40 protein-coding genes are annotated in these 40,383 nt (G+C 69.4%); 22 read left to right on the top strand and 18 right to left on the bottom strand.

Translation table 11 applies throughout. From position 1 onward, the window contains the following. The 3 genes from ON39_RS25880 to ON39_RS25870 all read left to right on the top strand — a co-directional run. Positions 1 to 265 (top strand): Rv3235 family protein (locus tag ON39_RS25880; RefSeq protein WP_040738268.1); only part of this gene is annotated, 265 nt, incomplete at its 5' end. Between the two features lie 194 nt (positions 266 to 459). Next, positions 460 to 3,312, top strand: coding sequence for a preprotein translocase subunit SecA (secA, locus tag ON39_RS25875; RefSeq protein WP_040738266.1), 2,853 nt, complete (start codon positions 460 to 462; stop codon positions 3,310 to 3,312). A gap of 278 nt (positions 3,313 to 3,590) precedes the next feature. Beyond that, positions 3,591 to 3,992: a nuclear transport factor 2 family protein gene (locus ON39_RS25870; protein WP_040738264.1), complete on the top strand. Its 402-nt coding sequence runs from the start codon at positions 3,591 to 3,593 to the stop codon at positions 3,990 to 3,992. 39 nt (positions 3,993 to 4,031) lie between these two features. On the opposite strand, the gene rsgA is transcribed toward ON39_RS25870, so the two are convergent. From rsgA to ON39_RS25855, 3 genes are all read right to left on the bottom strand, one after another. Next, a complete protein-coding gene (gene rsgA / locus ON39_RS25865; protein WP_040738292.1) occupies positions 4,032 to 5,048 on the bottom strand; it encodes a ribosome small subunit-dependent GTPase A in 1,017 nt (338 codons plus the stop codon). Continuing rightward, positions 5,045 to 6,346, bottom strand: coding sequence for a 3-phosphoshikimate 1-carboxyvinyltransferase (aroA, locus tag ON39_RS25860; RefSeq protein WP_040738262.1), 1,302 nt, complete (start codon positions 6,344 to 6,346; stop codon positions 5,045 to 5,047). Before aroA ends, rsgA begins: the two co-directional genes overlap by 4 nt. A 154-nt stretch (positions 6,347 to 6,500) precedes the next feature. Next, on the bottom strand, positions 6,501 to 8,009 hold the full coding sequence (locus ON39_RS25855) for an aldehyde dehydrogenase family protein (RefSeq protein WP_040738261.1): 1,509 nt from the start codon (positions 8,007 to 8,009) through the stop codon (positions 6,501 to 6,503). Between the two features lie 195 nt (positions 8,010 to 8,204). Here ON39_RS25855 and ON39_RS25850 point away from each other — a divergent pair, with 195 nt between their 5' ends. Further along, positions 8,205 to 8,984, top strand: a complete 780-nt coding sequence (locus tag ON39_RS25850; RefSeq protein WP_040738259.1) for an SOS response-associated peptidase — start codon at positions 8,205 to 8,207, stop codon at positions 8,982 to 8,984. 29 nt (positions 8,985 to 9,013) lie between these two features. On the opposite strand, the gene ON39_RS25845 is transcribed toward ON39_RS25850, so the two are convergent. Beyond that, a complete protein-coding gene (locus tag ON39_RS25845) occupies positions 9,014 to 9,286 on the bottom strand; it encodes a hypothetical protein (protein WP_157195516.1) in 273 nt (90 codons plus the stop codon). Between the two features lie 111 nt (positions 9,287 to 9,397). Beyond that, positions 9,398 to 9,892, bottom strand: coding sequence for a Cys-tRNA(Pro) deacylase (gene ybaK, locus ON39_RS25840; RefSeq protein ID WP_040738255.1), 495 nt, complete (start codon positions 9,890 to 9,892; stop codon positions 9,398 to 9,400). Positions 9,893 to 10,066: 174 nt separating this feature from the next. Here ybaK and ON39_RS25835 point away from each other — a divergent pair, with 174 nt between their 5' ends. Then, complete coding sequence (locus tag ON39_RS25835) at positions 10,067 to 10,873, top strand: sigma-70 family RNA polymerase sigma factor (protein WP_246002789.1); 807 nt, start codon at positions 10,067 to 10,069, stop codon at positions 10,871 to 10,873. A gap of 20 nt (positions 10,874 to 10,893) precedes the next feature. Then, positions 10,894 to 11,169, top strand: a complete 276-nt coding sequence (gene rsrA, locus ON39_RS25830; protein WP_040738288.1) for a mycothiol system anti-sigma-R factor — start codon at positions 10,894 to 10,896, stop codon at positions 11,167 to 11,169. A gap of 73 nt (positions 11,170 to 11,242) precedes the next feature. Here the strand turns inward: rsrA and ON39_RS51540 are convergent, their stop codons facing one another. Next, positions 11,243 to 11,317 (bottom strand): 50S ribosomal protein bL37, encoded by a 75-nt coding sequence (locus tag ON39_RS51540; protein ID WP_110293457.1) that lies wholly within the window; start codon positions 11,315 to 11,317, stop codon positions 11,243 to 11,245. Positions 11,318 to 11,454: 137 nt separating this feature from the next. Between ON39_RS51540 and ON39_RS25825 the strand changes: the two genes are divergently transcribed. Both ON39_RS25825 and ON39_RS25820 read left to right on the top strand, forming a co-directional pair. Beyond that, positions 11,455 to 11,670, top strand: a complete 216-nt coding sequence (locus tag ON39_RS25825) for a biotin/lipoyl-binding carrier protein (RefSeq protein WP_040738286.1) — start codon at positions 11,455 to 11,457, stop codon at positions 11,668 to 11,670. Between the two features lie 21 nt (positions 11,671 to 11,691). Beyond that, positions 11,692 to 13,206 (top strand): sensor histidine kinase, encoded by a 1,515-nt coding sequence (locus ON39_RS25820; RefSeq protein ID WP_040738253.1) that lies wholly within the window; start codon positions 11,692 to 11,694, stop codon positions 13,204 to 13,206. 117 nt (positions 13,207 to 13,323) lie between these two features. On the opposite strand, the gene ON39_RS25815 is transcribed toward ON39_RS25820, so the two are convergent. Both ON39_RS25815 and ON39_RS25810 read right to left on the bottom strand, forming a co-directional pair. Then, positions 13,324 to 13,578, bottom strand: coding sequence for a WhiB family transcriptional regulator (locus ON39_RS25815; RefSeq protein ID WP_011211115.1), 255 nt, complete (start codon positions 13,576 to 13,578; stop codon positions 13,324 to 13,326). Between the two features lie 253 nt (positions 13,579 to 13,831). Continuing rightward, positions 13,832 to 14,776: a diacylglycerol/lipid kinase family protein gene (locus ON39_RS25810; RefSeq protein WP_040738251.1), complete on the bottom strand. Its 945-nt coding sequence runs from the start codon at positions 14,774 to 14,776 to the stop codon at positions 13,832 to 13,834. Between the two features lie 96 nt (positions 14,777 to 14,872). Here ON39_RS25810 and ON39_RS25805 point away from each other — a divergent pair, with 96 nt between their 5' ends. Next, the gene (locus ON39_RS25805; RefSeq protein WP_040738250.1) at positions 14,873 to 15,295 is read left to right on the top strand and encodes a hypothetical protein; all 423 of its coding nucleotides are present in this window, start codon (positions 14,873 to 14,875) and stop codon (positions 15,293 to 15,295) included. 258 nt (positions 15,296 to 15,553) lie between these two features. Here the strand turns inward: ON39_RS25805 and ON39_RS25800 are convergent, their stop codons facing one another. The 6 genes from ON39_RS25800 to ON39_RS25775 all read right to left on the bottom strand — a co-directional run bounded on the left by ON39_RS25800 (position 15,554) and on the right by ON39_RS25775 (position 21,442). Continuing rightward, complete coding sequence (locus ON39_RS25800) at positions 15,554 to 16,240, bottom strand: endonuclease V (protein ID WP_040738249.1); 687 nt, start codon at positions 16,238 to 16,240, stop codon at positions 15,554 to 15,556. Positions 16,241 to 16,249: 9 nt separating this feature from the next. Beyond that, entirely contained in the window at positions 16,250 to 16,735 is a 486-nt protein-coding gene (locus ON39_RS25795) for a GNAT family N-acetyltransferase (RefSeq protein ID WP_040738247.1), read from the bottom strand. After that, complete coding sequence (locus ON39_RS25790) at positions 16,732 to 17,343, bottom strand: acid phosphatase (RefSeq protein WP_040738245.1); 612 nt, start codon at positions 17,341 to 17,343, stop codon at positions 16,732 to 16,734. The genes ON39_RS25795 and ON39_RS25790 overlap by 4 nt, the downstream gene beginning before the upstream one ends. Before the next feature lie 57 nt (positions 17,344 to 17,400). Then, positions 17,401 to 17,907 carry a nitroreductase/quinone reductase family protein gene (locus ON39_RS25785; protein WP_040738284.1) on the bottom strand — a complete coding sequence of 169 codons (507 nt, stop codon included), beginning with the start codon at positions 17,905 to 17,907 and terminating at the stop codon, positions 17,401 to 17,403. Between the two features lie 505 nt (positions 17,908 to 18,412). Then, the gene (locus tag ON39_RS25780) at positions 18,413 to 19,648 is read right to left on the bottom strand and encodes an Rv3212 family protein (protein ID WP_040738242.1); all 1,236 of its coding nucleotides are present in this window, start codon (positions 19,646 to 19,648) and stop codon (positions 18,413 to 18,415) included. 27 nt (positions 19,649 to 19,675) lie between these two features. Continuing rightward, positions 19,676 to 21,442, bottom strand: coding sequence for a DEAD/DEAH box helicase (locus ON39_RS25775; protein WP_040738282.1), 1,767 nt, complete (start codon positions 21,440 to 21,442; stop codon positions 19,676 to 19,678). Between the two features lie 383 nt (positions 21,443 to 21,825). Here ON39_RS25775 and ON39_RS25770 point away from each other — a divergent pair, with 383 nt between their 5' ends. From ON39_RS25770 to ON39_RS25760, 3 genes are all read left to right on the top strand, one after another. Continuing rightward, complete coding sequence (locus ON39_RS25770) at positions 21,826 to 22,683, top strand: SCO6745 family protein (protein WP_040738240.1); 858 nt, start codon at positions 21,826 to 21,828, stop codon at positions 22,681 to 22,683. 104 nt (positions 22,684 to 22,787) lie between these two features. Beyond that, entirely contained in the window at positions 22,788 to 23,855 is a 1,068-nt protein-coding gene (locus tag ON39_RS25765; protein ID WP_040738239.1) for a polyhydroxyalkanoate synthase family protein, read from the top strand. Positions 23,856 to 23,913: 58 nt separating this feature from the next. After that, positions 23,914 to 24,603 carry a ferritin-like fold-containing protein gene (locus tag ON39_RS25760; protein WP_040738237.1) on the top strand — a complete coding sequence of 230 codons (690 nt, stop codon included), beginning with the start codon at positions 23,914 to 23,916 and terminating at the stop codon, positions 24,601 to 24,603. 113 nt (positions 24,604 to 24,716) lie between these two features. Here the strand turns inward: ON39_RS25760 and ON39_RS25755 are convergent, their stop codons facing one another. Further along, positions 24,717 to 25,553 (bottom strand): helix-turn-helix transcriptional regulator, encoded by an 837-nt coding sequence (locus tag ON39_RS25755; RefSeq protein WP_040738279.1) that lies wholly within the window; start codon positions 25,551 to 25,553, stop codon positions 24,717 to 24,719. 102 nt (positions 25,554 to 25,655) lie between these two features. Here ON39_RS25755 and ON39_RS25750 point away from each other — a divergent pair, with 102 nt between their 5' ends. Then, positions 25,656 to 26,207 (top strand): YceI family protein, encoded by a 552-nt coding sequence (locus tag ON39_RS25750; protein WP_040738236.1) that lies wholly within the window; start codon positions 25,656 to 25,658, stop codon positions 26,205 to 26,207. Positions 26,208 to 26,394: 187 nt separating this feature from the next. Continuing rightward, positions 26,395 to 26,622, top strand: coding sequence for a DUF3107 domain-containing protein (locus ON39_RS25745; protein ID WP_040738278.1), 228 nt, complete (start codon positions 26,395 to 26,397; stop codon positions 26,620 to 26,622). A gap of 76 nt (positions 26,623 to 26,698) precedes the next feature. Here the strand turns inward: ON39_RS25745 and fasR are convergent, their stop codons facing one another. Continuing rightward, entirely contained in the window at positions 26,699 to 27,355 is a 657-nt protein-coding gene (gene fasR / locus ON39_RS25740) for an HTH-type transcriptional activator FasR (RefSeq protein ID WP_040738234.1), read from the bottom strand. A 308-nt stretch (positions 27,356 to 27,663) separates the two neighbouring features. Between fasR and ON39_RS25735 the strand changes: the two genes are divergently transcribed. The 3 genes from ON39_RS25735 to ON39_RS25725 all read left to right on the top strand — a co-directional run bounded on the left by ON39_RS25735 (position 27,664) and on the right by ON39_RS25725 (position 31,236). Then, a complete protein-coding gene (locus ON39_RS25735) occupies positions 27,664 to 28,968 on the top strand; it encodes a DUF3152 domain-containing protein (RefSeq protein WP_373283737.1) in 1,305 nt (434 codons plus the stop codon). A gap of 96 nt (positions 28,969 to 29,064) precedes the next feature. Next, on the top strand, positions 29,065 to 30,249 hold the full coding sequence (moeZ, locus tag ON39_RS25730; RefSeq protein WP_040738232.1) for an adenylyltransferase/sulfurtransferase MoeZ: 1,185 nt from the start codon (positions 29,065 to 29,067) through the stop codon (positions 30,247 to 30,249). Between the two features lie 132 nt (positions 30,250 to 30,381). Beyond that, positions 30,382 to 31,236, top strand: a complete 855-nt coding sequence (locus tag ON39_RS25725; RefSeq protein ID WP_040738230.1) for a TIGR02569 family protein — start codon at positions 30,382 to 30,384, stop codon at positions 31,234 to 31,236. Between the two features lie 63 nt (positions 31,237 to 31,299). Here the strand turns inward: ON39_RS25725 and ON39_RS25720 are convergent, their stop codons facing one another. Then, on the bottom strand, positions 31,300 to 32,796 hold the full coding sequence (locus ON39_RS25720; protein ID WP_040738228.1) for an MFS transporter: 1,497 nt from the start codon (positions 32,794 to 32,796) through the stop codon (positions 31,300 to 31,302). A gap of 211 nt (positions 32,797 to 33,007) precedes the next feature. Further along, positions 33,008 to 33,679 (bottom strand): FadR/GntR family transcriptional regulator, encoded by a 672-nt coding sequence (locus ON39_RS25715; protein ID WP_040738226.1) that lies wholly within the window; start codon positions 33,677 to 33,679, stop codon positions 33,008 to 33,010. 65 nt (positions 33,680 to 33,744) lie between these two features. On the opposite strand from ON39_RS25715, the gene ON39_RS25710 reads away from it, so the two are divergent. The 5 genes from ON39_RS25710 to ON39_RS25690 all read left to right on the top strand — a co-directional run. After that, complete coding sequence (locus tag ON39_RS25710; protein ID WP_246002790.1) at positions 33,745 to 35,004, top strand: CynX/NimT family MFS transporter; 1,260 nt, start codon at positions 33,745 to 33,747, stop codon at positions 35,002 to 35,004. A gap of 318 nt (positions 35,005 to 35,322) precedes the next feature. After that, positions 35,323 to 37,887, top strand: a complete 2,565-nt coding sequence (gene nirB, locus ON39_RS25705) for a nitrite reductase large subunit NirB (protein ID WP_255219298.1) — start codon at positions 35,323 to 35,325, stop codon at positions 37,885 to 37,887. 63 nt (positions 37,888 to 37,950) lie between these two features. Further along, positions 37,951 to 38,352 carry a nitrite reductase small subunit NirD gene (nirD, locus tag ON39_RS25700; RefSeq protein ID WP_040738272.1) on the top strand — a complete coding sequence of 134 codons (402 nt, stop codon included), beginning with the start codon at positions 37,951 to 37,953 and terminating at the stop codon, positions 38,350 to 38,352. Between the two features lie 4 nt (positions 38,353 to 38,356). Next, positions 38,357 to 39,580 (top strand): uroporphyrinogen-III synthase, encoded by a 1,224-nt coding sequence (locus tag ON39_RS25695; RefSeq protein WP_085998264.1) that lies wholly within the window; start codon positions 38,357 to 38,359, stop codon positions 39,578 to 39,580. Further along, a partial coding sequence (locus tag ON39_RS25690; RefSeq protein ID WP_040738223.1) for a sirohydrochlorin chelatase occupies positions 39,577 to 40,383 on the top strand: 807 nt, incomplete at its 3' end. The genes ON39_RS25695 and ON39_RS25690, both read left to right, overlap by 4 nt.

Genomic DNA, 40,383 nt, shown 5'->3' with positions numbered 1-40,383 from the left:
GCTCGACGGTAGGCGTCCCGCGGCCCAACTGCGCAAACTCGCCGCGCCGCAGGTGCTCGCCGCCATCGAGACGCTCGCGCGCTCGGCGCCGCCCGGTCGCGGCCTCGGTCCCGCCCACTTGAAGAAACTGGGGATCGAGCTGAGCGGGCCGAACACCGCCGAGATATACGGCAGCTATCAGCGCGGGAACCGGGTGTTCGCGCTCGCCGCGTGCGTCGTGCTGCATCGGGCGGGCTGGCAGCTCACCGCGTTCCGCGTACTGTGAGGACCGGGCCGCACGAGCCGGCCGGGACCGAACGGCGCTGCTCTGCGGCGCTTACGATCGGCACCGCATTACCATGGGGCGTGCAGCGGATTCCGCACTCGGAGCGCGAACCCGCACGCCGGCCGCGAGTCCTGCCCGCGCACCCGGCGCCGACGACATGACATGACACACCGACCAGAGGACTGACGAGACCCGTGCCTGCGCTGACACTGACGAGGTTGCTTCGGATTGGTGAGGGTCGCATGGTGAAGCGGCTCGCCAACTTCGCCGATCAGGTGCTCGACCTCGAGTCGGAGTACGAGCAGCTCACCGACGACGAGTTGCGTGCGAAGACCGACGAGTTCCGCGAGCGCTACTCCGACATGGTGGAGGAGGGGCACGCCGATCCGCTCGGCGCGCTGATGGCCGAGGCGTTCGCGGTGGCCCGCGAGGCGTCCTGGCGGGTGCTCAACCAGAAGCACTACAAGGTGCAGATCATGGGCGGCGCCGCACTGCACACCGGCAACATCGCCGAGATGAAGACCGGTGAGGGCAAGACGCTCACCTCGGTGCTGCCCGCCTACCTCAACGCGATCAGCGGCGACGGCGTGCACATCGTCACCACCAACGACTATCTCGCCAAGCGCGACTCCGAGTGGATGGGCCGCGTGCACCGCTTCCTCGGGCTCGAGGTCGGCGTGATCCTCGGCGGCATGACGCCCGCGCAGCGGCGCGTGGCCTACGGCGCCGACATCACCTACGGCACCAACAACGAGTTCGGCTTCGATTACCTGCGCGACAACATGACCCACTCCCTCGACGATCTGGTGCAGCGCGGGCACAACTTCGCCGTGGTCGACGAGGTCGACTCCATCCTGATCGACGAGGCGCGCACCCCGCTGATCATCTCCGGCCCCGCCGACGCCTCCAGCAAGTGGTACGCCGAGTTCGCGCGCATCGCACCGCTGTTGAAGAAGGACCTGCACTACGAGGTCGACATCAAGAAGCGCACCATCGGCGTGCACGAGGCGGGCGTCGAGTTCATCGAGGACCAGCTCGGCATCGACAACCTCTATGAGGCCGCCAACTCGCCGCTGGTCAGCTACGTGAACAACGCCATCAAGGCCAAGGAGCTGTACACGCGCGACAAGGACTACATCGTGCGCGACGGCGAGGTCATCATCGTCGACGAGTTCACCGGCCGCATCCTGGTCGGGCGGCGCTACAACGAGGGCATGCACCAGGCCATCGAGGCCAAGGAGGGGGTGGAGATCCAGCCGGAGAACCAGACCCTCGCCACGATCACCCTGCAGAACTACTTCCGCCTCTACGACAAGCTGTCCGGCATGACCGGCACCGCCGAGACCGAGGCCGCCGAGCTGCACCAGATCTACAGCCTCGGCGTCGTCCCGATCCCGACGAACAAGCCGATGATCCGCGAGGACCAGTCCGACCTGATCTACAAGACCGAAGAGGCCAAGTTCGCGGCCGTGGTCGACGACGTCACCGAGCGGCACCAGCGCGACCAGCCGGTGCTCATCGGTACCACCAGTGTCGAGCGCTCGGAGTACCTGTCCAAGCAGTTCACCAAGCGCGGCATCGCGCACACCGTGCTGAACGCGAAGTTCCACGAGAAGGAAGCCGAGATCATCGCCGAGGCCGGCCGGCCGGGCGCGGTGACCGTGGCGACGAACATGGCCGGCCGCGGCACCGACGTCGTGCTCGGCGGCAACCCCGACATCATCGCCGACCTCATCCTGCGCCGAGAGGGCCTCGACCCGGTCGAGACGCCCGACGCCTACCAGCAGGCCTGGCTGCCGACGCTGGAGCAGGTCAAGGCGCAGACCGCGGCCGACGCCGAGCTGGTGCGCAAGGCAGGCGGGCTCTACGTGCTCGGCACCGAGCGGCACGAGTCACGCCGCATCGACAATCAGCTGCGCGGCCGCTCCGGCCGTCAGGGCGACCCCGGCGAGTCCCGGTTCTACCTCTCCCTCGGCGACGAGTTGATGCGCCGCTTCAACGGCGCGGCGCTCGAGGCGATCATGACCAGGCTCAACCTGCCCGACGACGTGCCGATCGAGGCCAAGATGGTCTCCAAGGCGATCAAGAGCGCGCAGACCCAGGTCGAGCAGCAGAACTTCGAGATCCGCAAGAACGTGCTCAAGTACGACGAGGTGATGAACCAGCAGCGCACCATCATCTACGGCGAGCGCAACCGGATCTTGCGCGGCGAGGACATGGAGGGCCAGGTCCAGAGCATGATCACGGACGTGATCACCGCCTACGTCAACGGCGCCACCGCCGAGGGCTACGTGGAGGACTGGGATCTGGACAAGTTGTGGACCGCGCTCAAGACGCTGTACCCGGTCAAGCTCAACTACAAGGACCTGACCGGCGAGACCGCGGTCGGCGAGGCGGGCGACCTCAGCCGCGAGGAACTGCTCGAGGCGCTGCTCGAGGACGCGCACGAGGCCTACGAGCGGCGCGAGGCGGAGATCGACGGGCTGGCCGGCGAGGGCAGCATGCGCAATCTCGAACGGCAGGTGCTGCTCTCGGTGCTCGACCGCAAGTGGCGCGAGCACCTCTACGAGATGGACTACCTCAAGGAGGGCATCGGCCTGCGGGCCATGGCGCAGCGCGACCCGCTGGTCGAGTACCAGCGCGAGGGCTTCGACATGTTCTCCGCGATGCTCGAGGGCCTCAAGGAGGAGTCGGTCGGCTTCCTGTTCAACCTCCAGGTGGAGGTGCAGCAGCCGCAGCCGGAGGGTGTCTCGGTCGACCAGGGCCTGCGCTCGCCGGTCGGCGCGCGGACCGCGCCACGCCCGCTGCCCACCGAGGAGGCGCCGGTCCCCAACGGCAACGCGGCCCCGGCGGCGTTGCGCGCCAAGGGGATCGATCCCGCCGGCCAGCAGCGAGGCCTGAGCTACTCGGGCCCCGACGAGGGCGGGCACCGCGAGGTGCACAGCGACGCGGAGGAGTACGGCGACGGCACCACCCGCCGCGAGCGCCGCGAAGCCGCCCGCGCCCAGGACAAATCCAAGCGCGCCCCCAAGCCCCGTCGCCGCTAGTAAGCTGTCCCGCCCCCTCCGCGTATCCAAGCCAGATTGAGATGCGGCGGAGGGGCGTTGGCGGCCGGTGGTGAGGCGGTTGTCGGGTTAGCCCGTGGCCGGTGAGTTACCCATGTTCTTCTGAGATCGGTTGTTGCTCGGGAGAAGTGGGGCGTCACGGGTGTGACAGGCCCCGTCGGTAGATATGGCGTAGTGAGACAGGCCCGGTGAGTGCGCGCCAGGCGTGTTTGTGCGGGAATCGGCCCGGGGTGGCGTGATTGGGCGTAGCTTGGGGCTTCGTGGACCGAAGCACAGTTGAGGCATGGGTCGGCGCATACGAACAGGCCTGGCGGTCGCCGGGCACCGACAAGCTCGGCGACCTCTTCGCCCCGGACATCGGATACCTGGTCTCGCCGTGGGCCGAGCCGCTCACGGGGCTACCGGCGCTGGCGAAGTTCTGGGAGGCCGGGCGGGACGGGTCCGACGAGTCGTTCTCGATGGAGCCCGAGGTGGTCGCGGTGGACGGACTCACCGCCGTGGTCCGGGCCGAGGTCGACTACCCCGACCAGCCCGCGCGCTGGCGCGACCTGTGGGTGCTGCGCTTCGACGACGAGGGCCGCTGCACCTGGTTCGAGGAGTGGCCCTTCGCCCCCGACCAGCCGGACGGGCAGGATCGATCCGCCGCCGCCCTGCGTGGCTGAGCAACCCCTCCGGCTTGCGCTGGGCGAGGGCTCGCGCGGCTAGTCGACGGGCCGCGGGCCGCCGCTGTTCTGCCAGGGGTCGTTGGCGTTCAACGCGGTGAGCAGCAGGCGGATCGCGGCCACCCGGCGCTCCTTGCCGGGCAGTTTGTCCAGCGCGCACTCAGGGTCGGCGGGCGGGCCCAGATGGGTGCAGCCGCGCGGACAGTCCTCGATGGCGGCGGCCAGGTCGCTGAAGGCGGCGACCACGTCGTCGGGGGTGATGTGGGCGAGCCCGAAGGAACGGATGCCCGGCGTATCGATCACCCAGCCGCCGCCGGGCAGCGGCAGCGCGACGGACTGGGTCGAGGTGTGCTTGCCCTTGCCGACGCCGGACACCTCGCCGACGGCCCGATACGCGTCCGGCACAAGGCGATTCACCAGCGTCGACTTGCCGACCCCTGAGTGCCCGATGAACGCGGTGAGCCGGCCGTCGAGCAGTTCGAGCACCGGCGCCAGCGGGTCGTCGACGCCGCCGTAGACGATGGTGAGGTCGAGATCGGTGAAGGCGGAGGCGAATTCGGACTCGGCCGCCAGATCGTGCTTGGTCAGGCACAGCACCGGGTGCAGCCCACCGGCGTACGCGGCGACCATGCAGCGCTCGACGAATCCGGTGCGCGGCGGCGGGTCGGCCAGCGCGACCACCATGAACAGCTGCTCGGCGTTGCCGACGACGATGCGCTCGAACGGATCGGTGTCATCGGCGGTGCGCCGCAACACCGTTCGGCGCTCGCCGACCCGCACGATGCGGGCCAGCGAGTCGGGCCTGCCGGAGAGGTCGCCGACCACGTCCACCTGATCGCCGACCACGATGGGCGTGCGGCCGAGTTCCCGCGCGCGCATGGCGACGATGTGCCGCTCGGGATCGCCGTCGAGCACGCAACCCCAGCGGCCGCGATCCACCGAGACCACCATGGCGGACTCCGCATCACTGTGTCGCGGACGGGTTTTGGTGCGGGGACGCGAACTCTTGCCCGGGCGGACCCGGACGTCGGATTCGTCGTACTCGCGCTTCCTCAGTGCGCCGCTCCCTGATCGGCGGGCGCCGGATCGAGCATGCGCTCCCACAGTGCGACGAAGTTCGGCAGCGTCTTGGCCGTCGTGCCGATGTCCTCGATCTCGATGTCGGCCACCCGCAGCCCGAGAATCGCACCGGCCGTTGCCATTCGGTGGTCGGCGTAGGAGTGCCATCGGCCGCCGTGCAGCTCGGCGGGCACGATCTCCAGCCCGTCCTCGGTCTCGGTGACCTTGCCGCCGAGCCGGTTGATCTCGGTGGACAGCGCGGCGAGCCGGTCGGTCTCGTGCCCGCGCAGGTGCGCGATGCCGCGCAGGTGCGACGGGGAGTCGGCCAGTGCGGCCAGTGCGGCCACCGTGGGCGTCAGCTCGCCGACGTCGTGCAGGTCGATATCGATGCCGGCCAGGCGGTCGGGGCCCTGCACGGTCAGCACGCCGTCGAAGACGCGCGCCTCGGCGCCCATCCGCACCAGGATCTCGCGGATCACGTCGCCGGGCTGGGTGGTGAGCCGGGGCCAGTGCGGGATCTTGACCTCGCCGCCGGTGACGGCCGCGGCCGCGAGGAACGGCGTCGCGTTGGACAGGTCCGGCTCGACCTCCCAGTCCACCGCGCGGATGGGGCCGGGCTCGACCTGCCAGGTCTGGGCGCGGCGGCTGTGCTCGGGGGCCTGCACCCGCACGTCGGCCCGGCGCAGCATCTCCACGGTCATCTCGATGTGCGGCATGGAGGGCAGCGCCTTGCCGTCGTGGTGTACGGTCAGGCCCTCGTCGAACCGGGCGGCCGACAGCAGCAGGCCCGAGACGAACTGCGAGGAGCCGGAGGCGTCGATGGTCACCGTGCCGCCGCGCAGCGCGCCCTTGCCGTGCACGGTGAACGGCAGCGCGTCGCCGTCGATGTCGGCGCCGAGGCTGCGCAGCGCGTTCAGGATGGTGCTGAGCGGGCGGACCCTCGCCTGCGCGTCGCCGTCGAACGCGACGTCGCCAGCGGCCAGCGCGGCCACCGACGGCAGGAAGCGCATCACCGTGCCCGCGAGCCCGCAGTCGACCGTGCCGCCGCGCAGCGGAGCGGGGGTCACGGTCAGCGTGTCGCCCTCGCCCTCGATGGTCGTGCCGAGCGCGCACAGCGCGGCGATCATCAGATTGGTGTCGCGGCTGCGCAACGCGCCGGTCAGCGTCGACGGACCGTCGGCAAGGGCGGCCAGGATCAATGCCCGGTTCGTGATCGACTTCGATCCAGGCAGGGTCACGGTCGCGTGCACAGGGACATCGACATGGGGCGCTGGCCAGAAACTCACGTGTTCCATCTTCGCCCATCACCCAACCGGACACACGGGCGGTCGCCCTATTGCAATCCAATTCGCCCGGCCGGACGCGCCCCACGGATCGGTCCGCCGGTACCCCGTGCCGGTGGGCACGGTGTGTCAGCTGGAAAACCCGTGGGGCGCAGGTACTCTCGCTCTACTTGTTCCGCCCGTGCAGGAACGGAACCAGCTTGCGCAGCAGCTTCATCGTCGACTGCGTGCGCGAGTAGCTGAGCAGCGCCATGCCGGGAATCGCGAAGCGCTGCACCGCGATCGAGTGCGGGCGGGCGAACTCGCGCAGGCCCGGCTCGCCGTGGATGCGGCCGATGCCGGAGTCGCCGACGCCGCCGAAGGGCAGGCCGGGGATGGCGGCGAAGGCGAGCACCGAGTTCACCGAGGTGGCGCCGACGTGCAGCCTGCGCGCGATGGCCAGTCCGTTCTTCTTCGAGTACACCGCCGAGGACAGCCCGTACTTGGAGCTGTTGGCCAGCTCGACCGCCTCGTCCACGCCGTCGACGGTGCGGATGGTGACCGTCGGGCCGAAGGTCTCCTCCTGCACGGCCTCGGACTTCTCGTCCACGTCGACCAGCACGACCGGCTCGATGAACGGCGCCTTCACCGAGTCGGGGCCGCCGAGCACGGCCGTGCCGCCGTTCTTCAGCGCGGACTCGATGTGGCGGCGCACGATGTCGACCTGGCTCGGCATGGTCATCGGGCCGTAGGCGGCGTCCGCGCCTGAACCCGGGCCGACCTTCTCGAGGATCTTCTTCACCTCGGCGACGAACTCGTCGCGCACCGACCGGTCGACGTACACCCGCTCCACGCCCGCGCAGGTCTGGCCGCTGTTGGCGGTCGCGCCCCAGGCGACCGCGTCGGCGGCGGCCTTCACGTCCGCGTCGCCCGCGACGATCACCGCGTCCTTGCCGCCACACTCGAGCAGCACCGGGGTGAGGTTCTCCGCGGCGGCGGCCATGATCCGCTTGCCCGTCGCGGTGGAGCCGGTGAACGCGAGCTTGTCGACGCCCGCCTTGACCAGCGCCGCGCCGGTCGCGCCGTAGCCGTTGACGGTGATGAACACGCCCTCGGGCAGGTCCGGGTTGGCCTTGGCGAACGCGTCGGCCAGGAAATTGCCGATGCCGGTGGAGAACTCGCTCGGCTTGAAGACCACGGTGTTGCCCGCGGCGAGCGCGTAGCCGATGGAGCCGTTGGGGGTGTAGACCGGGTAGTTCCACGGGCCGATCACGCCGACGACGCCGAGCGGGCGCTGCTCGACCCTGGCGGCGAAGTTCGCCATGAACGCGCCCGGCGAGACCTTCTTGGGGGAGAGCACCTTCTTGGCGTTCTTGGCCGCCCAGGCGATGTGCTCGAGCGCGAGCATGAGCTCGAGGAACGCGTCGTCGAGCGGCTTGCCGTTCTCGGCGTGGATCAGCGCGCAGAACTCGTCGGAGTCCGCGACCAACTGGCTCGACCAGCGCAGCAGGTGAGTCTTGCGCTCGTCGTAATTCAACGCGCCCCAGGTGGCGGCGGCCGCGCGGGCCTTCGCGACGGCCGCGCGCACCGCGGCCTCGTCCGCGATCGGATGGGTGCCGATCACCTCGCCCGTTGCGGGATTGACCGACGTGAGCGCCGTGTCGTTGTCGGCAGGTTTGGTGTCGGTGGATGTCACGGTGAGTCTCTCCTCTTGCGGGTGGGTGCGCGGGACGACGTCGATCCCGGATACTCCTGGCGGTGGCCGGTCGGTGCGCAGGCGTCAGCGGACGGGCGCAGCTTTGAGAGAATGGTAGGCCAAAACTCTCAACTGGTCACCAGCTATGGCTCAATTGTCCACGAGAGTGTCGGTCGCGGGTGGGAGTATCGAGATATGTGCGGACGATATGCGACCACGACAGACCCCGGCCGGCTCGCGGTCGAGCTGGATGCGATCGACGAAACCGAAAGCACCGGTGGCTCTTTCACCAACTACAACGTCGCCCCGACGACGCAGATCCTCACCGTGGTTGAGCGCCACGAACACGGCCGCAAGGACGACGAGCCCAAGCTGCGCGTGCGGCGCATGCGCTGGGGCCTGATCCCGCTGTGGACCAAGGCCGCGGAGCCGGGTGTGCCGGTGAAGGGCAAGCCGCTGTTCAACGCCCGCGCCGACAAGGCGGCGACCACCCCGTCGTTCCGGGACGCGGTGAAGTACCGCCGCTGCCTGGTCCCGATGGACGGCTGGTACGAGTGGGTCGTCGAGGCGGACGCCGGAGCCAAGGGCAAGGCGGTCAAGAAGCCGTTCTTCATGGCGCAGGCCGACGGCTCGCGGCTGTACATGGCCGGACTCTGGTCGGTGTGGCGGGACAAGTCGCTGCCGGAGAGCGAGCCGCTGCTGTCGTGCACCATCCTGACCACCGACGCCGTCGGCGACCTGACCCGCATCCACGACCGCATGCCGCTGCCCATGCCGCGGGAGCACTGGGACGCCTGGCTCGACCCGGACCACCCGGCGCCGGCCGAACTGCTGGCCACGCCGAGCGAGGAGACGATCGCGGGCATCGTCGCGCGACCCGTCTCACCCCTGGTCAACAGTGTGAAGAACAACGGGCCGGAGCTGCTCGAGTGTGTGTCGGAGGGCGAGGCGGCCGGGCAGACCAGCCTGCTCTGATCGCCCGGCCCCCTTCGTGATTCAGCTCGTCAGAGCGAGCACTTCACGGACGGGCTCGCGATATTGAGCCCGCACTTGACGACGCCGGTGACCAGGTCGATGACCTTGCTGGTGACCGTGCCGCCGAGTTTCTCGGCCTTCGGGCCTTTGTCGTCGCTCTTCGGGGCGCTCGGCGTGCCGGGGGCGTCGTCGGTGCCGAACCCGTCGAACGGGAAGTCGACCTGGGTCCCGTGTGGTGCGGCGACGGCCGCGGGCGCCGCGAGCGCGGCCCCGCCGATGGTCAGGCCGAACGTTGCGAGCATGGCTACGATCACGGTGCGTACACGCGGGTGCGTGGGCATTTCGCATCACATCCTCTCGTCGGACGAAGGTGGCCCGTCCATTGACGCACAGAATGTGCCGAATCCCGTGGATTACCCCGCCGTCACCGTGGCGGTCACCGCCGAGGTCAGCCGGATCAGGTCGGCGGCGGTCAGCTCGATCTCCAGGCCGCGCCGGCCCGCGCTGCACAGGATGCGGTCCCAGTTCAGCGCCGAGGCGTCCACGACGGTCGGCAGCGATTTGCGCTGGCCGAGCGGGGAGATGCCGCCGAGCACATAGCCGGTCGTCCGCTCGGCCTTCACCTTGTCCGCCATGCTCGCCTTCGGCGCGCCCAACGCGGCGGCCGCGGCCTTGAGCCACAACGAGTTCGGCACCGGAAGCACCGCGACGGCGAGTGACCCGGTGGACAGCTCGAGCACCAGCGTCTTGAACACCTGCTCCGCCGCGACGCCCACCTGCTCGGCGAGCGCGTCCACCGCCTCGGCCCCGTAGGAATCGGCGCGCGGATCGTGGGTGTAGGCGTGCACCCGATGGGCCACCCCGGCCTTGGTCAGCGTCCGGATCGCGGGTGTCGAGGCTCCTGCCATGGCGCACACAGTAACGACGCGACCCGCCCGGCCTGCAACGGGTTTTCCGAGTGCCGGTGTTTCGCCGCGGGAACAACCGGGCGTGTCTCGCATGTTGGAAGCGAATACACAGCGCTCGGCCGGGACGAACAGCCCCGCCGTCGCCACGATCAGCCCCGTGAATGACGTAAGGAGATGTCGGTGCCCGTGCTGCTCGACGAACGTCCGATCTGGACGGAGGCGTCATCGGCGGAAGCCGGATTCACCTTCGATGTGCCGTTGCCGGTAGATTTGGCAGGTACGGCGATCGAAGGGACAGGTGTGACGAGCGACCATACGGCGCGAGCGACGGGCCCGGAGGGGGACCGCGAGGACCTCGAATCAGAGACCGATGCGGTGACCGACGCCCCGGTCGACGAGACCGAGCTGGCCCAGCGGTTCGAGCGCGACGCGCTCCCGCTGCTCGACCAGCTCTACGGCGCCGCGCTGCGGATGACCAGGAACCCGGCCGACGCCGAGGACCTGGTGCAGGAGACCTACGTCAAGGCGTTCCAGGGGTTCAAGTCGTTCAAGGAGGGCACGAACCTCCGTGCGTGGCTGTACCGCATCCTGACCAACACCTACATCAACTCCTACCGCAAGAAGCAGCGCCAGCCCGCGCAGTACCCGACCGACGAGATCACCGACTGGCAGCTGGCGGCTACCGCCGAGCACACCTCGCAGGGGCTGCGTTCGGCCGAGGTCGAGGCGCTGGACGCGCTGCCCGACGACGACATCAAGGCCGCGCTGCAGGAGCTTCCCGAGGAGTTCCGGATGGCGGTCTACTACGCGGACGTCGAAGGCTTTCCATATAAGGAAATCGCCGACATCATGGGCACCCCCATCGGTACCGTGATGTCCCGGCTGCACCGTGGCCGCAAGCAGCTCAAGGGTTTGCTCGCCGATGTGGCGCGCGAACGCGGATTCAATCGTTCGGGGGAGCGCCAGGAGGTCAAGCAGTGAGCGAGGAGCGGGACCCCGATATGGATCTCGACTGCACGGCGGTACTCACCGATATCTGGTTGATGCTCGACGGTGAGTGCAACGACGAGACCCGTGCCCGGCTGCAGCACCACATGGATCACTGCTCGCCCTGCATCGAGGCCTACGGCATCGAGGAGAAGATCAAGAGTCTGCTGAGCCGCAAGTGCGGCGGCGACCGCGCGCCCGACGCCCTGCGCGAACGCCTGACCTTCGAGATCCGCCGGACGGTCTCGGTGACCCGGGTGGAGACCAAGATCGACTCCGCCGACTCCTAGAGTCGCGGACAAACCGAACGGCACGCCTTCCTCTGGAAGTGCGTGCCGTTCCGCGTTTCGGCTGAGCTCTCGCTCAGGAGTTAGGCCGCTTGCCGTGGTTGGCCGCGTTGCCCTTGCGACTACGCTTCTTACGTCCGCGCTTACCCATGAGTAGTCTCCCTTCTGGTTGAAGGCCATTCTTTCACGTGTGGTTGGCTATACCTTCAGCGGATGCAGACCGCGCGGCCCGGCCCTCCGAACCGCCGAGTGAGCTGCGGCGAACCGAGCGAACGAATGGGGTTTCAGATGGCTGAGGAAGTGCTAGCCGAGCTGGTGTCGGTCGTCTATCAGGTCGTGGTGAAGGTGGGGGATACGGTCAAGGAGGGGGACACCCTGGTCATCCTCGAGTCCATGAAGATGGAGATCCCCGTGCTCGCCGAGGTCGGCGGCACCGTCACCTCGATCGGCGTGAAAGAGGGCGACGCCATCAAGGCCGGTCACCTCATCGCCGTCATCTCCTAGCGGCGTCGGCGGTAGATCCTCATGGCGACACTCAGCGAGTTATTGGCCGAACACACCGACTTACCCGGCGTCGCCGTGGACCATCTGCAGCGGGTGGTGGGCGATTGGCAGCTGCTGGCCGATCTGTCCTTCGCCGATCTGCAGCTGTGGGTGGGCGCGGGACCGATCGCGGCGGGCGCGGACATCGTGTGCGTCGCGCAGTGCCGCCCGACCACGGCCTCCACCGTGCACCACGAGGATCTCGTCGGCACCCTCGCGCTGCAGGCCGATCATCCGCAGGTGTTCGAGGCGTTGATGACCGGCAAGATCGTGCGGGCCGACCGCGATGTCGAGACCGCGGGCGTCTATCACCCCACGCCGGTGCACGCCATTCGCGAGGCCATCCCGGTGCGCTGCGGCGACGACGTCATCGCGGTGCTCAGCCGCGACACCGACGTGCAGCGCTCGCGCGTGCGCAGCCAGCTCGAGATCGCCTACGTCGCCTGCGCCGACGACCTGTGCCAGATGATCGCCGACGGCACCTTCCCGACCACCGAGGATCGCGCGGCCACCCATTCCAGCCCGCGCGCCGGTGACGGTTTCATCCGCCTCGACACCGAGGGCATCGTCGTCTACGCGAGCCCGAACGCGCTGTCCGCCTATCACCGGATGGGCCTGCAGGCCGATCTGGCCGGCCAGGATCTCGCGGTGCTCACCCGCTCGCTGATCACCGACCCGTTCGACGCGCAGGAGGTGGTCGGCGACATCCAGGCCGCGCTGGCCGGGCGCACCGGCCGCCGGATGGAGGTGGAGGCGCGCGGCGCGACCGTGTTGCTGCGCACGCTTGTGCTGCGTCCGCACGGCGAATTGGCCGGTGCCGCAGTGCTTGTGCGCGATGTCACCGAGGTCAAGCGCCGCGATCGAGCGCTGCTCAGCAAGGACGCCACCATCCGGGAGATCCACCACCGGGTGAAGAACAATCTGCAGACCGTCGCCGCGCTGCTGCGGCTGCAGGCGCGCCGCACCGAGAACGAGGAGGCGCAGGTCGCGCTCACCGAGTCGGTGCGCCGGGTGACCTCCATCGCGTCGGTACACGAGATGCTGTCGATGTCGGTGGACGAAGAGGTCGACCTGGACGAGGTGGTCGACCGGCTGCTGCCGATCATGGCCGACGTGGCCACCGTGCACACCGCGCGGATCAAGGTGCGCCGCGCGGGCTCGCTCGGCGTCTTCTCCGCCGAACGCGCGACGCCGCTGGTGATGGTGCTCACCGAGCTGGTGCAGAACGCGATCGAGCACGCCTTCGACTCCGGCGAGAACGGCACGGTGACAATACGTTCCGAGCGTTCGGCGCGCTGGCTCGACGTGATCATCAGCGACGACGGCCGGGGCCTGCCGAGCGGTTTCAGCCTGGAATCCTCCGACCGGCTCGGATTGCAAATCGTGCGCACGCTGGTGACCGCCGAACTCGGCGGCTCCATCGGCCTGCATCCCGGCGCCGACATCGGTACCGACGCGGTACTCCGAGTTCCGCTGGGCCGTCGTTCCGGACGGTGAAATGTCTTTTCGTTATATGTGCTGGGGCACAAGATAGCCCGGCACCTCGGGGGTGCCGGGCTTTGAATGCGTTTACCGGACCAAAGGGCTGTTCGGTCCGGTAAATCCGATCGTCTGCTAGACGACCGTGCGGGTGCGCGTGCGTGCGTTGCGACGCTTGAGCGCCCGGCGCTCGTCTTCACTCATACCGCCCCACACGCCGGCATCCTGTCCGGACTTCAGGGCCCAGGACAGGCAGTCGGCGGTAACGGGGCAGCGAGCGCAGACCAGCTTGGCATCGGCAATCTGCGCGAGCGCAGGACCACTGTTACCCACCGGGAAAAACAGTTCGGGGTCCTCGTCGCGACAGATGGCCTTGTGGCGCCAGTCCATTCCTCTGCTCCTTTGCTGGGCGCCGCATAATGGCGCCGACGGTTTGTGGATCGTTCACTTGTGCGACTCGAATGTTTCCGCACGGTTGCTTGTGAATGCTTTCACGAACACCGTAGATGTCAATAGGTATCTGGTGCACCGTGGGGAAGCTCACGCTCTAACGGTCCCCGCTTGGGGAACCTGCCCGGTCCTTTGTACTCGCTCTACCCAGTTTTCGCAGCACTACCCCGATGTTTTTCGAGCGTTTCCTGCATCACTCCGGTCGCGGCGCCACGACATCCAAGACCGAGGGCACCGCCGTGAAATCCACCACGTTGCGCTTGCCGATAAAGTCGCCGTCGATTTGCAGACCGATGGGTTCCTTCGTCTCGACGCGCACGGACGCCACGTTGTCGTCGCGAAACAAATTGCGCGACTTGGGGTTTCCGTCGGCCGCCAGGAGCTGCCTGGCGAGCAGCAGGGTGGGCAGGACCGCCATCGAACGCACGGCGAACACGCCGAGTCCGTCCTCGAACCGGGTGCCCGGATTGGTGTGCACCGGGGTCGTGTCGAGGTACGTCCAGGGGGTCGTGTTCGTTACGAAGGCGTAATGCACCCCTTCGACGGGTTCGTGCCCCGGCACCTCGATGCGCACGCTCGGCTCCTTGCGCTTGGCCCGGAAGAACTGCCGGACGGTCGTGCGGAGGTAGCGGGCGGGGGTCGCCGACTTCCCGCGGGCGCGGCTCTCGTCGATCGCCTCGCAGACGTCGGCGTCGAGGCCGACGCCCGCGCTGAAGGTGAACCAGCGGTCGTCGGCCAGGCCGAGTCCGATCCTGCGGTCCCGGTCCAGGGTGAGCAGATCGATGAGCTGATTGGTAGCTGTGACGGGGTCCGGCGAGATCCCGAGCGCCCGCGCGAAGACGTTCGCCGAGCCGCCGGGGATCACGCCGAGGCGCGGCAGCCAGGCCTGCCCGTCGTTCAACTCGGGCAGCGGCAGGAAACCGTTGATGGTCTCGTTGACCGTCCCGTCGCCGCCGTGCACGACGATGAGGTCCATCTCGTTGGTGGCGGCCCACTGCGCCAATTCGGCGGCGTGGCCGCGGTGCTGGGTGTGCGCGACGGTCAGCTGCGTGCGGCTCTCCAAGGCGTGCGCCAGCAGGTCTCGAGTCGCCGAAGTGGTCGAGGTGGCATTCGGATTCACGATCAGCAGCGTCCGCACGACCCGCAGCCTAATCCTCACCGGAACGGGTCCGAAAAGCCGCTGAACGGGAGCGGTCGCGGGGACGACGACTACGACGGGTCGTAGGCTTGACGGGTGGCTGAGAGTGATGTTTCCCCCGGCGTGCCGAGGACGGTGCGCGGCGCGGGCGCGCTGGTGACGCTGGAAGGCGCCGTCGCCGTGGTCGTCGCGCTGGTGTTGATCGTGCGCGGGTTGCTCGGCCACGATCAGACGGCGACCAACGGGTACGGCACCGCGGCCTGGTTCGGCATCCTGGGCGGGGCGGTGCTCGCCGCGGGCCTCGGCCTGCTGTTCGGCAAGCGGTGGGGGCGGGCCATCGCCGTGATCGCGCAGCTGCTGCTACTGCCGGTCACCTGGTCGCTGCTCACCGACTCGCATCAGCCGGTGTTCGGCACGTTGCTCGGCGTCGTGGTCGTCGCCGCTCTGGTGTTGCTGTTCGCCCCGGCCTCCACGCGGTGGATGGCCGCGGACTATGCCGTCGAGCCCGAGGGATCCTGATCTACGGGGCTTTACCGCGGGGGGTGGGGCGTCATGCCCCGTTGACTGCCGCTCGTGGGGATCTGTTCGGCGATCGACCGCGACTCGGTGATCAACTGCGACTTGGCGATTGACCGCGACTCGGTGATCAACTGCGACTTGGTGATCGACCGAGCTTGGTGATCAACTGCGACTTGGTGATCGACCGAGCTTGGTGATCGACCGCAACTCGGTGATCGACCGCGACCTGGTGACTGACCAGAACTTGGTGACTGACCGCTAGTCGGCGACGGCGGCGCGCAGCGCTGTGCGGCAGAGTGAGTCGGCGCGTCGGGTGGTTTCGGGCAGTCGGTAGTTCGGGGTGAGGGCGAGAACCCGGGCGCAGGCGGTGTCGAGGTCGATGCGGTGGCCGACCGAGACGAAGACCGGCTTCACGCCCGAGCGGGTGCGCAGGGCCGCGCCGACGACCTCGCCGTCGATGGTGATGTCGGTGCGCGCGCCGCGCTCGGTTCCGGGTTCGAGGTAGTCGCCCCACACGGATTTGGCGACGCCGATGGTGGGCACGCCGGTGAGCACGCCGATGTGGCAGGCCAGGCCGAAGCGGCGCGGGTGCGCCAAACCCTGTGCGTCACAGACGATCAAGTCCGGCGCGGCTTCCAGCCGCGCCAGAACCCGCATGGTCGTTGGCAATTCGCGGAAGGCGAGCAGTCCGGGGTGGTACGGGAAATCCGTAGTGCCGTGCGCGACAGCCGAATCGACCGTTTCGAGGGTGGCCGCGTCGAGCACGACGACGGCCGCGGCGACCGCGCCGGTCTCGGCGTACGCGCAGTCGATCCCCGCGACCGTCTCGATTGACGTTGCCTGCCAGGACGTTTCGACCTTCGGCCGCAATTCGTCCTGGATCGCCATGGCCTCGTCGGGCGTGCTCGGCCAGGAGCCTTCATCGATGTCGGCGAGCCACGTCATCGTCGTGCGCTACCGGGCTTCCTTGGCCAGCTTGCCGAGCGGCTCGCCGGTGAGGCGGTAGCCGACCCACTCGTTCTGCGCTGCGGCGCCGAGGGATTCGTAGAAATCGATGGAGGGCTTGTTCCAGGTCAGCACGGCCCAGTCGAGCCTGGCGTAGCCGTTGTCGACGGCCTCCTTCGCCAGCGTGGCCAGCAGCGCCTTGCCGTAGCCCTTGCCGCGCGTCTCCGGCTTGACGTACAGGTCCTCGAGGTAGATGCCGTGCACGCCGTTCCAGGTGGAGAAGTTGAGGAACCAGATCGCGCAGCCGACCAGCTCGCCGTCCTCGGCCACCACATGGGCGAAGACCTTGGGGTCGGGGCCGAACAGCGCGGCGTCCAATTGCGCGACGGTGACGGTGCATTCGTCGGCGGCCTTCTCGTACTCGGCCAGCTCGTGGACGAGCCCTACCAGGCCGGGCACGTCGGCGGGGACGGCGCGGCGCAGTTCTACAGTCACAGTGTCACTCCATTTGCGGTGGGAACCAGGTTGTGCGCCAGGATGGTTCGCACTTGGTGTTCGTAGCCGAGCACGGTGAGCGCGCCGGTCGACATGGTGAACCGGCGGCCCTCCCGCAGGTCGAACTCGGCCCAGCGGGCGATCAGCGCGCGGGAGAAGTGGCCGTGCCCGACGAGCACGATATCGCGTTCGCGCAGGCGCGGTTCCGCGTCGGCGAGCACGCGATCGGCCCGGGCGCGCACCGCGTCCGCGGACTCGCCGCCCGGCACGGCGCCGGTCCAGATGGTCCAGCCCGGCGCGCTCTCGCGGATCTCGGGGGTGGTGAGCCCCTCGTAATCGCCGTAGTCCCACTCGGCCAGATCGTCGTCGACGGTGGTGTCGGTGAGGCCGGCCAGCTCGGCGGTCTGCCGCGCGCGCAGCCGCGGGCTGGTGAGCACCAGCGGGTCGCGCAGCTTCAGCGCGGCCAGCAACGGACCGGCGGCCCGCGCCTGGCCCTCGCCGCGCTCGGTGAGGGGCAGGTCGGTGCGGCCGGTGTGGCGGTGCCGGGTGGACCAGGTGGTCTCGCCGTGTCGAAGCAGCACTAGTCGGGCATCGTCGGGTGCGGACATGGATCCATCATGGTTCACGCGCGCGGGGGTGGACCGCTCGGCCGGGGTCGCCGCCGGTCAGCTCGGCCGGTCCACGGTCAGCACGACCAACGGCAGCGGACGCTCCACCTTGGATTGATAGTCGGCGAGCAAGGGATTGTTCGCCAGCGCCCACGCCGCGAACTCCTCGTACTCCGCGCCTTCGAGGGCGCGCGCGGTGCCCTGGTAGGTCTTGTCGCCGAACTCCATTGTCACCCGTGGCTCGGCCTTCACGTTGTGGTACCAGGCCGGGTAGCGGTCCTCGATGAACGAACTCACGTACATCGTCTCGCCGCGGCGCAGGACGCCGAGCGGAACCACGTGCCGCCTGCCGCTCTTGGCGCCAGTGGTGGTGAGCAGCAGCAGTTCCCCGTTCTCGTACGCGCCGCCGACCTTGCCGCCGTTCGCGCGGAACTCCTCGATGACGCCGTCGTTCCAGTTCGCGATGTCCTCCGCGGAGTAGTCCTGGTTCCAGGGGGCGTCGGGGTCGTCGTACGACTCGATCTTCTTGGCGGAATCCGTTGCGGGCGTCGGCTGTTCGCTCATACCCGGCAGTGTGCCGTAGACCACCGACAAGTTCGGCGGCGCGCAGTACTCCGCCCGATCGCGCAGTACTCAGCCCAATCGCGCAGTGCCCAGCCGAGCCGTGCAGTTCCCACCGGAGGCGTTCAGTGTGCCCGGCCGAAGTGTGCGATATCCAGCGCGAGGTGTGCAGGACTCAGCGGAGCCGTGCGGGTATCAACCGAACGTGCGAGCTCAGCCCAGGCATGCATGGCTTCACCGAGGCGGGCGCGGCTCGACTGAGCGTGGAGGCTCTGCCGAGGTGTGCGTGCCTAGCCGGATGTGCAGTGCCCAACGGAGGCGTGCGGTACCCAGCCGAGGGGTGCATGGCTCTGCCGAGGCGTGCGCGGCCTGACTGAGCGTGGAGGCTCTGCTGAGATGTGCGTGCCTGAGCCGGAGGCGGGAGTGCTCAGCGGAGGCGTGCAGTGCCCAAACCGAGGCGTGCAGTGCCCAACCGAGGCATGGGCGTTCGGTCGGGTGGGTCGAGTGCTCAGCCGAGGGCGTAGAGCTCGGTGCCGCGCTGCTCGAGGATCGTCGTGCCGAGTACCGCGAGCGAGATCGGGGCTCCGCTGTAGCCGGGGCGATCCACCGGAATGCGGGCGACCTCGGCGCCGGTGGTGGGGTCGAGGCCGACGATCGCGCCCGCGGTCGGCATGAGCAGCCTGCCCGCCATCATGGTCGGGGCGCCGAGCGCGCCGGCCGCGGTCCACATCGGGTCAAAGGTGCTGCCGTTCAAGGCGATCACGCTGTTGCCGGTGAAAACCAGGTAGGCCGAGCCGATTCGGGTGGTCGTCGTCTTGTCGCTGAGCGGCGCCGAAAGCTGGTGCACCACAATCGGATTGCCGGAGGCGTCGTAGACGGCCAGGCGCGGCGCCGCCGCTTCGGTCCCCGCCGAGGCCGGCGCACCGGGCAGGTAGAGCACGATTCTGTTGTCCGACACCGCGAGTACTCGCGCGTCGGCGGAGTCCGCGCCGGGACCGGAGAGCACGTGCGAGCCGAACTCCTCGGGCACCGTGTTGTCCTTCGGCGCGGGGTTGAGCATGGTCAGCCGGTTGGCCGCGTCCTCGGGGCAGCGCTCGAGCACGCCGAGCCGCGAGGGGCTCGAGCCCGCCGAGAGCAGCGTGCAGCCTTTGCGCGGTTGGGTTTTCACGTTGACCGGCGCGTCGACGAATCCGTACTCGATGGTGCGGACCAGATCCGAACGCCACATCTCGAGCCGTTTAGGCCCCTGCGCGAGCACATAGGTGCCATCGACAGACAAACGCACCGACGGGTCCATGTAGCTGCTGCGCGCGGTGCGTCTGGCGCCGCTGTCGCCGGCCAGCAGCGTGGCCTGGCTGCATCCGCGCTCGTCGCGGTACACCGCCACCACCATGCTGAACTGGCCCTCGATCCCGCACAGCGGCATGTCGCGGCGGTAGTGCCACAGGTCGGCGCCGGTGCGCGGATCGTGCCCGGTGACCGTGCCCTCGTCACCGGTGACGGCGACGCCCGCGGAGGTCAGCGCCCGGCCGCTCGCGGTGTCGGGCGCGTGCCACAGCTCCCGCAGCGCGGTCGGCAGCTGGTCGGCCGCGACCGGCGTCGGCACGGGTGAACTCGCGGTCACCGACTCGGTGCCGTGCGCGTCCCCCCGCACCCACACCAGCACTGCCGCGATCACCACGAGCACGGCGATCGCGGCAGCGGAGATGACGTCGGCGCGCGTTCGCCGCTCGGGTGCGAGCACGCTTGCGAGAGTAACGGATCCGGTGGGTCAGACCGAAGCCGTGGCTGGCTCCACCGCGCTACCACTGTCTTCGTTCGCGTTGTCACCGGCGGGCTTGCGACGGCGACGCCTGCGTCGCGCGGGCTGGTCGCCCTGCTCGGCGTCGGCGGCATTGTTGTCGTCGGCGGTGGCGTTGTCGTCGGCGGTGGCGGCGGCCTCGCCGTTGTCGCCCTCGCCTGTGGTCCTGCGCCGACGGCGGCGACGACGGGCGGGCTGATCACCGTTCTCGTCGGCGGCCGAGTCCTCGGCGGGGTGCGCTCCGTTGCCCTGCGTCGCGTCGTTGTTCTGGGCAGCGCCGTTGCTCTGCGCAGCATCCTCGGCGGCGCCCTCGGCCTGGTCGACCGGCCGCCCGCGGACGGTGCGCTTGCGGTTGCGCTGGCGCGGGGGCCGCGCGGGCCGCTCCACCACGACCGCGTCCTCGTCGCGCTCCGGCTTGGGCTTGCGGATCGTGCCGCTCACGCCCTCGGGGATGCCGAGGTCGGAGAACAGGTGCGGCGAGCGGGAGTAGGTCTCCACCGGCTCCGCGATGCCGAGACCGAGCGCCTTGTCGATGGCGGCCCAGCGGCCGAGCTCGTCCCAGTCGATCAGCGTCACGGCGATGCCGGTGCGTCCGGCGCGGCCGGTGCGCCCGATCCGGTGCACGTAGGTCTTCTCGTCCTCGGGGCACTGATAGTTGATGACGTGGGTGATGTCGTCGATGTCGATGCCGCGCGCCGCGACGTCGGTCGCGACCAGCACGTCGATGCCGCCCTTGCGGAATTTGTTGAGCGCCTTCTCGCGGGCGATCTGGCCGAGGTCGCCGTGCACGGCGCCGACCGAGAAGCCGCGCTCGGCCAGGTCGTCGGCGACCTTCTGCGCGGTGCGCTTGGTCCTGGTGAAGATCATGGTCGCGCCGCGGCCCTCGGCCTGCAGGATCTTGGCGACCAGCTCGCTCTTGTCCAGCGCGTGCGCCCGGTAGACGAACTGCGTGGTGCGGTCGTGCACGGCCGAGTCGTGCGGCTCCTCGGCCCTGATGTGGGTCGGGCGGCTGAGGAACGTGCGGGCCAGGGTGATGATCGGGCCCGGCATGGTCGCGGAGAACAGCATCGTCTGGCGCTTGTCCGGGACCATGGTCAGGATGCGCTCGATGTCGGGCAGGAAGCCGAGGTCGAGCATCTCGTCGGCCTCGTCGAGCACGAGCACGCCGACCTTGCCGAGGATCAGGTGGTTCTGGTTCGCCAGGTCGAGCAGGCGGCCGGGGGTGCCGACGACGACGTCGACGCCGGTGCGGAGCGCGGCGATCTGCGACTCGTAGGGACGGCCACCGTAGATGGAGGCCACCTTGAGCGGGCCCTGGTGATTGGTCAGGTACTTGCTCGCGTTCTCCAGGTCGGAGGTGACCTGGATGCACAGCTCGCGGGTCGGCACGATGACCAGCGCCCGCGGCGTGCCGTCGAGCGGCGTGGTGCCGGTGTCGGCGGTGGCGATGCGGTGCAGCAGCGGCACGCCGAAACCGAAGGTCTTGCCCATGCCGGTGCGGGCCTGACCGATGAGGTCCTCACCGGCGAGCGCCAACGGCAGGGTGAGTTCCTGAATTGCGAAAGTACGTTCGATGCCGATCTCGTCGAGCGCGCGCACGATTTCGTCGCGAACGCCCAATTCGGCGAATGTGGGGGCGGTATGCGTCGCGTCCAGTTCGGCGGTCAACAGCGTCTCCGCCACACCGGGTTCCTGTTCGACAGTGATCTTGCTCAGGGTTCGTGCCTTCCTCGTAATCGCGTCCCGCGCGCACGAGGTGGGGCGGACCGGCCGGCCCGCGACGACCACGTCTCCGCCTGTGATACTCACCCGGCCACGCTCCGGATGTCTTCGGGTGCCGCTACTCGGCGGCTACCTCGGAAGACATCGGCGCGGCGCACTGGTGATGCGGAGCTGGTGCGCGCACATTTTCCGTGAACAACGAAACCTCTGCTCGCAATGCCGACCGGTCGTACCGCGGTGCGGTGGACGCGTGGATCCGGCAACTCCGACGAGCGAAACTTTTCGTTGTCCGGTGCGATTGTAGCGTGATATTGTGCGCGGCTCGAATTGCCGCTGCGGTTTATTCCGAAACCGAACTCCGGTTTCGCCGCGCCGTTCCCCGACGTACGCTGCGCGACATGGCAATTCATCCCGCGCGGCAAATCTGGACGACTCTCGAGCCACTACACGACGTGGTCTATTTCGGGGCCGGTGTCAAGGAGGCAGGAGTCGCGATCGGACTGCGCGGTTACTGGCAAACTTACTTCGCATTTCGGGCCGCGCCACTCGGCGCGGTGACGCCCGCCACAGTGCAGGCCGCCTTCGCCGGTTTTCACCCCGAAATGGTGCGCAAAGCGTTGCCCGAGGCCTGGTCACGGGCCACACCCGAGCAATGCCTCGACGTCAGGCTCGATCTGTCCACCGCGCTGCTGCGCGGGCTCGGCGCGGGCGAGGCGGAGTGCGCCCGCGCGGTCTCCCTGCTGGCCCCGGTGCAGGATTACGCCGACCCGACCGGCAGGCCGCTGTTCGCGGCGAACGCCGCGCTGCCCCTGCCGGCCGACCCGGTGGCCGCGCTGTGGCAGCTGACCACCTCGCTGCGCGAGCACCGCGGCGACGGGCACGTCGCCGCCCTGGTCACGCACGGGCTGACCGGGCGTCAGGCGATGGTCATGCAGGCCGCGGCGGGCAAGGCGAGCGAGTCGGTGCTGCGCGGGGCGCGCGGGGTCTCCGAACGCGAGTGGGCCGACGCGTTCGACGAGCTGCGGGCCAGGGGGCTGGTGGTGGGGGAGCCGGTCAGCCCGTCGCTGACCGGAAGCGGGGCCGAGCTGCTCGGGCGCGTCGAGGCGAGCACGGACGACGCGGCCTGGAACGGCGCGCTCGCGGTGCTGTCCGCCGACTCGATCACCGAGCTGACGCAGTCGCTCGCGCCGCTGGCCGACCGGGTGCACGATGCTATCGTGCCCGCGGCGAATCCGCTCGCCATGGGTAAGCGGTAGGCCCAGCGTCGAAGTCCGGCCTTCGGGCGGACTTCGACACGATGTTCAGCCGCAAAGCGGAGTTGCCTGTTACCGCCGGTACCGAGATATGAGACATTCTCGGGGTGAATATCGCGGACACCGTCACGACCGCCGCCCGCAACGCGTGGGCGCTGACCTTCGGCTCGGGCGTCGAGGCCCCCGACCCCACGCCGTCGACGGTGCTGTGGGACGAGCCGCACCGGCAGCTGCGCCGCTTCGAGCATCGTGCGAGTGAGGCCGAATTGGCAACGGCGGCAAGGGATTCGGCGGTGCTGCTGGTGCCGCCGCTCGCGGCGCCCGCGAGCTGCTTCGATCTGCGCCCCGATCAGAGCCTGGCCGGGTTCCTGCTGGAGACCGGCCGGGCGCCGTACGTGGTCGACTACGGCGAGATCACCTTCGCCGATCGGCGGATGGGCTTCGAGGACTGGATCGACGAGATCCTGCCCGAGGCGGTGCTGCGCACGTCCGCCGATCGTGACGGCAGGCCGGTCGATCTGGTCGGCTGGTCGCTCGGCGGCACGCTGTCGCTGCTCACCGCGGCCGCGCATGCGGAGCTGCCGATCCGGTCCGTCACCGTGGTGGGCGCGCCGCTCGACTACGACAAAATGACCGGGATTCCGCAGCTGCGCGCGGTCGCCAAGCTCACCGGCGGCCTCGCGACCTCGACGCTGGTGCGCGCGGCGGGCGGCGTGCCCGCGCCGCTGACCAGGATCGCCTACAAGGTCACCGCGTGGGACCGCGAGCTGACCCGCCCGTGGTTCGTCGCGAGCAATATCGCGCGCACCGAGACGCTGGCCCGGATGGAGACCATCGACCGCTTCATGGCCGAGATGCCCGGCTACCCCGGCCGCTTCTACGGACAGCTGTGGGGCAGGTTGATCCTGAACAACGACATCGGTCGCGGCGTCGTGCGGCTGGGCCAGCGGCGTATCGAGCTGGCCGAGGTGAGCGCCCCCGTCCTGCTGGTCGGCGGCCCCGCCGACGTGATCACCCCGGCCGCGGCCGTCGAGGCGGGCACCAGGACCCTCACCGGCGCCGCCTCGGTCCGCTACGAGACCTCGCCGGGCAGCCATCTCGGCATCCTCACCGGACCCGAGGCGCGCGACACGACATGGACCTATTTGGACAAGTTCTTGCGGGAGATCGCGTGAAAACGGACAACTTTCGCTCCGTCGCGGCGTGACCGTCGCGGAGTACTAGTCTGGGCCTATGGGAGCACAGTCACCTGCCGCGCTGGGTGTTTCGTCGACCGAATCCGTCCCCGCCGATCACCCGGGTGTCGTAGACCTGTTCGCGGTGCTCGCCTACGGTGAGATCTCCGCGTTCTACCGGCTTGCCGAGGAAGCGAAGTTGTCGCCCACGCTGCGCGGCAAGGTCGCGGTGGCCAAGATGGCCTCCGCCGAGATGGACCACTTCAACGCGCTGGAGTCGGCGCTGGCCGCGCGCGGCGTCGACATCTTCGACGCGATGGCGCCGTTCGTGCGCGCCCTGGACGCCTATCACGCCTCCACCGACCCCTCGACCTGGCTCGAGTCGATGGTGAAGTTCTACGTCGGCGACGGCATCGCCGCGGACTTCTACAAGGAGATCGCCGGCGCGTTGCCCCCCGAGGTGGCCGAGGTGGTGCGCGAGGTGCTCGCCGAGACCAGTCACTCCGAGTTCGTCGTCGAGGAGGTGCGGCGCGCGGTCGCGACCAGCCACTCCGAACGCGACCGGCTCACCCTGTGGGGCAGGCGGCTGCTCGGCGAGGCGATCACCCAGGCGCAGTACGTGATGGCGCAGCGCGACGAGTTGACCGAGCTGGTCCTCGGCGCCGCGGGCGACCTCAACGGCATCGCCGCGCTGTTCGAACGCATGCAGGCCAGCCACGCCGAGCGCATGGCCGAGCTGGGGATCTGAGGACCGGAGACTCGAGCCCGCTCAGAGTGGTTGTGAGCGGCCGGGGCCGCTCGGGACGTCTCCGGGCACCAGATGCGCGAGATCCCATGCGGCGCTTGCGAAATCGCGTCAGCCTACTCGTTGACCGCCGTCGGCCGGACCAGCCGCAGCCCGTGGCTCTGCGACTGAGCCTGATCGACGAGCCACACGATGACGCTCTGATCGCCGTCGGCCTGGAGCGTTTCGAACGGAACCGACACCGGTCCGTGCACCGGATGGTCGATGTGCAGCGTCCCGGAGACGCTCGCGCCCACGTGGTGCGGCTTCCAGCGCGCCGCGAAATCGGGGTGGCGGCGCAGCGCGTCGATCGTCTCCAGCAGCGAATCATCGCCCGGCCAGCGCACTTTGGCCCTCGACAGTGCCGCAGCGAACGTATCCGCGGCCTCGGACCAGTTCCGCAGTACTCGGCGCGCGGCCGGATCGTGGAAGGTGTACCAGGCCAGGTTCGGCTGGCCCTCGCCGTCGAGCAGGCCAAGGGGTGCGACGAAGTCCGCCCAGGACGCGTTCCAGCCGAGCACATTGAGCCGTCTGCCCACCACGAACGCGGGCGTCGGCTGCAGCGCGCGCAGGATCGACTGGATCGTCTCCGCCACCTTCTCCTCGGCGGATTCGCTACCGGGGCAGCCTTTTTCGTTGCCGGACGCGAGAGCGAGCAGGCTGAAATGGTGCCGCTCGGCGCCGCGCAGCAGCAGCGCGTCGGCGAGGGCGTCGATCACCGCGACCGACGGATTGGTGTCGCGGCCCTGCTCGAGCCGGGCCAGATAGTCGGCGCTCACCCCGGCACGGACGGCGACCTCCTCGCGGCGCAGCCCCGGCGTCCTGCGCCGCCTGCCCTCCGGCAGCCCGACATCACCGGGCCGGATCTCCGCCCGTCGAGCGATGAGGAATTCCGCGAAGCCGTTGCGTGCCATGATGCCCATCGTGCCGTGTCCTAGGAGGCTTAGCCTCGCCCTGTGGGGTCCAGGATAACGGCGGTCTGGTTAACGGACCGTGGTCCGGCCAAGGTCGACGGTATGACTTCTTCTTCCGAATCCACCACGACCGCCCAGTCCCTCAAGCCTGGTGCCTGGACCCTGGACACCGCGCACTCGCAGGTGGCCTTCACCATTCGCCACCTCGGCATCTCCAAGGTGCGCGGCGGATTCAACCGGTTCGAGACCGAGTTCGTGGTCGACGAGTCCGGCGCCGCCACCCTCGGCGCGACCATCTACCTCGACTCGTTCGACACCGGCAACGCCGACCGCGACGCGCACATCCGCACCGCGGACTTCCTCGACGTCGAGAAGCGTCCGACGCTGACCTTCCGCGCCACCGGCCCGGTCCAGATCGCGGAGAACTTCGAGGTCGAGGGCGAGGCCACGCTCGGCGACGTAACCAAGCCGGTCACCCTGGACGTCGAGTGGGGTGGCGTGCAGGACTTCGGCCCCACCGGCGACCGGCACGCCGGATTCTCGGCCACCGGCACCATCAAGCGCACCGACTTCGGCGTCGGCGGCCCGCTGCCCGGCATGCTGAGCGACAAGGTGAACATCGAGCTCGACATCCAGCTCATCGAGCCGAAGTAGGCACGCCGGTCCGCGTATTCGAGCCAGCGTCGAGTGTCACCGCCGAGGCGTCGGCGACCGGCGATACGGCGAGGTTCGACTCGGTCTACTTGTTCGCTGAGAGCGCAGGTAGCCGTTGGCCGTCGGGGCAGGTCCCTGCACTAGCCTGGGAACGACAGCACAGGACTCTTACGTTCGGAGGTTGGCCGTGGAGGTCAAGATCGGTATTTCGGATAGCCCGCGCGAGCTCTTGATCAACAGCTCGCAGACCCCGGAAGAGGTCGAGGCGCTGGTGTCCGGTGCGCTGAACGGCAGCGGCGGCGTCGTATCGCTGACCGACGACAAGGGTCGCAAGTTCCTGATCCAGGCCTCGAAGGTCGCCTACGTCGAGATCGGCACGGTCACCAGCGGCCGCGTCGGCTTCGCCACGGTCTGAGTTTTCGCGGCCATCGGCCGAACAGCGAGAAGCCCCTGCAACCCATTGGTTGCAGGGGCTCTCGTCGTTCTAACCCTCAGTCGATCGGGTGCAGCGGTACGTGTGACAGACCACCCCAGGCGAGGGACACCGTCGTGTCGACGGCCTCCTCCTTCGGGATGGGCCGATCGGCCTCCAGCCAGTAGCGCGCGGTGAACTGGCTCGCGCCGACCAGGCCGACGGCGAGGATGCGCGCCCGGTACGGGTCGAGGCCGGAGTCGTGCGCGACCACGTCGAACACCGCGTCGACGCAGGCCTCGGTGGCCTGCTCGACCCGGCGCTGCACCTGCGGCTCGCTGGTGAGGTCGGACTCGAAGACCAGGCGGAAACCCTGCATCTCGTTGTCGACGAAATCGAAGTACGCCTGCACGGCGGCGCGCACGCGCTGCCGGTTGTCGGTGGTCGACCGCAGCGCCTGCCGGACGCTGGAGACCAGCATGTCCACGTAGTTCTGGAGCACCGCCAGGTACAGCTCGAGCTTGCTGGTGAAGTGTTGATACAACACCGGCTTGCTCACTCCGGCGCACTGCGAGATCTCGTCCATGCCCGCGGCGTGGTAGCCACGCTGCACGAAGACCTCGCTTGCCGCCGCGAGTAGCTGCAGACGTCGCTCGTCACGCGGAAGCCGGGTGCCACGTTTTGCGGGCTCGGACGACGATCTGCGGGACGCCATCCGGTCCACGAGGTCAGTCATTTCGGCTCTCCCAGTTGATTCCCCGGCAAGGGGTAAGCACGGGTATCCCAAGAACGATACTCGGTTGTCGTGCGCCCGCAGATCGGCCCCGGAGAAGTGAGGGAACCCGGTGAGAAATGTCGCATCCGGGGGCGGATGTGGTGGGCCCGACGGCGCCCGCGGCCCGCTGTGAGAACCTGGTATTCGTGACTTTCCGCGCCGACCGACCCGGGGAGCGGCCCGCCGAGCCCCCGGTCACGTCCGGCGGCGGGCGCGATGCGCGCCGCCGTGCTGGCCCCGGCGCGCCCGGTTCCGTAGTGTCGGATCACGTGGCAAGGTCAGGCCCAGAGGCACGTCCGGGCGCAGCCGCCCGCTCCGGCGCTGCGCCACCGCTCGATGCCGAAGACGGCTCCACCCACCGCAGACCGGACCCCGCCGCCCGACGCGGATCCGAACCGGCGGCTCGCTCGGAGCCCGAATCCACCGCTCGCCGCAGATCCGATCTAGCAGGCGGCAAATCAGGCCCCGCCGGCGGCAAACCCGATCCCGCAGGCGGCAGACCCGGCCCCGCCCGCGGCAACGGCGCCGCGCCGGAGACGGATCCGCTTGCCCCGCAGCACGATTCGCCCCGCCGTGACCGCGACGGCGTCGAGATCTACGACCCCCTAGGCCTTTACGGCCGTCCGGACCGCTCCCATCAGCCGCTGCGCGCCAGCTGGGATCCCACCGGCGAGGGCAGAACACGGGAGCGCCCCGAGCGCGGCGTCAAAAAGCAAAGCGCCCTAGGACGATTCGTCTCCACCTACGGTTGGCGGGCGTACGCGCTCCCGGTGTTGTTCGCCGTGACGGTACTGGTGATCGTCGACGCGGTGCGCGGCTCCGATCCGGTGACCACGGTGGCTGGTGTGCCCGGCCTCGGTCATCTGAGCCCGCGCGCGGCGAGCGACGGCATCATCGGCGGCCCGACCGGGGACGGCCACTTTCCCGCGGACCTGCCGACCGGCGCCCTCCCGGAGGGCGGCAAGTTCGCCGAAACCGGAACGGGCACATGGCATGTGGTGCCGGGCTCCACCCCGCAGGTGGGCGCGGGCACCGCCTCGGTGTTCCGCTACACGGTCGAGATCGAGGACGGCATCGACACCTCCGGCTTCGGCGGCGACGAGTCGGTGGCCAAGCTGATCGAGTCCACCCTCGCCAACCCGAAGAGCTGGACGAACGACCAGAAATTCGGTTTCCGCCGGGTGGACCAGGGCGACACCGAGTTCCGCATCTCGCTCACCTCCCGCGAATCCAGCCGCAAGGCCTGCGGTTTCGAGATCCCGATCGACTCCTCCTGCTACAACTCCGAGCTCGGCCGGGTGGTGCTCTCGGAGGTCCGCTGGGTGCGCGGCGCGATCGCGTTCGAGGGTGACATCGGCTCCTACCGGCAGTACCAGATCAACCACGAGGTCGGGCACGCCATCGGCTACCACCAGCACCAGCCGTGCGAGACCGACGGCGGCCTCGCCCCGGTGATGATGCAGCAGACCTTCGGCACCAAGAACAACGACATCGCCGCGCTCGAGCCGGACGGCGTGGTCCCGGCGGACGGCAAACGCTGCCGCTTCAACCCCTGGCCGTACCCCCGCGGTTGACGGGCGGCCCGGTGCGCGACCATAGATCGGGAAGAACGGTCTGGTCGCGGGTGTTGCACATCGGGATCGACCCATTCGATGCGAGGAGCCCTGGACGTGTCATCACCAAAGTCCCTGCCGCCGCTGGTCGAGCCGGCCGCGGAGCTGACCAAGGACGAGGTCGCCCGCTACAGCCGCCACCTGATCATCCCCGATCTGGGCATGGACGGGCAGAAGCGGTTGAAAAACGCCAAGGTACTGGTGATCGGCGCGGGCGGGCTCGGGTCTCCCGCACTGCTCTACCTGGCCGCCGCCGGCGTCGGCACGCTCGGCATCGTCGAGTTCGACGAGGTGGACGCCTCCAACCTGCAGCGCCAGATCATCCACGGCGAGTCCGACATCGGCCGCCCCAAGGCCGACAGCGCGCGCGACTCGATCCTCGAGATCAACTCCGGCATCGACGTGCGGCTGCACAAGATCCGGCTGGAGCCGGACAACGCCGTCGAGCTGTTCGCCGAGTACGACCTGATCGTCGATGGCACCGACAACTTCGCCACCCGCTACCTCGTCAACGACGCGGCGGTGCTGGCGGGCAAGCCCTACGTGTGGGGCTCGATCTACCGCTTCGAGGGTCAGGTCTCGGTCTTCTGGGAGGACGCGCCGGACGGGCGCGGTATCAACTACCGCGACCTGTACCCGGAGGCCCCGCCGCCGGGCATGGTGCCGTCCTGCGCCGAGGGCGGCGTGCTGGGCGTGCTGTGCGCCTCGATCGGATCGGTGATGGTGACCGAGGCGATCAAGCTGATCACCGGCATCGGCGAGCCGCTGCTCGGGCGCCTCATGGTGTACGACGCTCTGGACATGAACTACCGGACCATCAAGCTGCGCCGCGACCCGGAGCGTCAGCCGATCACCGAGCTGATCGACTACGAGGCGTTCTGCGGTGTCGTGTCGGAGGAGGGCCAGGCCGCCGCGGCCGACTCGACGCTCACCGCGCGCGAGCTGAAGGACCTGCTCGACGCGGGCAAGCAGATCGAACTGATCGACGTGCGCGAGCCGGTCGAGTGGGACATCGTGCACATCGACGGCGCGAAACTCATTCCCAAGGACCGCATTCTGTCCGGCGAGGCGCTGTCCGAGCTGCCGCAGAACCGCCCGATCGTGCTGCACTGCAAGACCGGGGTGCGCTCGGCGGAGGCGCTCGCGGCGCTCAAGCGCGCCGGTTTCGCCGACGCCACGCATCTGCAGGGCGGAGTGATCGCGTGGGCCCGGCAGATCGATCCGTCGCTGCCCGTCTACTGATCGGTCGAAGGCCGTTGTGACCCCGGGGCCGCCAAGAGCGCTTGCGAGGACGGATGTCCGAGGCCGCGCGGCCCGGGTTGCGCATCGGCGCGGCGTGCTGTACACCGTTCACCCCGGCGGTACGGTACGGCCGTGACTTCTGTGGAACCCCCCGAGCACGTGCGCGCCACGTTCGGTCTGCGCGAGGTTTCCCCGGTCACCACGGGCGACTGGGACGGCGGGTGGCGGTTCGGGGACGTGGTGCTCAGCCCGGTCGCCGACCACGCGCGCGCGGCGTGGTCGGCGAAGGTCCGCGAGACGCTGAAGGTGGACGGGCTGCGAGTGTCCCGGCCCGTCCGCGCCACCGACGGCCGCTACGTGGTCTCCGGCTGGCGCGCCGACACCTACCTGGAAGGCACGCCGGAGCCGCGGCACGACGAGGTGGTCTCGGTGTCGCTGCGCCTGCATCAGGCCACGACCCACCTCGAGCGACCCCGGTTCCTGGTGCAGCCGCCGGTGGCGCCGTGGGTCGACGTGGACGTTTTCGTCGCCGCCGACCGGGCCGCCTGGGAGGCGGTGCCGCTGCGCAGCCTGCGCGCCGGCGGCCCGCTGCCCTCGGCGGACTCTCCGGACGGACAGCGCAGCATGGAGCTCATCGGCCAGCTGGCCACCCTGCGCAAGCCGGTGCGCACGCCCGCTCAGCTGGTGCACGGCGACCTGTTCGGGACGGTGCTGTTCGCCGGGACGTGCACGCCCGGCCTCACCGACATCACGCCGTACTGGCGGCCCGCGCCGTGGGCGGCCGGGGTGATCGTGGTGGACGCGCTGGCGTGGGGCGGCGCCGACGACGGACTGCTGGAGCGCTGGCGGGATCTGCCGGAGTGGCCGCAGATGTTGTTGCGCGCGGTCATGTTCCGGCTCGCCGTGCACGCGCTGCACCCGCGTTCGACGCCGCAGGCCTTCCCCGGCTTGGCGCGCACGGCGGACATGGTCCGCCTCCTGCTCTGAGACCACAACCTGATCGGCCGCCGAAAGCTTTGCGAGGCAAGAGCTTTCGACGACCGACGAGCGTCAGACCTTGGCGTAGGCCAGCGACGGCATCCGCTCGACGGCGAACGAGGTCCGCAGGTAGAACCACCAGGTGACCGCGCCCATCACCAGGAACGCCACCGCATAACCCCAGAACGCGGGCGCCATCGTGTGGTAGTGAATGTTGGACAGCCGCAATGCTTGCTGGAGCAGCCAGCCGCCCGAGGCGCCGACCGCGCCGATCACGCCGATCGCCGCGCCCGCCTGCCGCCGGGCCGAGGCGGCCGACTCGGTGAGGTCGAGGCCGTGCTCGGCGGCGTACTTCTTGGAGATCGCGCTGAAGATGGTCGGGATCATCCGGTAGGTCGAGCCGTTGCCGATGCCGGTCATCACGAACAGCACCAGGAACGAGATCAGGTACAGCGGAAAGCTTTTCAGCTCCAAGGACGCCATGATCAGCGCGACCGAGACCGCCATGCCGCCGAAGACGCACAGGGTGATCTTCGCGCCGCCGATCTTGTCCGCGACCCAGCCGCCGAACGGCCTGCTGAACGAACCGACGAACGCGCCGAGGAAGGCGAGATTGCCGATCGTGCTGATCCAGCCGATATTCGCCAGGCTCGGGAAGTTGGCCTTGATCAGCGTCGGGAAGGCGAAGGAGAACCCGATGAACGAGCCGAAGGTGCCGACGTACAGCAGCGCCATCACCCAGGTGTGCCGGTTGGTCAGCGCCATCCGGTAGGACCTGCCGTCGGACTTCGCGCTGGCGATGCTGTCCATGTAGCGCAGCGCGCCGAAGGCCGCGACGAGGATGAACGGGATCCAGACCAGCACCGACAGCGTGATGCCGAAGCGGTAGCCCGCCGCGTCCTTCGCGGTGAGGTGGGTGCCCAGCGTGATCAGCAGCGGCAGTACCAATTGGGTCTGTGCCACACCGAGATTGCCGCCCGCCGCGTTGATGCCGAGCGCCGCGCCCTTCTTGCCGTCGGGGAAGAAGAAGTTGATGTTGGACATCGACGAGGAGAAGTTGCCGCCGCCGACACCGGCGAGCGCGGCCAGGACCAGGAAGACCCACATGGGCGTGCCGGGCTGGTTGACGAAGTAGACGAGTCCCAGGGTGGGCACGAGCAGCATCGCCGCGCTGAACGCGGTGAAGGCCCGGCCGCCGAAGCGCGGGATGGCGAAGGTGTACGGGATGCGCAGGGCCGCGCCGACCAGGGTCGGGGTCGAGGAGAGCAGCAGCGCGTTGCTGACCGCCGTCGGGTCGCCCTTGCCGAGCCCGGCCAGGAAGCCGAAGCCGGCCGCGCCCATGCTGGTGACCACGGTGCCCCAGATGACCCAGATGCTGAAGCCGAGGTTCTCGGCGAACACCGAGAACATCAGGTTCTTGCGAGCGGTCCGCGCGCCGCCGGACTCCCAGAACCTCGGGTTGTCCGGCTCCCAATGCTCGAGCCAGCGGCCGCGCCTTCGGTATTCGAAGGCCGGTGTGTCGGAAGGGACGTCGGGCGCGGTGCCGGTGGCGGCTGCGATGGCAGTCATCGGCTTCCTCTCGTTCGCACTCGACCGGCCCTCATCGCGCCGCTGCGCGCCGGCGGAGTCGAGTTGCTCAGCTAACGGTCGTTTCACAACGTAGGGGCCCGTTGTTGCGGCACCGTGGCTTCGCGTGACGTTCGAGGCAAATCCGGCTCACACGGACAACGGACGGCGAGTGAGCGTCACTCGCCGTCCGTTCCGATGGATCAGGGACCGGCTACCGCACGTCGGGGTATTCGGCGATGAGCGATTCGAGGAAGCAACTCGCCGCCGAGGCCGCGCGCTCCGGGTCGCCGTCGATCACGGCGTGCACCAGCTTGGCGTGCTCCTCGGGGTACGAGTCGTCGGACTTCAGCGTCCGCGCGCGGATCACCTGCTCGATGATCGGCAGCAGCGAGTCGTAGAACTCGAGGTAGACGGCGTTGTGGCTGGCCACCACGATGGCGCGGTGCAGCTCGACGTCGGACTCGATGGCGGCCGGGTTGTCCTCCTGATAGGCCTTGTCTCGCTCGCTGAGCAGTTGCAGTAGGTTGGCGATGTCGGCATCGTCGCGGCGGCGCGCGGCGAGCGCGGCGGCCGTGGTGTCCAGGGCGAGGCGTAGCTCGAGCACGTCGCGCTCCTCGGCGTCGGCGAAGTACTTGCCGAGGGTGCCGCCGAGATCGGAGGAGGCGATCACGTAGGTTCCCGAGCCTTGCCTTCGCTCCAGCATCCCCGCGTGGACGAGGGCCTGGACGGCCTCGCGCACGGTGTTTCGACCCGTTCCGGTGAGCTCGGTCAGCTCCGGTTCGGTGGGGATGCGGGATCCGATGGGCCAACGGCCGGAACGAATTTCGGCACGCAGCTGCTCGGTGACCTGGGCGATGAGGCTGGTGCGCCGGACTGGTTGCACTGCCATAGAGTACCGCTCATCACAAATCATTGCCTCCTATCATCGGGTCATCCTATGATTTCGCGGTGACCGCAACCCTCCAGAAAACCGCGACCGAGCAGGAATCACCGCAGGTCGAGCAGCGTCGACGAGCGCTGACGGAGGGTCGGCTGCTCGTTCTGGCAGCGATCATCATGTCCGCGCTCACCCTGCGCGTCGCGGTCACCGCGTTCAGTCCGCTGGCCGAGCGCATCGGCGCGGACGTGGGGTACGGGACCGCGGTGGTCGGCGTCTTCGGCATGATCCCGACCGCGATGTTCGCGCTGTCCGGCCTGCTGACGCCGGTGCTGGTGCGCCGCTTCGGGCTCGAGCGCACCGCGCTGCTCGCCATGCTGATGGCCGGCACCGGCCAGCTCGTGCGGGTGCTGCTGTCCGGCACCGCCGAGCTCCTCGTCTTCTCCGCCCTGGCGCTGGCCGGCATGGGCATCGGCAACGTGGTGATCCCGCCGCTGGTCAAGCGCTACTTCGCCGATCGCGTCGCCGTGGTCAGCTCGCTCTACATCATGATGGTGCAGCTCGGCACCGTGGTGCCCGCGTTCGTCGCGGTCCCGATCGCCGACGGGCACGGCTGGCGGATCTCGCTCGGCCTCTGGGCCGTCCTCGGCTTCGCCGCCGCGGTGCCGTGGATCGGCGTGCTGCGCGATCGGCGCGGCCGCGAGGTCGTCGACACCACCGCGCTCGGCGCGGCCGACGCGCCGCGCACGGGACGCGTCTGGCGCTCTCCGGTCGCCTGGGGCATGGCGGGCATGTTCGGCATGACGTCCCTGATCACCTACGCCATGTTCACCTGGCTGCCCAAGATCCTCAGCGACGCCGGAGCAAGCGCCGGATTCGGCGGGTCGATGCTCGGGCTGTTCGCGGTGGTCGGTCTGGTCGCGGCCCTCAGCGCGCCTGCGGTCGTCACGCGATTCCGCAATCCGTTCCCCGTCGTGGTCGGCTGCGCGGTCTTCTTCGTCGTCTCGTTCGCCGGGCTGCTGATCGCCCCGATGAGCGCGCCCATCCTGTGGGTGGTGCTGCTCGGCCTCGGCCCGAGCACCTTCCCGATGGCGCTGACCCTGATCAACCTGCGCACCAACACCCCCGGCGGCTCCGCCGCGCTGTCCGGTTTCACCCAGGGCGTCGGCTACGCGGTCGCCTGCGTCGGCCCGCTGCTGTTCGGCGTGCTGCACTCGATGACCGACGGCTGGGGCGTGCCGTTCGCGCTGCTCGCCGTCGCGGTGCTGGTGCTGCTCGCCGGCGCGTGGCAGGCGTGCAAGCCGCGGATGCTCGAGGACACCTGGAACTGAGCCACCCGTAGGTCGGTGTCGAGTGGTGCGATGCGAATCGCACCACTCGATTTCTTTTTGCCGGGGCGCTTTCGAGTTGCGGGCCGCGGGGGTGACGTTCATGCTGTGCGCGTCACACCTCACCGACGGTTCCACGACGAAGTCGGCTACTTGGTGATTCCCGGAAACCGTTGTGTCACATGGGCGAAACAAACGCGCGGAACTCACCCGCGGGGCTACGGCATCGTGAGCAACCGTTGACGCACCGGTCATCGCGCGCAGCATGACGGCAATACCCGTTTCCTACCGTTGGGCCAACCGGATCATTGGAGGCCCTTCTTGAGCACGCCGACGAATCACTCAGTCGAACCTGCCCTACGTAAGACCGCCGTGGTCGTCGGCCACGGCATGGTCGGGCACCGGTTCGTGGAAGCACTGCGGTCCCGGGACGAGGCCGGCCACTGGCAGGTGGTTGTGCTGAGCGAGGAGCGGCTGCCCGCCTACGACCGCGTCGGCCTCTCGTCCTACGTGGGCGCGTGGGACGCCGCGGCGCTGGCCCTGCCCGGCAACGAGTACGCCGGCGACGCGCTGGTCGAGCTGCGGCTCGGGATCCGCGCCGAGACGATCGACCGGGACGCGCGCAAGGTCACCACGTCGGCGGGCGACACCATCGCCTACGACGCGCTGGTGCTCGCCACCGGCTCGTATCCGTTCGTTCCCCCGGTGCCGGGCCACGACCGGCCGGAGTGCTTCGTCTACCGCACGATCGACGATCTGGACGGCATCCGGGCCGCCGCGGAGGCCGCGGGGCCGGGCGCCGTCGGCGTCGTGGTCGGCGGCGGACTGCTCGGCCTGGAGGCCGCGAACGCGCTGCGTCAGCTCGGCCTCACCCCGCACGTGGTCGAGTACAACCAGCGGCTGATGCCGGCCCAGGTGGACGAGGGCGGCGGCGCGATCCTGGAGCGCCTCGTCACCGACCTCGGCCTGCACGTGCACACCGGCGTGGGCACCTCCTCGATCGAGGAGGCGGAAAACGGTGTCCGCGTGAGTCTCTCCGACGACTCGGTGATCGAGGCCTCGCTGGTCGTCTTCTCCGCCGGTGTCCGCCCGCGCGACCAGATCGCCCGCGACAGCGGACTCGAGGTGGGCCCGCGCGGCGGCATCAGCACCGATCTGGGGCTGCAGACCTCCGATCCGAACATCTGGGCCATCGGCGAGTGCGCCGCGGTCGACGGCACCTGCTACGGGCTCGTCGCGCCCGGCTACACCACCGCCGAGATTGTCGCCGACCGGCTGCTCGGCGGCGCGGGCGAGTTCCCCGGCGCGGACATGTCGACCAAGCTCAAGCTGCTCGGCGTCGACGTGGCCAGCTTCGGCGACGCGCACGCCACCACCGAGGGCGCGCTGTCGGTGGTGCTGCACGACGCCGCCAAGGGCACCTACGCGAAGCTCGTCGTCTCCGACGACGCGCAGATCCTCTTGGGCGGCATCCTCGTCGGCGACGCCACCGCCTACGCCGCGCTGCGCCCGCTGGTCGGGCGTCCGCTGCCCGCCGAGCCCGCCGCGTTGATCTCGCCCGCGGGCGCGGAACTCGGCGCCGACGCGCTGCCCGACGACGCCCAGATCTGCTCCTGCAACAACGTCTCCAAGGGCGCCATCTGCGGCGCCATCGCCGACGGGGCGTGCGACATCCCCGGCATCAAGAAGTGCACGACCGCCGGAACCTCTTGCGGCGGTTGCGTTCCCATGCTCAAGAAGCTGCTCGAGCAGTCCGGCGTCGAGATGTCCAAGGCGCTGTGCGAGCACTTCACCCAGTCGCGCGCCGAGCTGTTCCAGATCGTCCAGGTGACCGGGATTCGCACGTTCTCCGGCCTGATCACCAAGTACGGCAAGGGAATCGGCTGCGACATCTGCAAGCCGACCGTCGCCTCCATCCTGGCCTCGACCTCGAGCGAGCACATCCTCGACGGCGAGCAGGCCGCGCTGCAGGACACCAACGACCACTTCCTGGCCAACCTGCAGAAGAACGGCACCTACTCGGTGGTGCCGCGGATGCCCGGCGGCGAGGTCACCGCCGATCAGCTCATCACCATCGGCGAGATCGCCAAGGAATTCGACCTTTACGTGAAGGTCACCGGCGGCCAGCGGATCGACCTGTTCGGCGCGCGCGTCGAACAGCTGCCGCGGATCTGGCAGCGCCTCGTCGACGTCGGCATGGAATCCGGTCACGCGTACGGCAAGTCGCTGCGCACGGTGAAGAGCTGCGTCGGCTCCACCTGGTGCCGCTACGGTCAGCAGGACTCCGTCGGCATGGCCGTGCTGCTCGAAAAGCGTTACCGCGGACTGCGTTCCCCGCACAAGCTCAAGCTGGCTGTGTCCGGCTGCGCCCGCGAATGCGCGGAGGCGCGCGGCAAGGACGTCGGCGTGATCGCCACCGAGCACGGCTGGAACCTCTACGTCGGCGGCAACGGCGGCCTCACCCCGAAGCACGCGGTGCTGCTCGCCGGCGATCTCGACGACGAGACGCTGATCAAGTACATCGACCGGTATCTGATGTTCTACGTCCGCACCGCCGACCGGCTGCAGCGCACCGCGCCGTGGCAGGAGGCGCTGGAGGGCGGCATCGACTACCTCAAGCAGGTCGTCTGCGAGGACAGTCTCGGCATCGCCGACGAACTGGAGGCGGCGATGGCCCAGCACGTCGCCGGCTACCGCGACGAATGGGCCGCCGTGCTCGAGGACGAGGAGAAGCTGTCGCGCTTCGTCTCCTTCGTGAACGCGCCCGAGGAGACCGATCCCACAATCTCGTTCGACGAGAGCGGAGAACGCAAGGTACCGGTGCTTTTGGGCATGCCGGAGGTTCCCGTCGGGGCGGCCGCGGGCAGTGCCACGCACGGGAAATGACGGCTTAACCCCATAGAAACAGGGCGCCTGTACCAATGGGTAAGGCGTTTGGAGGATGACACCATGACCGTGCTCGATACCCCCGGTTTTGCCGCCGTGACCGCCACCGGATGGACGCAGGCGTGCCGGCTCGACTACCTGATTCCCGGCCGCGGCGTCGCGGTGTTGCTGAAGGGCGGGCGGCAGGCCGCCCTGTTCCTGCTGGACGACGGCATGCTCTACGCGGTCGGCAATATCGACCCGATCGGCCGCGCCGCGGTCATGTCGCGCGGCATCGTCGGCGACCGCGGCGGGGTGCCCGTCGTCGCCTCTCCGCTGCTGAAGCAGGCGTTCTCCCTCGTCGACGGGCACTGCCTGGACGACGAGTCGGCGGCGCTGCCGGTGTACGCGGTGCGCGTCGCCGACGGCGTGGTCGCGATCTCCAACGAGCCGGTGCTCGTCGAGCTCGCCGCCTCGGGCGGGTGAGCGCATGACCACCATGGACGCCGGACCCTGTCTCGCCGGATTCACCATCGGCCTCACGGCGGCCAGGCGGGCCGACGAGTTCGCCACGCTGTTGCGGCGGCGCGGCGCCGACATCGTGTCGGCCCCGGCCATCCAGATCATCCCGCTCGCCGACGACACCGAGCTCGAGCGGGTGACCCGTCAGCTCATCGTCGAGCCGCCGCAGATCACGGTGGCCACCACCGGGATCGGCTTCCGCGGCTGGATGGAGGCGGCCGAGGGCTGGGGCGTCGCGGAGGAGCTGCGCACCACGCTCGGCGCGACCAGGATGCTGGCGCGCGGCCCGAAGGCCAAGGGCGCCATCCGCGCCGCCGAGCTGCGCGAGGAGTGGTCGCCGGCCTCGGAGTCCTCGGCCGAGGTGCTCGATCACCTGCTCGCCGAGGGTGTCGAAGGGGTACGGATCGCGGTGCAGCTGCACGGCGCGACGACCGAGTGGGAGCCGGTGCCCGACTTCTGCGAGGTATTGCGGTGCGCCGGTGCGGATGTCGTGCCCGTGCCGGTGTATCGATGGACCCCGCCCGCGGATCAGGGACCGATGGACCAGCTGATCGAGGCCATCGTGACGTCGAGCCTGGACTGCGTGACGTTCACCAGCGCGCCCGCGGTCGCGTCGATGTTGATGCGCGCCAAGGAGACCGGGCTGCTCGAGGGACTGCTGCACGCTCTGCGCGGACGGGTGCTGGCCGCGTGCGTCGGACCGATCACCGCCGCGCCGTTGGAGGAACTCGGCGTCACCACGTCGATGCCCGGACGGGCCAGGCTCGGCGCGCTCGCCCGGCACGTCGCCGAGGAGTTGCCCCGGCGGGCCAACCGGATCTATGCCGCGGGGCACACGCTGAGCGTGCGCGGCGGTTGCGTGGTGGTCGACGGCGAGGTGCGCCAGCTCGCGCCCGCGCCGATGGCGATGATGCGCTCGCTGGCCCGTCAACCCGGCCGGGTGGTGTCGCGGGAGAATCTGCTCGCCGCGCTGCCGGGCGGCGGTGACGACACGCATGCCGTCGAGACCGCGATCGCCCGGCTGCGCGCCGGACTCGGTGCGCCGAAGGCGATCCAGACGGTGGTCAAGCGCGGCTACCGGCTGGCGCTGGACGCGGCCGAATGCATCGACAACCCGCGACCCGAGATCGCGTCGCGGCCGCCGGTCGCGGGCGCGCCGACGAGGTACGTGCAGACCTTGGGGACGATGTGAACGCCCCCGCGCTGGTGCTGGTGGCGCATGGCACCAGGAGTACCCGGGGTGTTCAGATGATCGCCGCGCTGGCGGAGGCGGTGAGCAAAGAGCTCGGCGCCGCGATTTCGGGGCGCGGCGCCGCGATTTCGGAGGGCGGGGCAGCAATATCGGAGGGACGGGCCGGGTTTGCGGAGGGCGGGGCCGCGTTTTCGGAGGGCCGGGCCCTGTTTTCAGAGAGTGCGGTGGAGCCCTCCGGGGTGCCGGTGCGGACCGCGTTCGTCGACGTACTCGGCCCCTCGCCCGCCGAGGTGCTGCGCGATCTGCGCGACGCGTCGGGGGAAACCGTTCCCGCCGTGGTGGTCCCGGCGTTCCTGGCCTCCGGCTACCACGTCTATCAGGACGTGCCGCGGGAAGTGACCGAGAGCGGCCACCCCGCGGTGGCCGTCACCCCGGCCATGGGCCCGGACCCGGCGCTGGCGCGAATCATGACCATGCGCCTGCGCGCGGCGGGCTGGCGGCCCGGTGACGCGGTCGTCTTCGCCGCCGCCGGCTCCTCGGATGCCCGGGCCCGCCAAGACGTTCGCCGGGCCGCCGCCATGCTCGCCGAGCGGCTCGACACCCCGGTGCGGATCGGCTACATCGCCACCGGCGCGCCCCGCGTCCCGGAAGTGGTTGCCGCCCTGCGTGTCTCCGGCGCCGAACGCGTCTTCGTCGCGTCGTACCTGCTGGCGCACGGGCTGTTCCAGCAGCGGCTGCACGACGCGGGCGCCGACGGCGTCGCCGAGCCGATCGGCGTGCATCCCGCCGTGGTCCGGCTGATC

It is taken from the genome of Nocardia tenerifensis NBRC 101015 (genome assembly GCF_000308715.1).
Classification (GTDB): domain Bacteria; phylum Actinomycetota; class Actinomycetes; order Mycobacteriales; family Mycobacteriaceae; genus Nocardia; species Nocardia tenerifensis.
This window is presented reverse-complemented; position numbering and strand designations above follow the sequence as displayed.

Coding starts and splice junctions, on each gene's coding strand:
- ON39_RS25755 (WP_040738279.1), bottom strand. CDS start 25,553: ATGGCACGCAACGGCTTCGCGGAATTCCTCATCGCTCGACGGGCGGAG.
- ON39_RS25770 (WP_040738240.1), top strand. CDS start 21,826: ATGGCAATTCATCCCGCGCGGCAAATCTGGACGACTCTCGAGCCACTA.
- ybaK (WP_040738255.1), bottom strand. CDS start 9,892: ATGGCAGGAGCCTCGACACCCGCGATCCGGACGCTGACCAAGGCCGGG.
- aroA (WP_040738262.1), bottom strand. CDS start 6,346: ATGGAACACGTGAGTTTCTGGCCAGCGCCCCATGTCGATGTCCCTGTG.
- ON39_RS25750 (WP_040738236.1), top strand. CDS start 25,656: ATGACTTCTTCTTCCGAATCCACCACGACCGCCCAGTCCCTCAAGCCT.
- ON39_RS25850 (WP_040738259.1), top strand. CDS start 8,205: ATGTGCGGACGATATGCGACCACGACAGACCCCGGCCGGCTCGCGGTC.
- nirD (WP_040738272.1), top strand. CDS start 37,951: ATGACCGTGCTCGATACCCCCGGTTTTGCCGCCGTGACCGCCACCGGA.
- ON39_RS25815 (WP_011211115.1), bottom strand. CDS start 13,578: ATGGACTGGCGCCACAAGGCCATCTGTCGCGACGAGGACCCCGAACTG.
- ON39_RS25790 (WP_040738245.1), bottom strand. CDS start 17,343: ATGTCCGCACCCGACGATGCCCGACTAGTGCTGCTTCGACACGGCGAG.
- rsrA (WP_040738288.1), top strand. CDS start 10,894: ATGGATCTCGACTGCACGGCGGTACTCACCGATATCTGGTTGATGCTC.
- fasR (WP_040738234.1), bottom strand. CDS start 27,355: ATGACTGACCTCGTGGACCGGATGGCGTCCCGCAGATCGTCGTCCGAG.
- ON39_RS25835 (WP_246002789.1), top strand. CDS start 10,067: ATGTCGGTGCCCGTGCTGCTCGACGAACGTCCGATCTGGACGGAGGCG.
- ON39_RS25820 (WP_040738253.1), top strand. CDS start 11,692: ATGGCGACACTCAGCGAGTTATTGGCCGAACACACCGACTTACCCGGC.
- ON39_RS25695 (WP_085998264.1), top strand. CDS start 38,357: ATGACCACCATGGACGCCGGACCCTGTCTCGCCGGATTCACCATCGGC.
- ON39_RS25720 (WP_040738228.1), bottom strand. CDS start 32,796: ATGACTGCCATCGCAGCCGCCACCGGCACCGCGCCCGACGTCCCTTCC.
- ON39_RS25785 (WP_040738284.1), bottom strand. CDS start 17,907: ATGAGCGAACAGCCGACGCCCGCAACGGATTCCGCCAAGAAGATCGAG.
- ON39_RS25760 (WP_040738237.1), top strand. CDS start 23,914: ATGGGAGCACAGTCACCTGCCGCGCTGGGTGTTTCGTCGACCGAATCC.
- ON39_RS25800 (WP_040738249.1), bottom strand. CDS start 16,240: ATGACGTGGCTCGCCGACATCGATGAAGGCTCCTGGCCGAGCACGCCC.
- ON39_RS25845 (WP_157195516.1), bottom strand. CDS start 9,286: ATGCTCGCAACGTTCGGCCTGACCATCGGCGGGGCCGCGCTCGCGGCG.
- ON39_RS25825 (WP_040738286.1), top strand. CDS start 11,455: ATGGCTGAGGAAGTGCTAGCCGAGCTGGTGTCGGTCGTCTATCAGGTC.